This window comes from Melioribacter sp. Ez-97, from assembly GCF_051488665.1.
GTDB lineage: Bacteria > Bacteroidota > Ignavibacteria > Ignavibacteriales > Melioribacteraceae > Melioribacter.
Map to the genome: position 1 here is coordinate 230,686 of NZ_JBPSEG010000002.1, position 57,671 is coordinate 288,356.

At 40.7% G+C, this 57,671-nt stretch carries 48 protein-coding genes and 2 tRNA genes (2 of these 50 only partly in view); 4 read left to right on the forward strand and 46 right to left on the reverse strand.

The window, feature by feature from the left end:
• From ACSSWA_RS03320 to pduL, 16 genes are all read right to left on the reverse strand, one after another.
• Positions 1–1,454 carry the 5' portion of a rhamnulokinase gene (locus tag ACSSWA_RS03320; protein ID WP_437355161.1) on the reverse strand. 40 nt of this gene lie to the left of the window's left edge, so 1,454 of the gene's 1,494 nt are visible here — the first part of the coding sequence; the start codon lies at positions 1,452–1,454; its stop codon lies beyond the left edge, outside the window.
• Positions 1,455–1,666: 212 nt separating this feature from the next.
• Positions 1,667–2,677: a LacI family DNA-binding transcriptional regulator gene (locus ACSSWA_RS03325; RefSeq protein WP_437355162.1), complete on the reverse strand. Its 1,011-nt coding sequence runs from the start codon at positions 2,675–2,677 to the stop codon at positions 1,667–1,669.
• A gap of 325 nt (positions 2,678–3,002) precedes the next feature.
• Positions 3,003–5,219 carry an LUD domain-containing protein gene (locus ACSSWA_RS03330; RefSeq protein WP_437355163.1) on the reverse strand — a complete coding sequence of 739 codons (2,217 nt, stop codon included), beginning with the start codon at positions 5,217–5,219 and terminating at the stop codon, positions 3,003–3,005.
• 2 nt (positions 5,220–5,221) lie between these two features.
• Positions 5,222–5,755 carry an LUD domain-containing protein gene (locus ACSSWA_RS03335; RefSeq protein ID WP_437355164.1) on the reverse strand — a complete coding sequence of 178 codons (534 nt, stop codon included), beginning with the start codon at positions 5,753–5,755 and terminating at the stop codon, positions 5,222–5,224.
• 30 nt (positions 5,756–5,785) lie between these two features.
• Positions 5,786–6,964: an acetate/propionate family kinase gene (locus tag ACSSWA_RS03340; protein ID WP_437355165.1), complete on the reverse strand. Its 1,179-nt coding sequence runs from the start codon at positions 6,962–6,964 to the stop codon at positions 5,786–5,788.
• A gap of 6 nt (positions 6,965–6,970) precedes the next feature.
• A complete protein-coding gene (locus ACSSWA_RS03345; protein ID WP_437355166.1) occupies positions 6,971–7,759 on the reverse strand; it encodes a class II aldolase/adducin family protein in 789 nt (262 codons plus the stop codon).
• Between the two features lie 97 nt (positions 7,760–7,856).
• Positions 7,857–8,138, reverse strand: coding sequence for a EutN/CcmL family microcompartment protein (locus ACSSWA_RS03350; protein WP_437355167.1), 282 nt, complete (start codon positions 8,136–8,138; stop codon positions 7,857–7,859).
• The gene (locus ACSSWA_RS03355) at positions 8,138–8,401 is read right to left on the reverse strand and encodes a EutN/CcmL family microcompartment protein (RefSeq protein WP_437355168.1); all 264 of its coding nucleotides are present in this window, start codon (positions 8,399–8,401) and stop codon (positions 8,138–8,140) included. The genes ACSSWA_RS03350 and ACSSWA_RS03355 overlap by 1 nt, the downstream gene beginning before the upstream one ends.
• Entirely contained in the window at positions 8,398–8,685 is a 288-nt protein-coding gene (locus ACSSWA_RS03360; RefSeq protein WP_437355169.1) for a EutN/CcmL family microcompartment protein, read from the reverse strand. Before ACSSWA_RS03360 ends, ACSSWA_RS03355 begins: the two co-directional genes overlap by 4 nt.
• Positions 8,682–8,966, reverse strand: a complete 285-nt coding sequence (locus tag ACSSWA_RS03365) for a BMC domain-containing protein (RefSeq protein WP_437355170.1) — start codon at positions 8,964–8,966, stop codon at positions 8,682–8,684. The genes ACSSWA_RS03360 and ACSSWA_RS03365 overlap by 4 nt, the downstream gene beginning before the upstream one ends.
• A gap of 24 nt (positions 8,967–8,990) precedes the next feature.
• Positions 8,991–10,415, reverse strand: a complete 1,425-nt coding sequence (locus ACSSWA_RS03370; RefSeq protein ID WP_437355171.1) for an aldehyde dehydrogenase family protein — start codon at positions 10,413–10,415, stop codon at positions 8,991–8,993.
• A 21-nt stretch (positions 10,416–10,436) separates the two neighbouring features.
• Complete coding sequence (locus ACSSWA_RS03375) at positions 10,437–10,730, reverse strand: BMC domain-containing protein (RefSeq protein ID WP_437355172.1); 294 nt, start codon at positions 10,728–10,730, stop codon at positions 10,437–10,439.
• 9 nt (positions 10,731–10,739) lie between these two features.
• Positions 10,740–11,021, reverse strand: coding sequence for a BMC domain-containing protein (locus ACSSWA_RS03380; protein WP_437355173.1), 282 nt, complete (start codon positions 11,019–11,021; stop codon positions 10,740–10,742).
• An 8-nt stretch (positions 11,022–11,029) separates the two neighbouring features.
• Positions 11,030–11,326, reverse strand: coding sequence for a hypothetical protein (locus tag ACSSWA_RS03385; protein ID WP_437355174.1), 297 nt, complete (start codon positions 11,324–11,326; stop codon positions 11,030–11,032).
• A 2-nt stretch (positions 11,327–11,328) separates the two neighbouring features.
• Positions 11,329–11,625 (reverse strand): EutN/CcmL family microcompartment protein, encoded by a 297-nt coding sequence (locus ACSSWA_RS03390; RefSeq protein WP_437355175.1) that lies wholly within the window; start codon positions 11,623–11,625, stop codon positions 11,329–11,331.
• 2 nt (positions 11,626–11,627) lie between these two features.
• Positions 11,628–12,338 carry a phosphate propanoyltransferase gene (pduL, locus tag ACSSWA_RS03395; RefSeq protein ID WP_437355176.1) on the reverse strand — a complete coding sequence of 237 codons (711 nt, stop codon included), beginning with the start codon at positions 12,336–12,338 and terminating at the stop codon, positions 11,628–11,630.
• Between the two features lie 229 nt (positions 12,339–12,567).
• Here pduL and ACSSWA_RS03400 point away from each other — a divergent pair, with 229 nt between their 5' ends.
• Together ACSSWA_RS03400 and ACSSWA_RS03405 are read left to right on the forward strand one after the other, a co-directional pair.
• Complete coding sequence (locus ACSSWA_RS03400; protein WP_437355177.1) at positions 12,568–13,476, forward strand: patatin-like phospholipase family protein; 909 nt, start codon at positions 12,568–12,570, stop codon at positions 13,474–13,476.
• Positions 13,477–13,576: 100 nt separating this feature from the next.
• Positions 13,577–15,433 (forward strand): right-handed parallel beta-helix repeat-containing protein, encoded by a 1,857-nt coding sequence (locus ACSSWA_RS03405; protein WP_437355178.1) that lies wholly within the window; start codon positions 13,577–13,579, stop codon positions 15,431–15,433.
• Positions 15,434–15,537: 104 nt separating this feature from the next.
• On the opposite strand, the gene ACSSWA_RS03410 is transcribed toward ACSSWA_RS03405, so the two are convergent.
• The 16 genes from ACSSWA_RS03410 to ACSSWA_RS03485 form a co-directional block, all read right to left on the reverse strand.
• Positions 15,538–16,608 (reverse strand): metallophosphoesterase family protein, encoded by a 1,071-nt coding sequence (locus tag ACSSWA_RS03410; protein ID WP_437355179.1) that lies wholly within the window; start codon positions 16,606–16,608, stop codon positions 15,538–15,540.
• A gap of 155 nt (positions 16,609–16,763) precedes the next feature.
• Positions 16,764–18,497 (reverse strand): DUF5107 domain-containing protein, encoded by a 1,734-nt coding sequence (locus ACSSWA_RS03415; RefSeq protein ID WP_437355180.1) that lies wholly within the window; start codon positions 18,495–18,497, stop codon positions 16,764–16,766.
• 18 nt (positions 18,498–18,515) lie between these two features.
• Positions 18,516–19,937, reverse strand: a complete 1,422-nt coding sequence (locus tag ACSSWA_RS03420) for a glycoside hydrolase family 30 protein (RefSeq protein ID WP_437355181.1) — start codon at positions 19,935–19,937, stop codon at positions 18,516–18,518.
• Between the two features lie 178 nt (positions 19,938–20,115).
• Entirely contained in the window at positions 20,116–21,363 is a 1,248-nt protein-coding gene (locus ACSSWA_RS03425; protein WP_437355182.1) for a glycoside hydrolase family 5 protein, read from the reverse strand.
• A 23-nt stretch (positions 21,364–21,386) separates the two neighbouring features.
• Positions 21,387–24,299: a glycosyl hydrolase family 28-related protein gene (locus tag ACSSWA_RS03430; protein WP_437355183.1), complete on the reverse strand. Its 2,913-nt coding sequence runs from the start codon at positions 24,297–24,299 to the stop codon at positions 21,387–21,389.
• Positions 24,300–24,377: 78 nt separating this feature from the next.
• Complete coding sequence (locus ACSSWA_RS03435; protein WP_437355184.1) at positions 24,378–26,051, reverse strand: T9SS type A sorting domain-containing protein; 1,674 nt, start codon at positions 26,049–26,051, stop codon at positions 24,378–24,380.
• Positions 26,052–26,133: 82 nt separating this feature from the next.
• Positions 26,134–29,043, reverse strand: a complete 2,910-nt coding sequence (locus ACSSWA_RS03440; protein WP_437355185.1) for a TonB-dependent receptor — start codon at positions 29,041–29,043, stop codon at positions 26,134–26,136.
• Positions 29,044–29,057: 14 nt separating this feature from the next.
• A complete protein-coding gene (locus ACSSWA_RS03445) occupies positions 29,058–32,522 on the reverse strand; it encodes a hypothetical protein (protein WP_437355186.1) in 3,465 nt (1,154 codons plus the stop codon).
• An 8-nt stretch (positions 32,523–32,530) separates the two neighbouring features.
• Positions 32,531–33,625, reverse strand: a complete 1,095-nt coding sequence (locus tag ACSSWA_RS03450; protein WP_437355187.1) for a family 16 glycosylhydrolase — start codon at positions 33,623–33,625, stop codon at positions 32,531–32,533.
• Entirely contained in the window at positions 33,622–34,992 is a 1,371-nt protein-coding gene (locus ACSSWA_RS03455) for an MFS transporter (RefSeq protein WP_437355188.1), read from the reverse strand. Before ACSSWA_RS03455 ends, ACSSWA_RS03450 begins: the two co-directional genes overlap by 4 nt.
• Positions 34,993–35,223: 231 nt before the next feature.
• Complete coding sequence (locus tag ACSSWA_RS03460) at positions 35,224–36,009, reverse strand: hypothetical protein (RefSeq protein ID WP_437355189.1); 786 nt, start codon at positions 36,007–36,009, stop codon at positions 35,224–35,226.
• A gap of 1 nt (position 36,010) precedes the next feature.
• Complete coding sequence (locus ACSSWA_RS03465; protein WP_437355190.1) at positions 36,011–37,507, reverse strand: glycoside hydrolase family 30 protein; 1,497 nt, start codon at positions 37,505–37,507, stop codon at positions 36,011–36,013.
• Between the two features lie 121 nt (positions 37,508–37,628).
• Positions 37,629–41,765 carry a two-component regulator propeller domain-containing protein gene (locus ACSSWA_RS03470; protein WP_437355191.1) on the reverse strand — a complete coding sequence of 1,379 codons (4,137 nt, stop codon included), beginning with the start codon at positions 41,763–41,765 and terminating at the stop codon, positions 37,629–37,631.
• 383 nt (positions 41,766–42,148) lie between these two features.
• Positions 42,149–42,592 carry a hypothetical protein gene (locus ACSSWA_RS03475; protein ID WP_437355192.1) on the reverse strand — a complete coding sequence of 148 codons (444 nt, stop codon included), beginning with the start codon at positions 42,590–42,592 and terminating at the stop codon, positions 42,149–42,151.
• A 3-nt stretch (positions 42,593–42,595) separates the two neighbouring features.
• Positions 42,596–42,985 carry a helix-turn-helix domain-containing protein gene (locus ACSSWA_RS03480; protein ID WP_437355193.1) on the reverse strand — a complete coding sequence of 130 codons (390 nt, stop codon included), beginning with the start codon at positions 42,983–42,985 and terminating at the stop codon, positions 42,596–42,598.
• Positions 42,986–43,000: 15 nt separating this feature from the next.
• A complete protein-coding gene (locus ACSSWA_RS03485) occupies positions 43,001–43,516 on the reverse strand; it encodes a hypothetical protein (protein ID WP_437355194.1) in 516 nt (171 codons plus the stop codon).
• A gap of 952 nt (positions 43,517–44,468) precedes the next feature.
• Between ACSSWA_RS03485 and ACSSWA_RS03490 the strand changes: the two genes are divergently transcribed.
• Positions 44,469–44,756: a hypothetical protein gene (locus tag ACSSWA_RS03490; RefSeq protein WP_437355195.1), complete on the forward strand. Its 288-nt coding sequence runs from the start codon at positions 44,469–44,471 to the stop codon at positions 44,754–44,756.
• A 47-nt stretch (positions 44,757–44,803) separates the two neighbouring features.
• On the opposite strand, the gene ACSSWA_RS03495 is transcribed toward ACSSWA_RS03490, so the two are convergent.
• Positions 44,804–44,878: transfer RNA gene (locus ACSSWA_RS03495), tRNA-Val, on the reverse strand.
• A gap of 78 nt (positions 44,879–44,956) precedes the next feature.
• Positions 44,957–45,029: transfer RNA gene (locus tag ACSSWA_RS03500), tRNA-Gly, on the reverse strand.
• Between the two features lie 712 nt (positions 45,030–45,741).
• Here ACSSWA_RS03500 and ACSSWA_RS03505 point away from each other — a divergent pair.
• A complete protein-coding gene (locus ACSSWA_RS03505) occupies positions 45,742–46,407 on the forward strand; it encodes a M50 family metallopeptidase (protein WP_437355196.1) in 666 nt (221 codons plus the stop codon).
• 1 nt (position 46,408) lies between these two features.
• Here the strand turns inward: ACSSWA_RS03505 and ACSSWA_RS03510 are convergent, their stop codons facing one another.
• The 12 genes from ACSSWA_RS03510 to nuoL all read right to left on the reverse strand — a co-directional run.
• Positions 46,409–47,707: an MFS transporter gene (locus ACSSWA_RS03510; protein WP_437355197.1), complete on the reverse strand. Its 1,299-nt coding sequence runs from the start codon at positions 47,705–47,707 to the stop codon at positions 46,409–46,411.
• A complete protein-coding gene (nusB, locus tag ACSSWA_RS03515; protein ID WP_437355198.1) occupies positions 47,688–48,200 on the reverse strand; it encodes a transcription antitermination factor NusB in 513 nt (170 codons plus the stop codon). Before nusB ends, ACSSWA_RS03510 begins: the two co-directional genes overlap by 20 nt.
• A gap of 77 nt (positions 48,201–48,277) precedes the next feature.
• Entirely contained in the window at positions 48,278–49,306 is a 1,029-nt protein-coding gene (locus ACSSWA_RS03520) for a YdcF family protein (protein ID WP_437355199.1), read from the reverse strand.
• The gene (locus ACSSWA_RS03525; RefSeq protein WP_437355200.1) at positions 49,303–50,100 is read right to left on the reverse strand and encodes an ABC transporter ATP-binding protein; all 798 of its coding nucleotides are present in this window, start codon (positions 50,098–50,100) and stop codon (positions 49,303–49,305) included. Before ACSSWA_RS03525 ends, ACSSWA_RS03520 begins: the two co-directional genes overlap by 4 nt.
• 126 nt (positions 50,101–50,226) lie before the next feature.
• The gene (locus ACSSWA_RS03530) at positions 50,227–50,886 is read right to left on the reverse strand and encodes an energy transducer TonB (protein ID WP_437355201.1); all 660 of its coding nucleotides are present in this window, start codon (positions 50,884–50,886) and stop codon (positions 50,227–50,229) included.
• A 92-nt stretch (positions 50,887–50,978) separates the two neighbouring features.
• Positions 50,979–51,371, reverse strand: coding sequence for a VanZ family protein (locus ACSSWA_RS03535; RefSeq protein WP_437355202.1), 393 nt, complete (start codon positions 51,369–51,371; stop codon positions 50,979–50,981).
• A complete protein-coding gene (locus ACSSWA_RS03540) occupies positions 51,361–52,929 on the reverse strand; it encodes an NAD(P)H-hydrate dehydratase (protein ID WP_437355203.1) in 1,569 nt (522 codons plus the stop codon). Before ACSSWA_RS03540 ends, ACSSWA_RS03535 begins: the two co-directional genes overlap by 11 nt.
• 4 nt (positions 52,930–52,933) lie before the next feature.
• Positions 52,934–54,364: an NADH-quinone oxidoreductase subunit N gene (locus ACSSWA_RS03545; RefSeq protein WP_437355204.1), complete on the reverse strand. Its 1,431-nt coding sequence runs from the start codon at positions 54,362–54,364 to the stop codon at positions 52,934–52,936.
• Between the two features lie 2 nt (positions 54,365–54,366).
• Positions 54,367–54,732 carry a hypothetical protein gene (locus tag ACSSWA_RS03550; RefSeq protein ID WP_437355205.1) on the reverse strand — a complete coding sequence of 122 codons (366 nt, stop codon included), beginning with the start codon at positions 54,730–54,732 and terminating at the stop codon, positions 54,367–54,369.
• 1 nt (position 54,733) lies between these two features.
• Positions 54,734–56,101 carry a sodium:proton antiporter gene (locus ACSSWA_RS03555; protein WP_437355206.1) on the reverse strand — a complete coding sequence of 456 codons (1,368 nt, stop codon included), beginning with the start codon at positions 56,099–56,101 and terminating at the stop codon, positions 54,734–54,736.
• Between the two features lie 7 nt (positions 56,102–56,108).
• Positions 56,109–57,632 (reverse strand): NADH-quinone oxidoreductase subunit M, encoded by a 1,524-nt coding sequence (locus ACSSWA_RS03560; protein WP_437355207.1) that lies wholly within the window; start codon positions 57,630–57,632, stop codon positions 56,109–56,111.
• A 21-nt stretch (positions 57,633–57,653) separates the two neighbouring features.
• On the reverse strand, positions 57,654–57,671 hold the 3' portion of the coding sequence (gene nuoL, locus ACSSWA_RS03565; protein WP_437355208.1) for an NADH-quinone oxidoreductase subunit L. Its footprint extends 1,923 nt past the window's final position; the window shows 18 of its 1,941 coding nt (coding positions 1,924–1,941); its start codon lies off the right edge, out of view; the stop codon is at positions 57,654–57,656.

Here is a 57,671-nt window from a genome sequence, read left to right on the forward strand (position 1 = left end):
GAGTTTTCATCGAAATATTTTTTGTTCCCGGGCGTATAGGTTTTTAATTCGCTCGAATCGGCTACGATTTTTCGCCATTCATCAATATTATTTACAATGCCTTTAGAGATAGCCTGAACGCCGATATTTCCGAGCACCGCTCCTTCAACCGGTCCGGCTGTAACTTCGCAACCCGTCGCGTCCGCGGTTAATTGCGTAAGAAGTTCATTTTGAATACCGCCGCCTACTATGTGAAGACGCTCTATATTTTTACCAATTACCGATTCTATTTTTTTCAAAGTATCCCTGTAGCTGTAGGCAAGACTTTCGATTATTACTCTTATAATAAACCCGAAGTCATTGTTATGCTTTTGACCGCTTTCTTTTAAGAATGCTATAATTTTTTCCGGCATATCGCCCGCCTTCAAAAATCTTGAATCGGAAAGGTCGACCCAAGCGCCTGCAGGGCCGTAATTTTCAGCCATAGCAGTTAATTCCGCATATGAAAATTCTTTCTCTTCTTTTTCGTCCCAGTAACGTTTGCATTCCTGAATAGGCCAAAGACCCAGAATATTTTTCAAAAATCTAATCGTATTATTAAAGCCGCCTTCGTTTGTAAAATTATTGTCGAGAGCTTGCTCTGTTAAAACCGGTTGACCGAGTTCGACTCCCATTAAAGACCATGTGCCTGAACTTAAGTATGCCCAGTTACCGCCCTGCGCGGGAACGCCTGCGACGGCGGAAGCCGTGTCGTGACATGTTGTAGCGATTACGGATATGTTTGAATCCAGCTGAGTTAATTGTAAAATCGAAGATTTAATTGGTCCCAAATCTTTACCGGGCTCAATTAGCTCGGGGAAAATACTCTTTTTAAATCCGAGCGCCTCAATAATTTCCCAGCTCCAATTTCTTGTAGAAGGATTCACAAGTCCTGAAGTGGATGCAATCGAATATTCGGATACTTTTTTACCGGTAAGCAAAAAGTTCAAAAAATCCGGGATCATTAGAATTTTATCCGCCGCATTCAAAAGGTTGGTTTTTCTTTTTTGTTCGGACAATAACTGATAAATGGTGTTAATCTGAACGAATTGTATGCCCGTCGACCGGTAAATTTTTTCTTTTGGTATTATTCTGCATGCCTCTTCAATCATGTTGTCCGTGCGATCGTCCCTGTAATGATAAGGATAACCGAGCAGCCTGTTCTCGGAATCAAGCAACACATAATCCACTCCCCACGTATCGATGCCGATACCGTCGAAACGACTGCCGAATTCCTTCTTTGCTTTTTTCAAGCCTTCGATAATTTCTTCGTAGATTACCAAAATATCCCAATGGAATCCGTAATCGAATTTAATTGAAGGAGTTCTAAAGCGATGTACTTCGTGTAGAGATATTTTTCGATTGTTCAGCAATCCGACCATACACCTTCCGCTTTCGGCTCCCAGGTCGAATGCTATAAATTTTTTTTCATCCATAATTAACCCGTGATTATGATTAGTAGAATGATTGATATAATTAAATTATGTGGAGAAGTGCAGCGGTTAAAAAATTCTTGAGTAAAAAGAAAAACAATTAATCGCTCCCGGAGCGAGAATTTATATATTATTTTATTACTAACTTATAAACCGCAGGAAGTGAGGAAGGGGGAAGAAAAATATCTCAAGAAATAACGCCCTGTCATGGTGACTTATCTTTTGAGAATACTGTATTCTACAGTAACGTCTTCGTAATCGTTATAGCTTTTTCTGTTTTCGAGCATGTCGATAAGAATATCGGTAGCAGTTTTACCGATTACATACGGATTTTGTTGGACGGAATAGTAAGGCACGCCCAATCGGGAAACAATCGTATTGTCGCCGAATTCTCCCAGGAGTATGTCGCCCGGGATAGAAAGATTTTTATCCAATATGGCTTTGCCCGCGCCGTATGTAATCAAACCGCCGATACTTATTACTCCGTCGATTTTAATGCCCGTATCCAGCAGCGCCGTCATCTTATTATAGCTGTCTTCAACGCTGCGGAATGTTTGCAGTACAAGGTCGGGATTGAAATCGATGCCGTTGTCTTCGAGAGCTTTTTTGTATCCCTGGAATCTGTCCTCGCAAACAGGAATGAGAGTATTCGGTCCGAGGAATAAAATATTTCTGCGCCCTTCTTTTATCATATCGGTGGTAAGTTCGTATGCCGCGTCGACGTCGTTTATTTTAACTGTAGTGAAAGGCAATTCATGAACTTTGCGGTCCCAGCATACGATTCGAATGCCTTCTTCGTCCATTTTTTTATAGAGTTCCAGATTTTCGTCGCCGCCTACGGCGTTTAATAAAATACCGTCGACGCCGATGTCGGAAAGGAATTCGATTTTTTTTCTTTCTTTATCGGCGTCCTCGTCGTGAACCATCAAAATGCATTCGTAGCCTTCGTTGCCCGATTCTTCGTACATACCGCGTACGGCTTCGGAGAAGAATGAAATTCTGAGATCGGGAATTAGAACGCCAAGGATTTTGCTTCTGTTGGTAATAAGAGAGCGAGCCAGGATATTCGGGCGGTAGCCCATCTCTTTGCATTTTTCTTTAACCAAAGTTTTGGTTTCTGCGGAGATATCGCTCGAATCCCTCAAAGCTTTCGACACTGTTGCGGGAGTAAGAGAGAGTTCCAAGGCAATATCTTTTAAAGTAACTTTTTTCTTTTTATAACTCACTGAAATTGCCCATAAGTTGTATTAGGATGAATAATATTACCATTTTAACGTCTAAAATTCAAGGAGAAGATAAAGGACGTCCGGGCACAGCTCCGCCACGTAAGTCCCATATATTGAATGATTTATGTCGAAAAGGAAGAAAAAAGCCGCAATCAGAAAAGGTTTTCGAAAACCTTTAAGTAACTCTACCCTAAAAAAGAGCCAATTCAGCTCACCCTATAATTACTTAATCGTTTTCGATGCCGTTATGAAAATATTAAGATTATTTTCTTATGTCAAGTTAATTTTTCAGTAGACGACCTTTTTTTATTTTACCGGCTCTCTTCTACTTTTCTTTAATCAATTTATTCAAGTATTCCGCAGGATGATATATATTATCCTTCCTGTCGGAAAAACTTTTTAATTGTTCCCTGCAAGAAGTTCCGCTTGCCAGAATAACAACTTCGTCAGTACTTCCGAATTTGTTTTTTATCTGGTTCAATAAGCTGATTCCCAACGACTTGCTTATTTTATAGTAATGCTTTTTATAACCGAAACTGCCCGCCATACCGCAGCATTCCTGAGTCGATATTGCCGCGTCAATCCCGAGCTTTTTATAAAATTCGGGCGCTTCGTTTCCAAGTCCGATTGATTTCAATTGACAATGCCCGTGATAAAATATTTTTTGTCCGGCGTATTTTATATTCTTTTTAATATGATTTATGTCTAGTTTCCCTTCCTCTATCTTCATATTGAGAAATTCGAATAAATCATAACATTTTTCGTTGACGGCGGCAAACAAATTATCGTCTTTCAATAACTTCGCGTAATCATTTCGCAACATTGTAAGTACGCTCGGTTCTATTACGATTACATCGTATCCGCCGTCAATTAACTTTTTCAGGTAAGACGCAGTTTGCGCCGCTTTCTTTTCTGCGTATTGAACCATTCCCTGAGATAACGAAGCTCTGCCGTCGTCGTAGACCTCGCTTACTTCTGTCTGAAATCCTAATTTTTCCAACGCTGCAACGGCTTTCATACCGACTGCCGGATTATTATAATTAGTAAAAACATCCGCAAAGACAATTACTTTTTGCCTGTCGTTTCCGGGTTTCCTTTGATGAATAGCTCCGACTCTTCTTTTATATAATTCAACGAAAGTTTTTCCTGCGAATTCGGGAATTTCCCTCTCCTTTTCGACGCCCAAAAATTTATCCAGCAGAATTTTTACCGCTTTCGATTTCATAAAATAATTTACTAACGAAGAAAACTTTGAAGCAATCTTTGCCATGTCGCCGAAGTAGCCGAAAAATATTTTTTGAAGCGGGACAGACTCGGCTTCCATAAGTCTGTTCTTTATAACGGTATTTAAGCGGGGAATATCGATTCTTACCGGACAATTCGGAACGCAACGCGAACATCCGGTGCATAATTCAGCGAAACGTCCTTCTTCGAGTTTGCCCGTGGTGCCTACTGCCCAGCTGGCTCCTATACCGCCGGTATAACATTCGCCTCCGAATGCGTGACCGCCAACGGTCTGGAAATTAGCGCATACATTCATACACGCGCTGCACCTGATGCAATAGAGCGCTTCTTTCAAATCCGGGTCGTCCCTCATTGCCATCCGACCGTCGTCAATCAGCACCAGGAAGAATTTTCTCTCTTTATCCGATCTGTTGTTAAGATTGAGCGCCGGCGCTTTCAACGGCGGTTCGAGTATGTTCGTATACGAAGTCAAAACCTGTCCGGTAGCGCTTGCGGCTAGTAATTCGATAAATATTCCGAAGTCCTTTCTGGCGGGAATTATTTTTTCGACGCCCGCAACTGCAATATGAATAGCAGGCAAATGCGTCGTCAGTCGAATATTTCCTTCGCTTTCGACCAGAAGGATTGCGCCTTCGTCAGCGGAAATCAGATTCGCGCCTGTAATACCGACATCCGCCGCAAGAAATTTTTCTCTTAAAGTTTTGCTGGCAAAGGCTGTCAGTTCTTCTCCCGTTTCAAGCGGATCTGAAGTATCGATATTTTCTTTGAAGAGTTTCGAAATACTTTCCCTGCTGCGATGAATGGCGGGAGCGACTATATGCGAAGGCTGCTCTTTTGACAATTGCAATATAAATTCGGCAAGGTCGGTTTCTACCACTTCGATATTTTCGGCTTCAAGCGTATCGTTTAGTTTTATTTCTTCGGAAGTAATCGATTTCGATTTAACCGCCAATTTAACAGAATTAGACAAACAGATTTCTTTAATAAAATTAACGGCTTCTTTTTTGTCTTTGGCATAGTAAACAGAACCTCCGCGCGCTTCGATTGTTTCTGTCAGTTTTTCGACCAGGAAAGGTAGATTTCTGATGGAATTTTCTTTGATTTCCCGCGCCTTGTTCTTTAATTCTTCGTAATCTTCAATTTGGCTTATTGCTTTGTAGCGATTGTTGTTGAAAGTTTGAGTGTTGTGCCGAACGGATTCGGTCTCGAAGGCAAGCGCATAATCGATGGCTTTAAATAGATTTTCTTTTTTTGCTTTGCTGGCGAATTCTTTCGGATGAATCAATTTACTGTTCATTATCATTCCGTAACGATTATATGCAATTTGCCCGGACCGTGAACCCCTCGCACCAGCGGACCCATGTCCGCCGTAGCGCTCGGTCCCGTAATTATTGAATAACTTCCTTTCAGAAATCTATTCTCATTTCCTTCGTCAAACAGGTCGCGTGGTTTTCCTACGATATTTTTACCGTCGAGTATTACAATATGATTTCGTACAAGCATTGAAATATAACTCGTATAATCGCCGGTTATCGGAACAATAACGGAACCGGTGGAAGCAATGCCGCATACAGCAGGCGCAATTCCCGTTTTAGCGTTTCTCAGTTTCTCCTTGTCGAAATTCTTTAAATATTTTGCATCGTCGAATATTTGTTCGAAAAAACTCCGCTCTATTATTCCGGGATTCGAAACCAATATTTCGTTTTCGCCTTCGGTAATTTTTTGCAATGCCGATTTTATTGAAGAAGGTTCGCCTGCGACGGCAATTACATTAGCGCATGCAGCTTCCGCTTTACCGATAAATTCTTTCAACAATTCTTCTTTGGACTTCATCAAATTTTTTTAATAAACCGACTTTATTGTTTAAGAATAACGCTTATTCAGAAATTCCTTTACTTCGGACGCCACAATGAACTCTTCGTTAGTAGGAATTATTGCAATCTTAACCGGCGAAGCGTCGCTCGATATCAAACCTTCTTTCGGATTCGATTCGTTTTTAGTGTCGTCGAGAATTACGCCGAGATTTTCCATATTTTCGGCGATCTTTTTTCTCAATAAAACGCTGTTTTGTCCGCCTCCAGCAGTAAATACAATACAATCGGCTCCGTTGAGAATTGCCAAATACTCGCCGATATATCTCTTCACATTGTAAACAAAAGTATCGAAAGCGAGTTTAGCCCGGTAATTGCCTTTGTCCATTTCCGTTTCGATATCGCGCAGATCGCCCGATTTAATGCCTGAGATGCCGTAAAGTCCTCCTTTTGTCATCAATATCTCGATTGCATCGTCGATTGAAAGGTTTTCTTTCTGCATAAGATAAAGGAGCGCATACGAATCGAGGTCGCCTACGCGTTTGGCGTTAATCAATCCGCACTGCGGACTCATACCCATTGAAGTATCGACCGACACGCCGTTTTTAATGGCGCATACAGACGAACTGCCGCCGAGGTGGCACGAGATTACCTTGTCTGCATCGAACAGTTCTTTTGCGCGCAGCGCTATATAACGATGCGACGCGCCGTGAAATCCGTATTTTCTTATTCCGTGCTTTTCGTAATATTCGTACGGAATTCCGTACATGTAAGCTTCGGGCGGGATATTTGTATGAAAGTGAGTCTCGAACAATCCGATAAGCGGAACGGTATCGAGCAAATCTTTGAAAATCGATATGGCGGTCAAATAAACGTCTGTATGAACCGGAGCCAGCGGGCGATACTCTTTCATCGCTTCAATAACAGCGTCGGTCAGTTCCACGCATCCGGAAATTCCTTTAGCATGAACGGTTTTGAAACCTACGGCTGAAATATCATCCGCAGAATATTTTTCGTTGAGCGCTTTTAAAGTCATGTTGACCGCGGTAAAATAATCTTTAATTTCAAGGACATTTTTTATTTCTTTATCTCCCTTGAAAGCAAACCTGAAAATAGCGTCCTTTTGACCGATCTTTTCGACAACTGCCTGGAATAAAATATCCATATTGCCGGCGTCGTATAGTTTGCACTTATACGAAGTGCTCCCGGGATTGGCTATTAAAATTTTCATGGCGCTCTATTTAGTTAGTTTGTTTTTTAAGTTAGCCAGCACCTGTTCAACAATATCCTGTATCATACCTTCATTTAATTTCTGAGGTTGAGGATTTGCCGATTGAGCCTTTGGATTAACATCCGTGCTGCATACTGTAACTCTGCCGGGCAGATTGAATTTTTCTCTCAAGCCGAGCAGACGGTCGCGTTCCTGAGGCGAGAGAACATTTAAATTGCCCAGTTGAAGCGCTTTCCAGACAATGCTTGCGGTATGTTCGAGAGTTTCCATTTTATAATAAGCATTGAAAAGATCGCTGCCGAGAGTAAGCGCGCCGTGATTTTCGAGCAGAATTGCATCCGAATTTTTTATATAGGGACGGATATTATCGGGAATTTCGGACGTAGAAGGCAACCCGTAAGGAGCAATCGGCACAGCGCCTATTACTATTATCGCTTCGGGCAATACACATTTGTCGAGCGGTATGCCGGCAACGGCAAAACTGGTAGCATACGGCGGATGAGCGTGCACTACGGATTTAACATCGGGTCGTTCCTTATAAACTTCAAGATGCATTTTTAATTCGCTCGAGGGACGGTATTTTGAACTTTTCGTAATAACGTTGCCCTGCCTGTCGCATTTGATAATCATGTCGGTCGTCATAAAACCTTTGCTGACGCCTGTGGGAGTAGTCAAAACTTCTTCGTCGTTGAGTAAAACGGTAATGTTTCCGTCGTTTGCAGCTACGTATCCACGCGTCCAGATTCTTTTTCCGACCTCCACAATATGTTTCCGCAGTTCCCATTCGTTATGCATGGCTTATTCCTTTATTTTTAGTATTATTTTTCTTTTTTGAAAGTACAAATAAATATCAAAATGTTTACGTGAAGATGCAAATCTTTATTTTTCTCTTTTATAATTCATTCTCGTTATAATCGATTTTATCCACAATGGCGATGATAAGAGTTCTTATAGGCGCGAGATCCAGACCGAAGATCGATTGAGCCACGCCGGGAGCTCCGCCGCAGACAACAATGTCGCCCAAGCCCGCCCCGATATAGTCGAGCGCTACATGTTCCGTATCTAACATTGTTCCGTCGGGCAGAACGGGTCGCACCACATAAACTTTTTTACTGTTGTAAGCTTCGTGCTTAACCACAGATACGACTCTTTTTGTAACTTTTGCCAGATACATTATGCCACGCTGTCGACTAATTTAACAATACTTGCATTCACAGGCGCAAAGCCGGTATCAAATGCCTGAGTTGCGTCGGTGCTCGTAACATAGACAACCAGATCGCCTTCGGCTGCAATGTTTTTAGGGTCGGCAACCACAAGCGGATTCCCTACCGGATTGGATTCGGATGAAACCGGCTGAACTACATAAAGATGGCAGCCTTCCAATTCTTTCACTTTTTTAGAAGCCCAGGTTTTGCCGATAACTATTCCCAATTTCATTTCTGCGCCGTAATCTTTTTTGTAATCTGAACGTCGTCAATAATTGCAACGATTACCGCATCGATGGGAGAATCTTTAGTAGTCTCGGTCATACGAGCCGAGGAACCGTATGTTAAAAGGACAAAATCGCCTTCTCCCGCCTGAACGGCGTCAATAGCCACATGATACGACCCGATCGGTTTCCCCTCATGATTTACTTCTTTACAAAGAAGCATTTTCTTGCCCGTTAATTTGGGGTCTTTATGAGTCGAAACCACGCTGCCTATAACTTTTGCAAATATCATTTAGTTTTACGATTAAATGACGCATCCAACTCGTCCACCGGACGCGGAATTACCAATTGAGAAATAACCTCGCCGATCCGGGAAGCCGCGTCTGTTGCGGCGTCGATAGCGGCTCGTACGGCGGCTACGTCTCCTTCGATTACAAACGAAACGTATCCGCTTCCGACCTGCCGCCACTCGACAACGTCGACATTTGCGGCTTTTACTGCAGTATCGGCGCCGAGCACCAGAGGCGCAAATCCTTTTGTTTCCAAAATACCGATTGCATGTTTAATTGCCATTTTATTCTCCTTCAATTAAAATTTTTATACGAATCTGAAAGATTTATGCGTCATAATACGACGTTTTCTTACAAAGTGAACCGGCGTGCAAATTCCCTCGCCTGTCGGTGTTGCAATTGTATGGGAAAAGTAACCTTCTCCGAGATCGCCGCCGTTGCCTCTCAAAGTTCCGCCGTTTATTACGTGCACGTCGCAGTCCAGAACTCTTGTAAACCGAGTTACCCGTTCAAGATCTTTCGAAAAGATACTCGCAGTATGTTTAAAACCGTGTTCGGCTTTTAGCGCCGCCGACAGACCTTCTTCAAAATCTTTTACCCGCACGACCGGAATGCAACAAGTCATTTGTTCGGCAACAACCCAGGGATGATCCTTTTCTACTTCGCCGAATAATAACGGTACGTCTCCTTGTAAATTAATTCCGAGCGCTTTGCCCAATACTGCAGCGCTTTTCCCCGCAAAATCTCTTTTTATCAACCAGTGTTTGCCCGACAATTCGAGAGCACTTTCGGCTAAGCGGTTCATCTCTCCGGTCGACAGGCGATAATTCCCCGCTCTTTCCATTTCAGCCATGAATCGTTCGAATACACTGTCGACAACAAATATCTCCTTTTCGGCTATGCAGAGGATATTATTGTCGAAACTTGCGCTCATTGTAATTTCCCTGGCTGCGAGTTCGAGGTCCGCCGTTTCGTCAACCAGAACGGGAGGATTGCCCGGACCGGCGGCAATAACTTTTTTTGGATATTCCAGAGCCATCTTAACAACTTGAGGACCTCCGGTTACGGACAAGAGTTCAATCTTTTCATGCCCGAACAAAGTTTTTGCTGTTTCAAGCGTGGGTTCGGCAACGCATGTAACGAGATTCTTCGGAGCTCCGGCTTCGTACATATATTTATTTGCCAATTGAATTACTTTGGCGCTTACCTTTTTAGCGGAGGGATGAGGATTGAATACAATCGTATTTCCGCCGGCTAATTGAATTATAATATTGTTAATCATGGTCGGACCGGGATGAGTGCTCGGCGATATATTTCCGATGACTCCGAACGGCGCATATTCGTCGATTGCCAAACCGTTTTTGCCCGACCAGGCTTCCGGCTGCAAATATTCAACGCCGGGACTATGATTTGCCGCATTGACGTATTTGGCTATTTTATGGTCGACGCGTCCCATTCCAGTTTCTTCAACAGTCATTTGCGCCAATTCTTCTTTATTTTCGAGAGCCATTTTACGTACGGCGTCGATGATTTTTTTGCGGCATTGGATACTCCTTTCCTTGAATTGCAGGAAAGCTGCGTGAGCCGCTTCGACCGCGTCGTTCATATCCGTAAAAACTCCCCAGTCGCCGTTATCGATTTTCGAACCGGAGGAAGCCTCCGTCGTTTGCGACATTACTTTTTCGACTACCTGTTCTACGATTTTTCTTATTTCATTTTCGTTCAAATCCACTTCAAGCCCCGTTTAAATTTTTTATTGTTTCTTTAAATTTAGCGGTTCAATCGGAAATTTACCCGATAATTTTTCCGAAGGGCGAGGAATAATAATTTCGGACAATACGTTCCCGATATTCGAAGCAGCCTGAACGCCAGCGTCGACGGCAGCTTTAACAGCGGCAACGTCGCCTCTGATAATAATGCTGACTCTTCCGCCGCCTACTTTAACCCATTGCGCCAATCTTATATTAGCGGATTTAACCGCTGCATCGGCAGCTTGAATTGCGGCTGTAAAACCTAAGGTTTCTATAATGCCCAATGCTTCCAGCATGTCACGCTCCTATTTGTTTAACATTAATAATTCGAAGACTTCCTCGTGAGCCGAGGGAATGATATTGGTGCAGACCAATTCGCCTACTTTAGCAGCCGCTTCCGCTCCGGCTTCTACAGACGATCGGACGGCGCCTACTTCGCCTCTTACCAATGCGGTAACATATCCGCCGCCAATTTCAACGCGCTTTACAAATTCCACATTTGCCGTTTTGAGCATTGCGTCGATAGCGTTGACCGCCCCGGTATTTCCTCTGGTTTCTATAAAACCGAGAGCCGCTCCTTTTGCCATTTTTTCTCCTATTCTGTTTGTTTATAAATTGTTCTTATTCTTCTTTTATTAATTAAATCTTTTGCGCCGGGAGTAATAACCGTACCTTTGGGAATAATAATTTCGGATAAGTTTTTATCCGCTTGCAGAATCATATTTTCCGTAAGCACCGGCGTTTTGAAAGCGCTCATATCGAATTCGTACGAGTTGTTTTTATTTGCGCCGGTATTTTCTTCAAATGTAATTTCATATCCTCTCTTTTCGAGTTCGTTAATTACTTCCGTAACTATTAGTTCAATTAACTTCTTTATATTAATCCGGCTCAAGCTTAACTTTTTTGTTTTTTATAGATAATTTTATTTCCGTGCGAAACCGAATCCACAATTCCGATAATTGTATTGTCGGTTGCAACGTCTTTGGTCTGTTCCGTCAATCTTGCCGAAGAAGACGAGCAGAGCAGAACAATATCTCCTTCACCTGCGTTTACCGTGTCGACGCATGCCGCTGAATGGGAAGTTCTCTCCAGGTTTTCATTTAGATAATTAACCACGAGAATTTTCAACCCTTTCAACTTACCCGCTTTTTTGGTCGAGACCACGCTTCCTATAACCAATCCGAATTTCATATTTACATTTTCCCCAGAAACTCGGCATAAACTTCGCCTTTAATAAACGCCGCATTGGCGTCGTCGGTGTCCAAATGCATTTGAAGTTTCCAGTTGTCATTTATTCTAATCAACACGTTTTCAAAAACAGTGCTTTTGATTCCGGCAATTCTCACCTTGCAATAGTCGCCGTTTTTAACGCCCAAGACGAGAGCGTCGGCGGAACTCATATGAATATGCCGGTTGGCGATTATTGCGCCTCTTTCGAGGAAGACAGACGATTTGGGACCTACGAGAGTAATCGGAGCGGCATCGTCGAGCGAGCCTGAATTTGTAACCGGCGGATTCAAACCGAGGTAGATTGAATCGGTAAGAGAGACTTCAACCTGGTCGTATTTTCTTAAGGGTCCCAGAATTCTTACGTTTTCGATGCATCTCAGTTTTGGTCCTACGATCGTCAAGGTATGTTTCGATGCAAATTCTCCCGGTTGATACAGAGGGCGCAACTCTTCGAATTTTGCATCCTGTCCGAATAATTTTTTGAAGGTCTTTTCGGTAAGGTGGATATGCCTGTTCGAAACGCCGACGGGAATAAGAGGATAGGAACTTTTAAAAAGTGCGCCGTATTTACTTTCAATCGAGCGTGATATTTCGTCTGCAAGAGTTGCAATAAAATCTTCCCGCTCGTTATTATTGTTGTTAGCCGAGCCGGTTTTAATATCGAGGCCAAACAAAACGACCCTCCTCTTAATTATCGTCAAATTTTCAAAAGAGGACAGGAAAAGCAGCCGGAGAAATTAGCGAAAAGGTTTTCGAAAACCTTTAAGCAAAGATAATATTTCCCCCATTCTTTGTCAAGCGCCGCCTTTATTTTTTGTCTAATCAGATTGCGACAAAATAATGTCTGATATAATCCGTTATAAATTAGTAAATTATGTCTTCTCATTTTTAAGTACAGGCAAAATGAACAAAGAGTACAAAAAAACCGGTCTTGCGCTTGGAACAGGCGCTGCCAGAGGATTGACGCATATCGGCGTTCTCAAAGCTATCGAAGAATACGGCATTAAAATAAACTATATTTCCGGGAGCAGTATAGGAGCGTTAATCGGAGGCGCTTATGCGATGGGAATGAACGCAAAAGAAATCGAAGAGATTGCATTAAAAACAAACTGGAAGTTGATGGCAAAAATTTTTACTCCCACACTCTCACTGTCTTCTCTTGTCAATTCCGACTACCTGGATGAATTTTTGAGTACGATTTTCGGCGGAAAAAATTTTAACGATCTTACAATTCCCTTTTCCGCAATAGCTACCGACATATTAACGGGTAGAATGGTCGTACTCGACCGGGGAGATTTAACAACCGCCATACGCGCCAGCATATCGCTCCCAATAATATTTTCCCCGGTTACATACGGCAAATACAAACTGCTTGACGGCGGACTTGTAAACCCGACTCCCGTGGATATAGTCCGGAAACAAAATATCGATACCGTTATTGCCGTCAATTTGAGGCGATTCGAAACTTACGGGATCAATCAAATAGCGGATACGGATAAGAAAAGGATGTCCGGTTCAGAACTCAGAAAATTATCGCTTAACGAAAAGATTCAATATTTTATCAAAAATCCCCTCCACTACATCAACAACAGAAACGAGACCCCCGACCCAAAATTTTGGGAAGTGCTTTATCAGATGTTTATAATAGTCCAGGTGCAAATCAGCGAACTTACAATGCAGATAGCCAAGCCGGATATATTGATCGAACCCGACACGGGGAAATACAAACTTCTCGAATTCAATAAAGCCGAAGAATTAATTGAAATCGGCTACAGAACGGCGAAGAGCAGACTTAAAAAAATCAAAAGTTAAAGGCGTTTTATTCAGCGTTATTTATTGTAAGAAATACACTTATTTTTATTAACTTATAACCGTTAATAATTTTTTCATGGCATAATTAACCGGGGGAAATATGAAAACAATTTCTCGCTACAAGAAAACTACGTTCCTGAAATATTTGCTTTTTATAATCATTGCATTTAACATCCCGCAAATTGCGCAACCGTCCGGCGGCCCATACGGTCCGATGACTTTGAAATACAATCTTCCGAAAGTAAACGGGACCATTTATTACGTTGCGCCCGGCGGCGACGCCGAAACGGAAGGAACGAGTCTCGATAAACCCACTACAATTGAAGCGGCTTTTAAAAAGGCAAGAACGGGCGACGCCATTATACTGCGCGGCGGAGTCTATCGCACTGGCAATCTGATTTTCAACCAGGGAATTACAATACAACCCTATATGGACGAACAGCCGGTTCTCAAAGGCACGTATGTGGCTGACAAATGGGAAGACCTTGGCAACGGGCTGTGGATAACTAAATGGGAACGACTCTTTCCTTCAAAGCCGCAGAGCTGGTGGCGAAGAAATCGCGAAGGGAAAAAAACGCCGTTACATAAATTCAACAACGATATGGTTTTTGTCGACGGCAAGTTTCTTCAATCGGCAGGTTGGGAAGGAGAAGTAGACGAAAACAGTTTTTACATCGACTACGAAAGAGGATTGGTTTATATAGGCGTTAATCCGAAGAACCATTTAATCGAAATTACGGCTTTCGACGCCGCTCTTATAAGAACAACTAAAGAAGTTAACGGAAAGTCCCCCGATAATAAAGGCTTCAAACTCAGAGGGATAACATTGACTCAGTATGCATACCGCGCAATCGAAATCGAAGGCAAAGACCCCGAAGGCTTATCGGACGAGAAAAATCACGGCAAGGACGTTATCGGAACTGTAATAGAAAATTGTTCGATAACTTATTGCTCGCGAGTAGCGGGATATTTCCGGGGCGACAGTCTGGTAATCCGTAATTGTCTTATCAGCGACACAAGCACCGAAGGACTTTATATTCTCAGTTCTTCGGACGTTCTCCTTGAAAAAAATATCATTAAAAGAAACAACATAGAACGCATTACGGGATATTACCCCGCTGCCGTAAAGATTTTCAATCAGTGTTATCGCGTTACCTGCAATGACAACTTAGTAATAGATCATCCTTATTCGAACGGTATTTGGTACGACGTAGGAAACGTGGACGGAGTATTTATCAATAACTGGATAGAGAATATAGGCGATTATAAATCGCCCTATTCAATCGAGCGTCCCTGGCCGAGCGACAACGGATTCTTCTTCGAAATTTCGAAAGGAGCCGTCTGCGCAGGAAACGTATTCGTAAACTGCGACCACGGAGTCTGGGCGCTTAACAGCTCGAACGTGAAATTCTACAACAACACTTTCATAAACAGTATGGCGTGCATCTCGCGCAACGAAAGAAGCGCACAGGGCGATCATTTCGGATGGCATCCCAGCACAGGCCCAGACGTCGACGAAAGAGTTGGACATGAATTCGTAAATAACCTTTTGTATGCCGACGAAAGCTACAACAGACCGCTGCTCTACGTATGGCAGCCCGCGTCAATCTGCGATACGATAAACGACCCGCAGGTGGCTAAACTCGATTACAACGTTTATGTGCACAAATCGGACAATCCGCATAAACCGGCATTTATATGGAGTCCGGCTGACAACAAGCGCTGTCAATTTCTATTCGATTCTTACGACGAATTTGCGGCAAAATTTCCTCAATACACTAAGAACAGCAAATATTTCAAGAACTACAACGGTCCCTTATTCAAAAGCGTCGAACTTCATAATCTGGAAGTATTGAAAGGATTTCCCGCTTCAAACGCCGGTACGGATTTACCTGCGTATATCGAGAAGTTAATACGGAAAAGATTCAAATCCGTAGGCGCTTATATCGTAAAATAAATTAAAGGCAGGGTGTATCCTTTCACCCTGCTTTTCTTAATGATTTCCACTAATTAAAGTAACAACAATTCTACCGCACAGCCCCCTGTTTTGCAGTACAGAAATTATTTGAAATAGCCGGTTCTTTCCGTATAAATCTTTTTATTGCCTTCAATTGTTATAGTAAGAGTACCGGTAATTTCGGGTCCGTTCAAGAGCGTCTTTTTATTAATAATGACTTTCTCTCTCGGACCTCTGTCCTTATTTAGATTCCACATATAATCGCCGACTGCATCCATATAAATTCTCTTCATCGTAAGTTTCAGCCGATTGCCGTTAATTTCGCCTACGAGATAATCGAGCGTGTTAACGACTTTTCTTCCCCATGACGAACCGTGAACAATCTGCCATATACCGTCCGACTCGAGTACGGTAACATCGTGGAACTCACCCGCGAGATATAAATCGACGCCATATTCTTTCAATATTTTATAGAACTCGCTTTCTTTTCCCCCGATCATCATCAGTTTACTCGATGAGCGCGCTTTTATTTCGCCCCAGACCGGGACATGCCCTTGTACAATCTTAAACTTCGCGTCTTTGTTTTCGTTCAATACTTTTTTCATCCACTCTAGTTGTTCGCCTCTAACCCCGACATACATCGTATCCGAGACGACATCGAATGTTTCAACGGTAACGAGCAGCAAATCTCCTTCCCTAACAAAATATGCCAGTCCTTTTTTGCCGTCGGGACCGTTATTCGGCATCGCAAGTAATGTCCTGTAAACATTTTCGAAATAAGGAATTAATTTAATCTTGTTTGGAGGCCAGGGATCGTCGCCCAGTTCGTGATCTCCCACAGCGGTATAATATTTCAATCCGTATCGATTGAGTCTTCTTATCCAACCGGAATAGTAGACTGCGCCCATATGTTCGACGCATTGAGGACTGTCCCACCAGTGACCGTTTACAAGATCTCCCGCAATTAATACAAACGACGGTTCTTCGCTTTTTACCTGCTCCAAAAAATAAGCTACGGCTGTGTCGTAATCAGGCCAGGGTTCCGGTATGTCGAAGTTGAAAAAGTCGGGGAAACTTACAAACTTCAAAGTATCGCTATTATTGCTCTGCGCAGCCGTAAACTGTGCAAACGTCAAAGATATTACAAATAGCAGGATAGCTTTTGCGGCTTTCATTTTATAACTCTTTTTTTTGATTTGCAATTAATAACGGCAAGTATAAAAAAATAATTTGTAAAACGCAGAGATTAAGGAAGAGAATCCAAGTATAATATATTCATCTACTCTATGTTAAATCGAAGCTAATATTTTTTATAAAGATAAAGTGTAAATTACTTCATCAGAATCATTTTTCTAATTTCCGATTTTCCGTTATAATAAATTCCGTAGAAATAAATTCCGGATGCGTATTGGCTGCCGTTCCAACTTACGATATGTTTTCCTTCAATTTGATTTCCTTGATAGATTATCTCTGCCTCTCTGCCCAGCGCGTCAAACACAACAATTTTTACATTGCCCGCTTCGGGAATATAATACTCAATATTGGTAACAGGGTTAAACGGATTGGGATAGTTTTGTTTAAGATAAAATGCATTTGCTATTGCCGTTTCGTTTCCTTTGACAGAAGTAATCTTATCCACAGATAATGCAGCATCTATACTTTTATTCTTTCCTAAGTTTACAACGGTTATTCTCAAAGAATCGATATTTTTAGCCAGAACATCGTCTGGTATTATTAGCGACAACTCGCTTCCTTTGTACGGATCGGGCGCTACGTTAATATCCGATACGGCGTAGTTGGTATCGCCCTCGGCTTCAACTTTAACCAGATGCTCGTCTCCCGGATAGCTCGTAACAAATTTAATTTCCAGTCCTTTGTCATAATAAAAATCGGATGTATCGAGCGATAAAATGAAATTATAATTTGCCCTGGTAATTTTATTCAGGTTTACGGTAGGGAAATAATTTTCCTGCCATTTTAGAGTCGAGTTGGCGGGCAGAACGGCAGGTTCAAAAAATTCGTGCGAATTGCCCGCCCACAATTCCACATATGGTCTTTTAACATTATCCGGGGACTCAAACGGATTGACATTCTCATAATCGTCAAATTTCCACGCCCATATTTTGATTCCCGGGGTAATATTATTATCCGCTATTCTGATCAAGCCTTCATCGTTGTCGTGATTTATTACTCCCCAGTAATTAAGATTTTCATCATCCCACACATAAGCGATACCGTCGTTAACCCAATTCTTCCAATATCGTAACTTATCGAAATAATAGATTCCCCTTTGTCCGGGGACCTGTTTTTCCTGCCCGGCAATATCGGGATACCAGGCGGGTATTTTTATTTTATCCGCGGGGACAATGATCTCCAGCCCGTCCGTACAAAACGGATTATTGCTGTCGGAACCTGGCGCCAGCGTCATACAAGTCCAGTACTCGTATTCGATATTTTCGTTTTTGTTGTTTTTAAGCTCCACTTCGGTTTTAAGAACAGAGTTCCCTTTAACCAGCGTAATAGTATAATCGCATTCGATCTCCGTCATACCGTACTTCCACTTATTCGGATCGGCGCCCTTAAAATCTACCGTATCACGCCATCTCATAACACATATGATACTGTCTTCCGATTGATGAAGCACATTAAAATCCCACGGTAAAAACCAGGCTTTGCCGTGTTCCGGCTCCGTCAAAGTAGGGAATATGCCGCCGTATACCATCAACCATTTATAATAAAACCAATCCTGTTCGACTCCATACGGAACGCCTACTGGATTTCGGTAAAGCTGTTCGTGACCGGTCGGTTTATAAATAAGAGAGAGAATTCTACCGCCGAATTCGGGCGCCAATAATATTTTCAAATACTCGTTTTCAAGAATATAGGCGTTGAATTTGACCGAGGTTGTGTCGAACGGCTCAGGAGAAAAAGAGTCAATCGAATTATCGTCGTTAAGCGTATATTTGAAAGTGTGCCAAGTAATTAGAGTATCTTTCATGAAAGTCTGAGAAAACACTATAGACGAATAAACTACAAGCAGTATAAAAAATTTTATTAGTTTCACGGATCAGCCTTTATTTAATTAAAGAATTATAGTTATAAGAGCATGTGGAGGACTTTTATATCTGATAACCCGATTATCAAACCAGACCTGGAAATCTCTGTCGGCTTCCGATAAGTTAAGAATAGTAACCGAAATAGTTCCGTCACTATTTTGAAATGCAGTGGCAATAAAATAATCGCTGCTCGAAGTAGTCGCAATTCTTCTAGCTCCCGGACGGATGAATTTAGAAAAATGTCCGAATGTATAAAACGGCGGATTATATTCAACTTCTCCGGTTGTAGAATTTGCAATTGCAATATTTCCCGGAACTTCACCGCCAGCATGACGCGGTCCGCCGTTTTCATCTAACAGCAAATTCCAGAAGACCCATCCCCGGGTCCAGTTATTCAAGTCAATGATAACATTTTTAGCCAGATTAAAAGCGTCCTCCCAGCTGCCGCCTACGCTTCCTTCCGTAAATAACAAACCTTTATCGGGATATGCATCGTGGACAATACGTACGTTATCAAAATGATCTCCGACGTACCAGTGAAATCCCATACCCCAGATATACTTCGATGCGACAGAATCATCATAGGCGACTTTTGCTCTCTGATACATCAACCCTCTATTATGGTCCCATATTAATAATTTAATATTATCATAACCGTTACTATGAAGCTCGGGACCGAGGTAATCGCGTACAAAATTCTTTTCTTCCTGAGCTGTAAAAATACACGATTCCCATACTTGCACAGCCAGAGGTTCATTTTGCACAGTTAATCCCCATAAATCAATTCCTTCTTTACGATAAGCTTTCAGATATTTTATTATATATTCCGCCCATGTTTTACGGTATTCCGATTTTAGTTTACCGCCATAGAGCATGGTCCCGTTTGTCTTCATCCATGCCGGTGGGCTCCATGGCGAAGCAAATAATTTCATCTTACCTCGGGAAACGCGTAGAGCTTCCTGTAAAAAAGGTATCCGATACTTTTTATCGTGAGCAATAGAAAAATGTTTTAGTTCTTTATCGCCTTCCACATCATCATAAGTGTACATTTCGTCGGAATAGTCACAGCTGTGTATTGTAGTTCTGCAAAGCGAAAATCCGAATCCGTTTTCATAATCAAAACATTTTTCAAGAAATTCTTTTCTACTTCTATCATTGAGTTTATAAAAATTAATAGCCGCAGCGTCCGTAAACGCTCCTCCGAAACCAATTATTTCTTGATATTTTATTTTGGGATCAATAATTATAGTAGGGTAATTTTCATCGGGTTGTTCTAGCGGTTCCAGCGCTCGCGGTCCAGCGTATTTCATTAATAAATTTCCGGATTCCGAAGTAATAAATATTTTTGCTTCTTTGTACTCTTTTCCCTGCGCTATTATTTGGTTCAAGGCGAAAAAGAAGAAAGTTAATATAAGAGCTATAAAAACATTTCTTTTTTTTAAATTCATTATTTATTCTCCTTTTGCAACTAATTTTCTGAAAGTCTTACAATTCCATATGCATGCGTGTCTTTATCAGTATAGTATTTGCCGCCATTCCAGATATAAAGCAATTCCGATTGTTCATTAACACCTGCAAAAACACGAATAAGCGCTCCGAAGAATTTCCGATAGCTTGGTGCCGTATTTATTTCTTTCCATGGGTTTGCGGGTTCAACGGATAGAGCGACTTTACCATTTCCGGTAAGAAATTACAATATTTTGAATTAGTTAATACAGCCTGTTCAAACAACCACTTCTCGGCATCTTCTCCGGATGGTTTTTCAGCTTTACCGTTCCAATATTCCAGAATTTTTAAAAATCCTTTAGTCCGGATAATTGACCACGGCTGGGTTTCTCTGTCGAACTTTTTATGAGTCCACCACGACCAGCTGACTCCCTGCTTTTCCAGAAATTTAGTCGCTTTAATGTTAATCGTATATGGCGGACCCTGCTCGCCCGTTTCGCCGTGCCATAGCGGGATGTTATATTTATCTCTCAACTTTGCCCATCTATCAAGCGACACCGAATCCGATACTGGAGGATAGGAATGGAAAGCTACAGCAAGATGTTTATCCCAGTCGAGCGGTTCTAACATGTCAAAATTTTGCGCCCAGTCGTCTCCCTCAACGAAAATGACTCCTTCTGTATCAATCAATCTTATTACCGAAGTAAGCTCAATATAAAGTTTTCGTAAAAGAGATGGATCGAAACCGTATCGGATTAATAAAGGCTCGTTTAGCAAGTCGTATCCAATAATGCATTCTTTATTTTTATACCTTTTCGCTATTTGAAACCACAGGTCTTTGCATCTTGGCCAATAAATTTCGGGTTGGCTCCAGAGTTTGGCTTCCCCGTCGCTATCGGAAATATTTTCAGCATTCTGGCTTCCCGGGGCTCCGTGCATATCCCATATTATTCCGACCTGATATTTTGAACACCAACTTACAATACTGTCCAGCCTTGAAAATCCGTACTCGGAATATATATATGGCGGTTTAACATTAATTTGTTCCTCCGGTTGTAGAAAAGAAGCTAAGATCGGAACTCTGATTGAATTGACTCCCCACGATTTCATTGCGGCTATATCTTCTTCGGTAACGTAATTTTCGTAGTAAAGCTTCCAGAACTTTTCCGCTTTTTCTTTTCCGATAATTTCTTCGATAGCTCTTTGAAATTGTCTGGGTCTGTCGATTTTTCTAATCCCCCACATATAGCCTTCGGGTAATAACCATCCTCCTAATCCGAAGCCACGCAAAATTACAGTATCTCCGCTTTTTCTGTCGACAAAATATTTCCCTTTGGTTGTTACATACGCGTCAACATTAAAATTAAAAACACACACTATAAACAGAAATCGCAATGCTATTTGGGCGGCGTTTCTGTTTTTCATCATTCCTCCTCAGGTTAAATATATTCTTAATTTATATTTCCATTTAGCTTTATTTGATAAATCGATTTTCGAGCCGTTATGAAGAGAATATTTCGCTTCCCAATCAGAACGTTTGTCGGACGTTCGGGAGTTTTAATTCTTTTTAACAGTTTTCCGGATTTATCGTAAACGTAAATATCGCCTGCGGGAATGTAGACATTGCCTTTCGAATCGACTGCTGCGTCGAGCTCGCCCTGTTCGGCAAATAATTGAGGGCCCGAAAGCATTCCGTTGTTTTTGACTTTGAATTTCCATGTTTTCTGTCCGAACTCGTCTGCCATAAAATATTCTTTGCCGGGGACGGCGTATCTGAGCGCGACCGTTCTGTTTAGATCGTTATAATGCGGTATTATCAAGGAACTGTCTGGCGATATAAAATATTCTTCGAACGGATTGGCGTTGTTTCTGAAATACATCGTGTAAGAAGAATGACTGTACGGAAAACATGCCGCAGAGTCCGTAGTAATGGTCAAAAAATCGTGTTCGTCCCTCCACAGATGCGAAGGGTGCGCCGCAAAACGAGGCATTATTTCGCCGGGTTTAATTGTTTTCAAGGTCGTAAGATTTTCATCCCCCTTTTTCAGATCGGCGCTGTATACTTCTCCATTAACAGATGTAATTATCAAATTGCCGCTAGCGTCGAACGTGATTGCGACCGGTTCGAATGTTAAGTCCTTAACTGTAGTAAGCGATTTATTTTTTACTGACCATTTATAAATTCTTTTAAATCGCGAGTCGACAAAAAAGATATCGCCTTTATCATCCAGCGCCGCGCCTGTAATAAATTCAAAACCGCCTACCAATTTTTCTACCTCGTAACGCTCCTGTTGCGATTCGGTTCCTTTTACCACAAGTCGCGCTATTTCTCTGTCGCGTACAAATATATTTTTATTAATATCGTACAATGTATTGTTGTATGAGAGTACAGTGGGACTGTAAACGTGTATGCCCCGGAATTCAACGTCTTTACAATTGCTTACTATTATACCGTAAGGGTAAGGAGTTTTCATTCTGATAACTCTATAAAGGTACAGATTGGCAAAGAGCAGATCAGACGAGTTTTCGATTCTCAAAGGAAGAGCTTCGGGACTTTCGGCGCTCTCTTCTTCCATCTGCAGGGCATAAATTTCCCAGTTGGACACGTTTTTGATAATCACTTCATTGCGAACGTGATGCTCTACCGACATAGCATAAATTTTACCAGGAGCGCTAGTTTCAGAAATATATAATCCAGCCGTTGCATATGTATTAGGCGTCCAGATATCTTTAAATATTCCTCCGCCTCCGTTTGTAATCCAGAGGCTCCAATATTGTTTGTCCCAGTCCCAATCCTTCAAAGGGTCTCCTGTTCTGTATTCGTTATAAATCGGAACGTAATTACCTGATGCCGTATAAGTGCCATGACCACCGAGCAGACGGACGTCGTTCATAAGAGATTTTTTACCTGCCATCCATTTAACTGCGACCGCTCTGTTATTGTAGAGTCCCGGATCAACTCCGATACCCGTAACAATATTATTGCCTCCTTCCGGCGTTTCCAAAACAGCAAGCGGACCGCCTTCTTTACTGAATTCAGGCAGTTTTTCTTCCAAGACTATTTGCGTTGTTATGGGGTTAAGACCAATTAAGATTGTATTCTTATTAAGCCGAATTGTCTCTTTTACTTTATACCTTCCCGTCGGGAAATAAATAACGTCGTGTTTAGAAATTGCTTCCTTTATAATCTGCGTGTCGTCATCGATTCCGTTCCCTTTTGCGCCAATACTTTTAATATTTATCCATTCTTTATCTTTAGGGAGAGACGATATTTCTTTTTTATAATTTTTTAATTGTATGTAATCATTGTCATATTCGAAAGTCGTCTTTATTTCAGAAGGCGCGTTAAGGCTGTCGATCTGAAGTCCGTGAATAAAATTGATTATGCGAAATTCTTCTTTGGGTGCCTCAACGGTTTTTCCGCTTTTTCTGAATGCGGCAATTGTACTAACGTTGTTACACGAAACATCTTTCAAATTATATTGAGCTGTTGAATTATACTCTTCGCTTATAGTCAGGAGCGCTCCTCTAATGTTTTCAAAATATGAGCGCGTAATAAATAATTTTTCCGCTCTGTCCGGATTAACAGTAATAGCGTCCGGTAAATTTCGAAAAACCGAATTAACGATCGTAAAGCCGGCTTCTTCGGTTTTAACGGCTGCAATTTTCTGGTTCTCGAAAATGCAGTCGATCATCAGGAATGGCCAACTCGGCGAAGTTTTAGTTGCTATTATGCCGTATTCTCCCCCCACAAACCGGCAATCTTCAATTTCGTTGCCGATTTCTTCCATGCCTGCCAGAGCGCTGCCTATATAAAAATCGACGTGAGAAATGTATGAATGCTGCGCAAAATGCGAACGAACCGCAACCGCCGACGGATTACCATCGTTAATAATAATTACAACGTTACTAAGAGCGCTGTAAAAAGTTCCCGGGTTTGCGTCTCTTATCGGTTGTCCCCGACGCGGTTTATTGCTGGCAAAGTGAAACAGATATTTGTTTTCTTCGCCGCTGAAGCCGGGAGTGTTTTCTTTAAGTACAAAAACCGGTTTGTTTTTTCCTATACCAATTACTCTTATTCCCTTCCATATATAAACCGTACCCGAAATTTCATACTCGCCTTCCGGGATAAAAACAATACCGTATTTCGATTTTTTTTCTACCTCGTCAATCGCGTCCTGCAAAGCTTGCGTGTCGTCGCCTTCCGAATTTGGGGTTACATTAAATTTATCCGGCGTTAAATAGACTGCCAACGAATCCAATATAAAAGGAGGATAAAATGATTCCGATATTTTTTGAGCATATAGTTCAGAAAGAATTAAAAAAAATAGCACTATTAGTGGTAATATCTTTTTGCCGCTCATCGCCGCCCCGCTGTTAAAATGAAATAGAATAAAAAAATAATACAGGGCGCCCATATAACAGGCGCCCTGAAGTGGAGGCTATTTAAGTAACATCATCTTCTTGACCTGGATATTATTTTCCATTTCAAGTTTATAGAAGTAAATACCGGCGGGCACGCTAACGCCGGCGGAATTTTTTCCGTTCCAGGTTACAAAATGACTTCCTGCATTTTTAACGTCGTCAACCAGAGTAATTACTTTTTCTCCCAACAAATTAAATACGCTTAGATTTACGTAACCTGATTTGTTGAGATTGAATCTGATGATGGTCGAAGGATTAAATGGGTTGGGATAATTTTGCAAAAGTTGGAAATCATTCGGTACACCGTTCGAATTTTCTTCGACGCTGACCAAATCGGGATAATATCTGAGATCTCCAAGCGGCAGTCCGTCTGTGCCCACTAATCCCGCGTAAGATCTGAAGTTTTCAGGCAGCGGATAAGGATTGATCAAACGATAGAATTGAGGATCAGAAACCTGGTCGGCATCCCAATCCCATTCATGCATAGAACCGGCTCTAATATCCAGACATACCTGAACCAATTTGGCGGTAGCTTCCGACAAAGCGGGGAAATCATTAAACATCGGATCCTGGTTCCAGGTATTTTCTTCGACCAAGCCGGGCCATTCAGCGTCGTTGTCGAACATTGCTCTTGTACGGCTGTTCATCCACACCTGAGCTTTTACCGTGTCGTTATTAGCCCAATAGTCCTGGACATCCTGAGTAAAGTAATAAAGGTTATTCTTTACAATTATCTCTCTTTCACTTTCGGGAATAGTATATTCGCCGGGTTCGCCGAGTTCATTGGCGGCAAGTGTATCGACGTTAATCAAACCGTATTCGAGGTGGTCGGGATCTTGTCCTTCTTCTTCCGTTTCGGTCAAAGAAAGAGCGCTGGCATTATAGAATATGTTATTCGTAAATTTAGCTTTAAGCCATTGTGTTTCGTGGAAGGGCCACTTCAATAAATTCACGAATGTACAATGGTCGACTTCGATATATTGAACTACATCTGGAGGGAAAATAAAGAAACTGTTTGATTGGAAGTAAGTGCAGTTCTTTACGACAAATGTATCTACAACTCCTGCTTGCTCAAAGAAGAATAGGAACGTCGTCCATTGGTCGCCCGGATTTTGCTCGTTGCGCGCATGCAATTTATTTATGAACCAGCTTGTGTGCGGCTGTGCAGTAGCAATTGCAGACCACCCGTTATAGTCGAGCCATACGCCGTCGAGAGTAACAGTAACAAAAGAATCCTGAACTGCCAGAGCTTGTCCAAATCCCCAGCCTCTGTTTTGACCGCCAGCGTCAATACCAGCCAACCATACATTTTTAATAGTAATGTCAGCCCATGTATTGATGAGGTTCATTGTGGCGGTTCCGCCGTCTGCTGTTACATTCGATAAAATTTTCGGCGGAGCTTTTTCCGGATCGTTTTCAACCGGCGGGTCGGCAACTATTTTAACGGGATTTTTCAAGTCAACGGCTTTGTCGACAATATAGAAATTTCCTCTTTCGAGTTTGTATACGGAATGCAACTGTTCGCCTGCGGCGTTTGTATCGGCGACTATATAATCGATAAGCGAATTAACATACGGATCGCCGTTTTCATGGTTTGCAGGCACGTAGACAGTGTCTGTCTGCTGTGCAAATATCACTCCCCCATAGAGCGTTACCGTCAGTATAAACAGTAAAAGTTTTTTCAGCTTCATAGTACCTCCTAATTGATTAATGAGTTTTAGTTATTAAATAAGCGATTAATAATTTGTTATTTATCAAGCCGCCTCCCGAATATTAATTTAGCGTGTATGTAATTCCCAAATCTGCAGTCAGACCGTAATAGCTTCGGTAGCTGAACCAACCCGTGCCGTAATTTGAAGTCTGGTCTACAGCTTTAGTCAGATTATTTACGTTGAAGTAGATTTGCAGACCGTCAACCGGCAACATTTGTCTTACTTTCACAGTCCATAAAGTTAGCGGATCGGTTGTTTGCTGCAGCTCTTTATACCAGTTGTCTGCGCGGAATACGTCGGATTTGAATTGAGCCGAACCTCTTATTGAGAATCCTTTGTAGTCAAAACCCACAGTGAAATTAAAAATATGCGTCGGCTGATCAAGAAGGCGCGCGTTATAACTTCCGTCGCCCGTTCCGACAATTTTGGGTATCTTAATTGGACCTACTTGAATGTATTCATAAATAGGCACTGTTCTGGGATATTTCAGATCGGAGTGTGTATAAGTATAATTAACGTTAATTACCAAACCGCGCCAAATGCCCGGCAGGAACCAGAAATTCGACTGCCATTCGGCTTCAATACCCCAAAGTTTTGCAGTATTCGGATTATTGATAAAACCGTTTATTTGACCGCCGGGTTTAACGCTTTCGGGCCACTCCGGCTGCAAATAAGACGAATCTGCAATCCAGGTAGTAGCGCCGTATATAAATCCTTTTATTTGCTTGTTGAATACGCCAAATGTCAACAATCCCAGTTTATCCGTATAAAAAGAAAAGAAGAGGTCTAAGTTTTTGGCTTCCGCAGGTTTCAAATTCACATTGTTCCAAGTAATACTATTGCCATAAGTTGTCCATGTCGGTATAATTCTGTTGTAATCGGGACGGGATAACGTCTGCGTATAGCTTGCTCTAACATCGAACCAATCAGTAACCTGATACTTGAGATGTATCATTGGAAGCAGGTAATTGTTCTTACGCGTCGAAGTATAAGAGAAATACACATAAGGATCGGTATCTCTTCCGGGACTGTTGGATCTGTTAGCCGTATATTCTGTTTTATTATATTCGTACCTGAAACCGGGAATAAATATAACCTTATTGTTTCCGAATGTAATAGTGGGCAGAATATATGCGCCGAAATAATTTTCGTAACCGTAGTAATCATTTGATATTGAAGGCACGTAATCATAATAAATTGTCTTTCCGGTAGGAATACCGCGAACGCTCGTCAGGTTTTCAATTTCATGATAAACGTCTACCATAGTATTTTTGTCCGGCACGCGGCTAATTGTATAATCAACGCCTGCTTTGAAATCGCCCGCTGTGTAATTTCTGTCAATAAAGGGGGCGTACGGAAAATCTCCTGCAATATCGTAATTAGTCAGTCCGAATCTGTCTTTCAAATAAAGTCTGACAATATCCAAATCGTTCCATGCAATCGGTATTTCGCTCTGTTCGTAGTCATACTTTTTATATTTATGCTTATATTCGCCGCCTAATTTCAACTTAATATCTGCCTCTCCTATTCTAAAGCCCCATTCAAAATTCAAATTGGCGGCTTCTTCCTCCTCGAGCATATCGCTGTTGCTCTTTACAAATCTGTTAAGGTAAGTTTTAGTTGTATCGTTTAATGCTTTGGTTACAATATCAAAAGGATATATCTGGTAATCGTCCCACGTCCAGCTTCTAACAAAAGCATTCGCTTCCTGAGCATTCATCGATATCTGTTCCGGAAGTTTATTGGAAGATCTGGAATAGCTTGCTCCGCCTGTTATTTTCAAGTCGCCTATGAACTGTTCCACATCGAGTGCGTTAATCATAGTCAGCAGATTGCGTTCCGAATAGTTACCGTAGTAATTGTGATTCCTGCCTACAGCGTCGAAATTTTCCTGACGCAAAAAAGTGTTAATATCGATTTTATTTAGCGTGTTGGATAATTTTATTTTCGTAGCTGCAGATTCGTAATCGAGCACAAGCACGCCGCCCATTCGTTTATTTACTCTGTCGATATCTTCGAGATTCAAACTGTTGGCAAGCGTAAGAGTATCGTGCTGCATTTGATATCCTGCGCCGGCGCTGTTGCTGCTTCTGTCAGTTCTTTCCAGATTAAGCTGAGTAAATACTCCGAGCTTATCGTCAAAGAATCTTTTGCCTCCGCCTAAGACATAGTAATAATTGCCTACTTCATCCCGCAGACCGTTATAGCCACCCTGCGCGGTAAAATTAAATACCGGTTTTTTGGGAGCTCCTTTCAGAATAAAATTAACGGTGCCTCCCAATTGATCGGCTTCCTGGTCTGCCATGGCTGTTTTGCTGACTTCAATTCCGGACAATATGTAAGGCGAAATCATACTCAGGTCAACGCTTCTGTCAGCTTCGCCGGTTGCCGCCATACTTACTCCGTTTAACTGTATTTTATTGTATTGCGGCGATAAGCCTCTTATTACAACTTTACTGCCTTCTCCCCCTTCACGAAGCAGAGAAATTCCGGGCAAACGGCCGACGGCTTCCGCAGCGTTGGCTTCAGGCAATTCCTCGATCTTGGCGGCAGATACGATATTCTTGACCGTCAGAGCGCTCTTTTGCTGATTAATTGCCTGAACCTGTCCTTCAGCCTGCGCTGTTATCAATATTTCTTCTCCCTCCAAAACCATGTATTCAAGTTGGGCGTTGTATTCGAGAGTTCTGTTGTCGGGAACCTCGATTTCGAATTGCTGAGGTTTATAGCCGAGATAAGAAATTTGAAGCGTATATTTTCCCGGGGGTACGCCCAATATAATATACTCGCCTTCAATATCGGTAGCCGCGCCGAGATTTGTATTTTTCAGAATAACATTGGCTCCCGGTATCGGCTCCCCCGTGCCTTTATCGACAACTTTTCCTCTGATTTTCGAACTGGCGTAAATAATACCGGGGAGTAATAAGAACAGGATTATCGGTATCATGAGATAGTTTTGTAGCCTCTTCATAAACCACCTATTTTTTATTGCTTATTTATATTATTTATCAATACGATAATGCTCGAAATTTTTCCTTCGCGTCGAAATATCGAGCCGCTCCATTTTTTCGAAAGTACCAAACCCTCTTCCACTTCGCGCTCGCCGTCATTCAAGTTGACTATAATTTTTGACTCGTCCGACAACGAATAAACTATCGGCGCCTGGCAATAAGTAAATATTAACATCCCGGCGTTAATTATCATAGTCTGTTCTTTTTCGTTTACATCGTAGTAATTGAATATTTGCGATTTATTTAAGAACTCGTGGTCGTTCAAAAGATGAGGGACAAAAGAAATTTGTCCGTCCTTAATAACTATTCCAAGCTCACCGTATCGTGAAATCACATCTTCTTTTACCTGTCCGGTTAAGCCGGGCTGCTGCACTCCCGAATTTAGAGGCGTATGCGAATACGGATCGGTTGTAAATGCTCCGTATTCGTCCGGCGATTTGTGTATTCCCAGTCCGTCTTTAATTTCATAATATCGTTCTTTCAATTTATCGAGCAGATTGAGATCCTTGCCCGAATAAATAATTTGATAATAATTTTCTTCTACGGCCAGAAGCAATTTGGAAACCATGTGCCAGTAGATACTTCCGATTCCTTCATATTTATAAAATGTACCCGACCTTCCGGTGAAATAACGGTGCTGAAATACTTTTTCGTAAATATCGGCGATCAAATTTTCTTCCCTTTCGGTTAAATCTCCGTAATCGTTTTTCAATTTGACCAATTCGTTTTTGAGCCATGCCGAGTTCCGCAAATGTTTATTGAAATGATAACTGCCGTTTTTATCCGGCACGACCAATCTGTAATCCCTATTAGCCAGCATTGATTTTAGTAATTGCGATTTTTCAATTTCACCTGCCGGTATTTGATTTTTTTCGATAAAAGGCGGTAATGTTTTTTCTGGATAGAGCATATAACTTTTTTGATCCGCTCTGTATAATCTGCTATTTCTCAGATTGTCGAGTAACTCGAGCGTTTCCCCGTTGGAGAGATATCCCGAACTCAGAACAGCCACCTGTCCTTCGAGCATTTCATCTAGACGATGAATCGCAATGGCATTGTCCGCGATCTCAAGTAAATTGTACGAATGATATAATCCGTCCTCTCTTCTGTTGTTTTTTATCGAATGGTCGATGACATTCAGCATCAAATGGAATAGATCCAGTAATCTTTCTTTGTTGTAAATTATCTTCTTACTTCCGAAATTGTTTTTATAAATTGCACTACGATAAACGCTTCCCGCATTTCCCAGACCGTCGACTATTTCTTTTCGTTTTTCATCGTTGAGATTATTGCTTAACGTGTTTTTCGATTTAACAAAGATTTTTTCGATTGCCTCAATTAATTCATAGAGTTCTCCGCTCAGAGTCACACTGTCTTTTTCATAGTTTTCAATTAAATCAATCATGAAAGAAACATAACGTCTCATGTAATAAAGCGTAACCATCGAAGCGCCGTAACCTGCCAGCGCATTATTGGCGTCGTTCCATTCTGGTCTTTGGGTATTCATCCAGATTCCGGCTTCCGGGACAAAATTCGAGATTTTGGTCATAAGGGGAATGAGCAGCTTTTCAGTTAATGTCGCTCTGTAAGGAACGTCGTCATTATCGAGCAAATACTTCCCTGCCTCGCCAAGCGTTGATACTTTTTGTTTGATGCTTTCGTTTAACTGATAATCAAACTCAATTGAATTTCTGGGGTCTTTCAGAATTTCATCGTACGGTTTAATCCTGTATGGCACATTTGCAAAGACGAACAAATCTCTGTCAAGCAGGTCGGGGAGTCTTGTCGGTTTGAATTTATTAAGCGTTTCGAGAAGCTTTAGCAAATAAATAATTTGGTGGTCGCCCCAGTAACCGATATACGACCATTCGTCCTCAGGATCCAATTCTTCCCAGTCAAAGCTTTCTTTCGTAAGTCTGTAAGGATTATACCCGTCTGCGGTCGAGGCGTTAAGAAATTTAAATATCATCGATTCGATATATTCGGGGAAAGAATAAGACAAGGCTTCCCAGTTCTGGAAAATATCTCTCCAGTTGCCTTGATAATTATAAACCTTACCGCCCTTTTCGTCTTTAATATCGATTGAGAACAAATTCCACGGTCTGCTCGGGTCGCCGTGTCTCCGGCTGAAAGACAACGGCATATACTCAATTGCTATTCTAAGCAATTCTTTATCGCCGGTTTCACTGGCAAATTTCACAAGCGAATCTTTAGTTAAATTGTCGGGAAGATTTTCCAAACGGGTAATATATTGATCAAACAAACGCACGCTGATGGCGCGGAGATATTTAATAAAATCGCCTTTATCTATTTTATAATTATTCTCGAAAACTCCTCCTCTCATTATGTTGAACATTACGTTCGAGAGGTGACGGTAATTAGTCAGGCGGTCGCTCGTAAGCTGAAATCCGTCCGCCTTGGCAATTAATAATTTGAGTTTCGAAGTGTCCGCGTCGATTTCTTTTTCAATTGACGACATAAGGTCGACCCCGGATTTGAGCGTTGAAATAAGTTCTGCGAGTTTTGAATGATCATAATCGACGTCGGCAACAATGTACCAATATTTTTGTTCGCCCGCGTTTAAATCGCATTCAGTATGGATAAAATAGCTGCCTCGTTTGCCGTTGGAATTGAGTTCTTTCGAGACGAACGAGTCGCTTCTGAAATTATTCAATTGATCGGTCGAAAGAAGTATGTCCGTTTCGTGTAATCCGCACGACCATGCGACCGATGTTTCCAACGATTCGTTTGGCTCGGCTCTGTCTGTAGGCACGGAGCTTAGTGCAAAGATTCCGAGATTAATTTCTTCCAGCAATTCATTCTTTTTATAAGCGTCGAGAAGCGAACTGTATTCGAGTTGGAATCTTCTGTTCGATCCGGAAGGCATAATATTCATAATACCGTCGAGTATTCTGACGGAGATCCTTTCATCATCGAGATTTTCGATAAAAGATTTTTTTACGAATCCGTACTTGTCGCAGGATGTCCACTGATATCTGAAAGCCAACTTGAGGTCGTGATTAATTTCCTCGAAAATAATTTTGTTGCCGGAAATATTTTTATAGAGATTTCTTTCGGAGTTATAAATCGATTCGTATTTACCGGAAAGAGGTTCCCACAAAAAATTATTCGAATCTTTACGGACAATCAATATAGTCTTGCTGCCTGTAACGTCGCGGCTGTCGTGAATTTTATCTTCGGTATAGTAGGGAAACAATGCATGGTCGGGATTAATTCGGCCTGCGGTAAGACTGCCGTAACTCGAAATAAACATCCACAGATCCGAACCGCTTACAATGCTCATCAGGAAGGGATTCATTAAATCAAAATTGCGTATACAATTAAACTCCTCGTTATCGATTTTAACGATTTCATTTTTGACAGTTTTCGTTTCGTAACGAAGCGGATGAAAACCGATTTGTATACTGTTTTGATTCATATCAATAATTATTTTATTAATACAAGTTTACGGCTTTGCGATCGCCCCCCGGCATTCAATGAATAAGTATAAATTCCCGAACTCAATTTCGATGCGTCGTAAGAATATCTGTATTTGCCGGCGCTGTGAAACTCATCTACCAATACGTCGGCGGTTTGTCCGTAGATATTATAAATCGTGATTTTAACATTTGCCGCTTTGGGCAACTGATATTCTATAACGGTTTGCGAATTAAAAGGATTCGGATAATTCTGCCCCAAATAAAAATCCGAGGGTTTTCCCGAATTGTTTTCTTCTTCGATATCCGTGCTTACTTTTTGATAAACTCTTACGTAATCAATAACAAATTCCTGAGGAAATTTAGTAGAGCCGTCCGGATTTCCCGGCCAGTTGCCGCCGACTGCTAAGTTGAGAATCAGATAAAAACGTTGGTCAAAAGGAGCGGGAAAACTGTGACCCGAAGAGTACCAATGCGTTTGCGTTTGATAGAGCTGCCCGTCGACGTACCAATCCATTCTTCCTTCTTCCCAAACAAGCGTAAAAGTATGGAAGTCTTCGTTGAATCCGCCTGATTTGAGAGTGTACGATTTCCCGGAATGAACGTTATTTGGCCATGAACCGCCGTAATGAAGAGTGCCGTAAACAGTGGTTGTATCGTGACCGAGATATTCCATAATATCGATTTCGCCGCTTGCAGCCCAGCCGCCGTATACATTGTCGGTCGGCAGCATCCATATGGCCGGCCAAAGCCCCTTCCCTTTCGGCAGCTTAGCCCTTATTTCGAACTTGCCGTATTTCCAATCTCCCTTATGGATTGTTCTTATACGGGATGAGGTGTATTGGAAACCTTGATAATTTTCCTTCTTTGCCGTGATAGTCAGAAAGCCGTCGCTTACCGTAGCGTTTTCTTTTCTGTAATATTCGAGTTCGTTATTGCCCCAGCCCGCCGGCGGACCGTTGCCAATCTGAAATTCCCATTTATCCGGATCCAGTTCGGAGCCGTTAAATTCGTCCGACCATACCAACTGATATTCCTGCGGATATATCAGGTCGACTTTTAATATCAAAGCGATAATAAAGAGCCACAAAATTCTTGTTTTCATTTAATACCCTCCTGTTGCATTTCAGCTTTTCTGAGTTTAAGGTCCTCTTCGATTTTTTTCATTGTCTTATCGTCAAGTTCATAAAAGAATGCCGCAATCGTCGCAATTAAAGTTCCTGCTGCGGGAATAAAGCTCATCATCATTTTAATACCGTCCAAAGTTTCGGGAGCCTGCGCCGTGTTCGGTACGAATCCGAACAAAGCCAGCATCCAACCAGCCATACCGCCTCCTACGGCAATACCGAATTTTTGTGCGAATGTGGCTGCTGAAAATACAAGTCCCGTGGCTCGTCTTTCATTTTTCCATTCGGAATAGTCTGCCGTATCCGCATACATTGCCCACAATAACGGAGCCTGAGGAGCCATTATAAACGAAATTAATACATGCAAAGCGAAAATTAAAAATATCTGGTCGGCAGGAAGGAAGTAAAAAATCATAGTCAATATTGTAGTCAAAGACATTACGAAAATATAGAATCTCTTTTTACCGAATTTTTTTGCGAAGAATTGAGTCGACGCCACGCCTGCGATAACTCCAATTGTTCCGAGCACCATGAAGAGCGACGCCAGCGCTTCGCTGCCAATATAATATTTAAAGTAGTATAAAATAGTACCGCTACGAATTATAATATATCCGAGCGTAAAGATTCCCATAACAAGCAAATACATCCAAGGTCTGTTACGAATCAAGTCCTTGATATCATCCTTCAAAGATGTTTTTTGGTCGGAGGAAACGACTACCCGTTCTCTGGTAGTTTTAAAAGTAATATAGAACATAATGCATGCAAGTATTCCGTAAACGCCCATTGTAAACGGGAAACCCAGAGCCTGATCACCTCCGCCGAAGAAATCGACTAAAGGCAGAGTCAAACCCTGTACTATGAAAGCTCCCACAAATGCGAGCACAAAACGGAATGTTGAAACGCTCGTTCTTTCCTGAGAATTCGGCGAGATCACTCCCATAAGAGCCGAATATGGTATATTAACCGCCGTATAAGCCATCATAACAAGCGTGAAAGTAATGTAAGCATATATAATTTTTCCGGTAACGTCGAAAGGCGGGGTTGTAAAAGCCAGCACTCCGAATATTGCGAGAGGGCCCGACATCCAGATTAAATACGGTCGAAACTTACCCCATTTTGTATTAGTACGGTCGGCTATAATTCCCATTATCGGATCGTTGGCGGCATCCCAGAATCGCGAGACCATCAGCATTGTTCCAGCAGCGGCTGCGGGTATTCCGAATATATCCGTATAAAAGAAAAGGAGAAAATTGACAAACATCTGGAAATAAAGATTCGAAGCGGTATCCCCCAGCCCGTATCCGATTTTCTCTTTAAGGGACAATTTCTCGCCGGTATTATCCATTTTTTAATCTCCGAAATTCTTAGAACGCTGGTTCAATGAGTACAAAAAAAATAATTATCTTACGTTTAATCTCGGCTAATAGTAACAATCAATAGGACTATAGTAACATCGTATTTTTTCATTTATTTTATCGTTTTCAAACGTTTTCAATTATTTTATCAAACGTGAATATTCTTTTCCATTCGTCTTTTTCGCCCGGATTTAATTCGATTTTTTTGAATAATTCGGGACTTACGACATGACGTTTACCCCATAATTAATTTTATGCGCAACGAAATTTCCTTTTTCGGATATCATACACCCGTATGTCCTGTTTATTAATTTCCATTCGGCTTTACAATTGCTTTTTAAATTATCGATGAAAAATTCTGATTGAGGCTCATTCTTCCATGAAATAAAATCGCGGTCAAATATTAGATTATTTTCTTTATCGATTACTTTATGAATTTCTTCTCTGGTAATATTAAAAGGAAACTGCAATTTATAATTTCCGGATATATTCTGAGAATTAACTGAAATGAAATTGTGAACATATTCGTTTGTTCTGATTGTCTTATCTCCTTTATTTTCCATTTCGTATTTTATAATGAATCGATTGCCCGACAAAGCGATTTCTTTTACGGCTTCAAAAACATATCCGTTCAAATTGCAGAGATAACGATAAATAATTCTTTCTTGCCCGATACGGTAATCAAAATCAAACGGACGGAACTGATAATCATAAAAGAAATCGTACGGTTTATCCGACACTTTCAATAAGTATCCTACTCCCGGTTTAATAAATTCTTTGCCGGGCTGAATTTCATCATATCCCAAAGGAGCGTCGATGCCGAATTCATTATAAAACCCGCAGCCCTTTTTATAGTGAAAATTTTCCGTTTCTGCGGTACCTATTACCAAATTATCAAAAACAACATATCGGATTTTTCCGGTATGGTCAAAACGCGAGCCGGAATAACCTCCTCCCGGAAGGTCGATTATAAGACTCAATTTATCGTTTATTAATTCTACAGGCATTTCATTTTATAATAATTGTTTGCAAAGAATTTCCCGGCAGATTGTAATTTATATACTTCCCCGCAATCTCTATCGAGTATGAAACCTCTTTTTCCGTCGGGTTAAATAATTCCACTGCAATCGATTTATCCTGGTTGATTGCGGCTGTCGCCATAATATCGGAATTGTTGATATCGAGTTTAATTCTGTGCGCTCCGGGTCTTATATATTTACTGAAATGCGACATTACATAATAGAGCGGAGTGTAATAAACTTCGTTTTCTTCCGGTTTGACTATAACGGGCGCTATGCACCAATTCCGGGCATGATTCGGTCCTCCTTTATCGTCGAGGACGATATTCCAGTCGATCCATCCTGTAAGCCAACTATTAAGCCCGCCGATAATATCGCGAGCGTACCTGAATACAGGAACGTATTTCGGATGAAGGTGTTTTGTTTCGGGCGACGCCCAATCGTAACCCCAATCCGTCGCCTCTTTGCTCCAGTACCACAGGTCGTCTTTCCAAACCGGAACTTCCGAGTCGATGCAACCCTCGGTATGCATCAAATGTTTATCGGGGAATTTATTGTGCACCTCGTTCAATGCCTCGGGATACCACGAAATTGTGCTGCTGTACCAGTGTACCGCAGTTCCCCATACGTATTTTGCCGCATCGGGATCGCCGAGAATTTTTTCCGCCCATTCAACCACTTCGTCTCTGTTCTGGTCGTAAATCAAAATATTCGCTTCGATTCCTTCTTTTTGAAAAACCGGTCCCAAATGGTTCTTTACAAAATCCGCCATCTGTTCGGGCGTATAAATCATACTCTCCCAATTTTCGTCGTTCCCTAAGGGCTCGTTTTCGACGGTCACTCCCCAGATATCGATACCCAAACTGTCATAAGCTTTAATATACTTTACGAAGAATTTTGCCCAAACCGGATAGTACTCCGGCTTTAATGAGCCGCCGTTCCAATCGTTATTGTCTTTCATCCACGGCGGAGCCGTCCAGGGCGACGCCAATAGTTTGAACCCTTCCGCAGAAATTTTCCGGGCATCTTTAATCAGCGGAACCAAATCGTCCAAATCCTCTTTGACGGTAAAATGCTCTAGAGCGGTATCGCCCGGCACTTCCGCATACGAATAATTTCTCAATGAGAAATCGCAGCTATTAATATGAGTCCTCATAAGCGAATAATCGGCGCCGGATTTTGAGAAATATGCGTTCAAGACCTCTGTTCTCTTTTCGGGACTGATTTGATTTAGGACATAAGCTGAAGATTCAGTAAACGCGCCTCCGAATCCGATAATCTTTTGATAAAGACTATCCAGTTCAAGTTTAATCAGGATATCGGAGTTATACTCCTGAGAGCTTAAATTGAAAAGTCCCTTCTCGGACAGTTTATCGCCAGATTTCGAAGTCTGGACTACCACAGCCTCCGAGTAATCATATCCGCTGCGGGCGCACGCCGCTGCAATAACGATTAGCAATAGAAATAATAAATTTGTCCCCTTCATTGTTCCTCCGGTAAGATGAATTTTAAAATTCCGGGACAAAATATTTCTATTGCAAGTAATAGTCTTGGATATTAGTAACAAAAGTCAGGACTATAGTAACATTAGATTGAATAAGGCGCGGTTAATTATTTTTATTCGACATGTATTCGGAAGGCGATTTGCCGTATTGTTTTTTAAAACAGCGGGCAAAGTATGTCAGGTCGTTAAAACCGACGGCAAAGGCAATTTCCGTAATAGTCATTTTTTTCTGTTCGAGCATTTGAGTTGCTTTTTTCAATCTGATATTTCGAATGAACTCGTGCACGGTTTGATCCGTCAATCCTCTTAATTTCCGGTACAATTGCATTCTGCTCATTCCGATTTCTTTGCTCAGCACGTCGGCGTTGAATTTCTCGTCGGATATATGTTCCTCTATTATCTTTACAAGGCTTTCGAGAAACTGAGCGTCGATGTCTGTCAAAGGAATTTTCGAATCGCCGTAGATAAATTCTTTGCTGAATTTTTCCTGCATTTTCTTTCTCGATTCGAGAAGATTAGTAATATAAGCTTCCAGAACGCTTATGTTGAAAGGCTTGGGCAAATATGCGTCGGCTCCCTGATTAATGCTCTTAATATGGTATTCCTGCGTATTGTAACTTGTTAAAATTATAACGGGAATGTGACTTGTTTTTTTGTCGTTCTTGAGCTTATTGCACAAAGTAATGCCGTCTAATTTTTTCATTTTTACGTCGCTGATAATAATATCGGGAATAATTTGGAGCGCTTTCTTGTAACCCGTTTCGCCGTCTTCAGCCTCGTGCACGCGATATGCGTACTGAAATGAATTCTTGATATATTCTCTGATTTCGTCGTCGTCTTCTACGATCAATAAAACCGGAACGTTGTGGAGTTTGTATTTGGAAAGCGAAGTTTCATTGTTTTTACTGTTGCCCGGCTCGGCTAAAAATTGACTGCTCGACGATATTTTGAATTTTGCCACGAGCTGATTTTCTTCCAGGTAATGCTCGTCCAGAGGAATTTGAACTGTAAATTTAGCGCCTTCTCCTTCTTTGCTTTCAACAAAAATGCAACCTTTATAGAGTTTAACCAATTCGGAAACCAGAGCCAGACCTATTCCCATGCCATCGTAACGTTTACCTTTATAATCTTCGATGTGATAATAACGTTCGAAAATATGCTCTATTTTATTTTCAGGAATACCGATGCCCGTATCCTCGACTATAATTTCTATGTAATTGTCCGCTTTGTCGTCGGAGCCGTTTCCTTTGAAAGCGTCCGCATTAATAATATTAACCGAAACGGTAATTCTGCCGCCGTCGGGAGTAAATTTAAATGCGTTAGAAAGGAGGTTATAAATTACCTTGTCGAATTTATCCGCGTCGAACCAGGCGGTATAGTTATCAACTCCCGACGAAAAGTGGAAATCAATTTTATGATCGACCGCAATATCGTGGAATGAATAGGCGCTCTCCCGTATGAAATTAATAATGTCTCCTCTCGACAGATATAATTTGAGATCGCCCGTGTCAAGTTTATTCAAATCTTTCAATTGATTTGCCATTCGCTGCAGCCGTTTGGCATTTCGATAAATAACCATCAGATTATTCTTTATTTTATCGCCGACTTCATCGGAAGAGATTATTTTTTCAAGAGGACTTAAAACAAGCGTGAGCGGCGATTGGAGCTCGTGCGATACATTCGTGAAAAATTGATTTTTCAGGTGGTCCAGCTCGTACATTTTTTCGAGTTCGATGTGCTCTTTTTTCAAAGCGTTTCTGAGACGTTTACGGCTGATGTAATAATTCGAAATAAAATATACTATCACGCTGATCAATATAAATTCGATGAGATAAGCCCACCAGGTTTTATAGAACGGCGGTTCAATTATAATATTCAATACGGCTCCGGCTTCGTTCCAGATTCCGTCGTTGTTCGACGCTTTCACTTTCAGTCTGTATTCTCCGGGGTCGAGATTTGTGTATGTAGCGGTTCGGACGTTTCCTACATAGTTCCAATCTTTGTCGAAACCTTCCAGCATATAGGCATATTGATTTTTTTCGGGACTGTTGTAATTCAGTGCGACAAATCCGAAAGATATGACAGAATGCTTGTATGAAAGTATTAATTCTTTTGTATTGACTATGTTTTCTTTCAACGGAGAGTCTTCTTTGCCGACGGCTACAGGTTTATTGAAAATCTTCAAGTCGGTAATGTAAACAGGCGGTATTGATTTATTATCGACTAACTTGTCTGGCTCGAAAAGATTGAAACCGTTATTTCCGCCGAATAATATTTCTCCTTTCGAAGTCATATAACCGGACCGGGCGGTAAATTCGCCGCTTTGAAGTCCGTCGGATACGTCGTAATTTTTAACCGAACCGTCAGACGGATTGAAACGGGTTATTCCTTTCGTAGTACTAATCCAGAGGATATTATTCTTATCTTCCACAATCGCCATAACTTCGTCGCCCGGCAAGCCGTCGTTGGTAGTATAGTGTTTGAAGCCTCCTGTTTCCGGTTCGTATTTATTTAATCCGCTTGTTGTGCCAATCCAAAGCGAAGAATCACGCGCTTCGAGTATAAAAGTTACAAATCCTTTTGTAATGCTTTTGGGATCATCGTTGTTATGCTTGAACAATTTGAATGTTTCTGATTCCGGATCGAACAGTTCTAGTCCGATATCGGTGCCTATCCAGAGCTTGCCTGTATGGTCTTTAATAATAGCTCTTAAATCGTTGTCGCTTATTCCCGAATTCTCAGTATTATAGATTTTCACTTTGCCCGTTTCGATATCCATACGCGTTAATCCGCCCCAGAAAGTACAAAGCCACAGACGTTTTTTTTCATCTTCGACCATCTTGAAAATATTGTCGCTTGCCAGACCGTTACTCTCTTTGGTATAATGAGTAAAGCGTTCCGACTTGGTATCGAATTTGAACAGACCGTTGCCCCAGGTGCCAATCCACAGATCGCCGTTACTGTCCTCATAAAAAGAAAGCACCACGTCGATACTGCCGTCGTTCTTTCGTAGTTTCTTATGAGAAAAGCGATTGGTCTTCCGGTCGAAAATATCGATGCCGTTACCGCCCGTTGCAATCCAGAGGTTTCCTTTGTCGTCTTCCCAAAAATAATTTACTATATTATGCCCCAACGAATATTTATCGCCGGGAATATTTTTATAATGATGAAAATACGCTTTCCCTTTTACAACGAGATTAATTCCTCCGGCATAAGTTCCCAACCAAACATTGCCGTCTCTATCCTCAAAAATCGAATAGATGGAATTATTATTTAAGCTAAACGGGTCAATCGGGTTGGCTTTATAGGTAATAAAAGCATCGTTGACGGGATCGTAAATCGAAAGCCCTTCGTCTTCCGTGCCGATCCATACAAATCCGTTTCTGTCGATCATAAGGGAAAAGATTACATTTCCGCTTATGCTGTTTTGATCCGCCGGATTATGAAGATATCTTTTTACCGTGAAAGAATCGTCGCCCCGGAACGAAAGCTTTAGAAGTCCGTCACCCTGCGTGCCGATCCATACCGCTCCGTCGGAAGATTGCGATATTGCCGTAACCGGCGTATTCGTTAGTTTATTGCCTTTATAAAAAAGCGGTTTAAAAACCGAATCGCCCGCATTTTTTATATCGATCGATCCGTTCCAGTGTCCTATCCAAAGCCTGCCTTTACTGTCTTCGAATATTTCCCGCACAAAATTGCTGCTGATTCCGTCGGGGTTATTCGCATCGTAAAAATAATGTTTGAAACGGTTGGTTTTTTCGTCGTATAAATTCAGTCCTCCGTTTCGCGTTCCGACCCAGAGTCGTTTATTACTATCTTCGAAAATGCTTTCGATCTGATTGTCGCTGATTGAAAAGGGATTATTCCTATCGTGTCTGAAGCGCACAAAATTGTCGCGTGAACTTACGTATTTATTCAAACCGTCGCTTGTGCCAACCCACAGGTCCCCTCTGTAATCCTGAATAACAGAAGAAATATAATTATGGCTCAAACTTGAGGAATCGTTTTGCGCATAATGATAAACATGGAAATCATAGCCGTCAAAACGGTTCAGTCCGTTAAACGTGCCCGCCCATATGAATCCTTTGTTGTCTTGTATAATGCAAGTGACGCTTGCGCGCGATAATCCTTCGTTGGGAGTGAAATGTTCAAAACGCAAACTCCTGTATTGGGCATTAGCCGTTATATTTATTACAAGAAGTATTATAAAAAATATTTTGAGCCGGAAATCCGACATAAATATCACCGTAGAATGTTACTCTTGGAATCCATCTTCCCCCATTTTTCAAATATTAAGATAATAAATTCCTTACGATTGGGAAATAATATGACAAGCTAATTATAGATGTGGAAGCTATAATTTTGAGCAGCCTGTTTGCCGCACAACCAGAACTAATCTTTAGTAATCTGCAAAGCCATATAAAAAAATATTTAGCCGACTCGATAGTGAATTGAGTAATTTTTTTGCTGAAGGATTCTGCCATCAGGCATTCCTTCGGAAGAACCTACGACCCCCTGCTTGTAAGTAAGTCCCTCCGCCCTTTTTCGACTGTTTTCTTAACTTTTTCGCTGTTTTTGCCTCTATTTTATCTATTTTTTACAAAAAGTGTTATAATAGTGTTATAAAACTATTTCTTTGTTTTGTTTAATAAATTTTTTAGGATCTAAAATTGGTAGGTATATATCTTCTAAAATTGTACCCCTTGTCTTTTCTGATAATATCCCTCTTGTTGTTGATAAAGAAATACTAATAAGCGTATGCACTAAAATATCAGGAAGTTTGATTTCTTTATCGTCCGGATTTATAAATTTCTTTAATTCTTCCACTTGATAACTTATTTGTGTTATTAATTCGCACAGTTTATCTTTATCATTTTTCTTAGTTTTAAGTATTTTTATGAAAGTACTTATATGGATTATATTATTTTTTTCTTCTAATCCTAATCCAATTTTTACATCAAAGTTTATATTTTCTTTAATAATTTTATTTAAAGACAAGTCATTCTTTATATAAAATTCAATTAAAGTAATCTTATCTAATCGTAATGCTATTTTTTCTTCCATTTATCATGCCACATTAGTGTTAATTGATGGTTCCTTAGATATTTTTATTTTTCCCCGATCTTCATAAACATTATGATATATATAAACATCCTTATAATTTATCTGTTCTTGTTCTTCTATATCATATTTTGTAAATATCAATCTTTCGCCTAATGCTTCTTCTATCTTAGCTATAGTCTCAAATGTAAAGTTATGACTACCTGATAGCCAGCGACTTACTTCAGACTCTTTTTTATTCATTCTTTCAGCCAGTTCTCTTTGTGTCATGGCTTTTTTCTTCAAAATATCTTCTATCGATGCAGCAATCCCCATCGAATGATCAATAAAATATTTTAAGTTATCTTCAGTTTTTTCTAAGAACTTTTTAACTTCATTCTTAATATTATTATTCATTTTATTTCCTATTTTTTAATCTATTATTATATTTTTAACCTCTTCAGTATCAAACTCCAAATTCCCTATTAAACCGTCATCTTTAATAAAAATTTCTTTATTTTTTATACGATCATCGATTATTTTATCTAACTTTATTAAAAAATTACAAATATCATTTAACTCTGGATTTTCAATTAGCTTATGTTTGGACTCATCTTTAATACCTCCCCCACCTATAATTATAGCTAAATTTGATAATTTAATACAATATAATCTTAATAAAGGTAATTTTTTTTCCTCATCTCTATCGTTTAATATTCTGTAAACCCTGTAATCTGGTGGACTTTCTCTTTTAAAAGAATTTTCTCTGATCCCAAATTTATTGACCATTTTATGTAATAGAATATCTATGGTTTGAACTCCTGATGGGTTAATATCTCTATATTGGTAAATAAAATTGTCATATTCGCTGTAGTCATTCTGGTTATATTTGAGAGAATAAATTATTCCCTTCTTTCCTTTTTTTACTATAATTATCGAAAACTTCACTTATAAGTTAAGGTTTTGGTTTGACATTCGCAAATGTTGATTGGAAATTAATAATAAATTTTTTATCTAAAAAATGTATATCGTAAACTATTTTAAATATATTGCCCTTTACCTTCCCAATCCCGGTCTCTCTATCCCGCTTCTTCTTGATATAATTAATTCTAGTTATTTTATCTTCGTTTTCTTCGGCGTTATCAAATCCGTTATCTTATTGCTCACTGCTCTACCTGTTATTCTGTCTACTAAGCCGAGCCCGGGCATTATATTCAATCCGTAGCTTGTTAATGTTTTGTTATTCCCCTTTTATTCCAATTGGAATAATTCCCGTAGGGAAACAGTTCTATTCTTGGTATCAGCGGCTTTACACCCTCAAAAAATCAGACCCACCACTGCAAGCTTATTTTATAAACGTATTAAAAATGGATAAATTCACAGTAAAAAAACTATTAGATCATGCAAACATACAAGTAACGGACAAAAACTACGTAGATTTCAACGTTCAGGTAGCAAAAAAAGCGTTAGATATCCTCACACTGTAAACATCACGAAAAAAGTGTTATAAAAAGTGTTATACTAATCAGACAACGATTTTCCTTAAAAGAAAAAAGCCCTGTAATTTATCCAATTACAAGGCTTTAAGTGAGTGGGCGCTGAAGGATTCCGCCATCAGGCATTCCTTCGGAAGAACCTACGACCCCCTGCTTTTAAATGGAATCCTAAGTCTAATAGCGAGTTTTATGCAGATTTCAAAAGGTATGAGAGAAATTATAGGGTATTTTGTTAGCCCAAACACTTCAGTCAATTTTCTTTAAAAAGAAAAAAGCCTTGCAACTAAATTAATTACAAGGCTTTAAGTTAGTGGGTGCTGAAGGATTCTGCCGTAAGGCATTCCTTCGGAAGAACCTACGACCCTCTGCTTTTAAATGGAATTCTAAGTCTAATAGCGAGTTCTATGCAGATTTCAAAAGGTATGGGAGAAATTATAGCACGATTTTTTGAGCCAAAATACTTAAGTCAATTTTTTAAAAGAAAAAAGCCCTGTAATTTATTCAATTACAAGTCTTTAAGTGAGTGGGCGCTGAAGGATTCTGCCGCAAGGCATTCCTTCGGAAGAACCTACGACCCTCTGCTTTTAAATGGAATCCTAAGTCTAATAGCGAGTTTTATGCAGATTTCAAAAGGTATGGGAGAAATTATAGGGTATTTTGTTAACCCAAACACTTCAGTCAATTTTCTTTAAAAAGAAAAAAGCCTTGCAACTAAATTAATTACAAGGCTTTAAGTTAGTGGGCGCTGAAGGATTCGAACCTACGACCCCCTGCTTGTAAGGCAGGTGCTCTGAACCAGCTGAGCTAAGCGCCCGAACATATTATCAAAAAATTGAGTACCAATTATAGCGGATTTGAAATAAATATTCAATACCTTTGAAAAATTTTTTTGAGCGGGCGACGGGACTCGAACCCGCGACATGCAGCTTGGGAAGCTGCCACTCTACCAACTGAGTTACGCCCGCTTATTTTTTTATGTCTTTTATATTTTTTCCTACTGGCTGCCACTCTACCTCCGTCTGTTGACGGATGAGTTACGCCCGCTTATTTTTTTATGTTTTTTTATTTTTTCCTCTAGGCTGCCACTCTACCTCCGTCAGTTGACGGATGAGTTACGCCCGCCTATTTTTTATGTTTTTTTATTTTTCCTACTGGCTGCCACTCTACCTCCGTCAGTCGACGGATGAGTTACGCCCACTTATTTTTTATGTTTTTTTTATTTTTCCTACTGGCTGCCACTCTACCTCCGTCAGTCGACGGATGAGTTACGCCCGCTTATTTTTTTATGTTTTTTTATTTTTTCCTCTAGGCTGCCACTCTACCTCCGTCAGTCGACGGATGAGTTACGCCCGCTTATTTTTTATGTTTTTTATTTTTTCCTACAGGCTGCCACTCTACCTCCGTCAGTTGACGGATGAGTTACGCCCGCTTATTTTTTATGTTTTTTATTTTTTCCTACAGGCTGCCACTCTACCTCCGTCAGTTGACGGATGAGTTACGCCCGCTTATTTTTTTATGTCGTTTTTATTTTTTCTACAAGCTGCCACTCTGCCTCCGTCAGTTGACGGAGAAACAATTTTTCAATGAACTCAATTTATTAAATATCTCACATGGTTATTATCTGCAAAATTATCAACGGGCAAATTCAGATTCAATATTTTTTTATAATTTTATGATATGAAAAATTTCAACAAGAAAACGGAATTGATAATAATTGCAGCTTCGCTCTTAACTATAACCTTACTATGGGATACGAAAATTATTTACCCGGTCAAACTTATATTAATTTTGTTTCATGAAGCTTCTCATGCCCTAACGGCGTTTTTGACCGGCGGAAAGATTGTCGGTATTGAATTAAACGGCGATCTATCGGGAGGCTGCGTTACGGAAGGCGGAAACAATCTCTTGATAGCCCTTAGCGGCTACCCCGGCAGTTTTATCATTGCCGCTTTGTTATTCTTTTCGGCTTACAATCAAAAGTTAAAACTCGTCTCCACATTCGGAATCCCGGCGGCTTTAATATTCATTACGGCTAATTTCATAACGGATACGGGAATGTCAATCATAATTATAATTATTGCCGCTGCATTTTTTATAATCGCTCGTTTTACGCCAGATGTTATAAACCGGTTATTTTTCATAATTACGGGACTTACCGGATTGATTTATGTGGCGCTCGATCTTTTTGCGGATTCGTCCGGCGAAAATTTAATTCGGTCCGATGTAACTCAATTGTCATATCAAAGCGGCATCCCAGAATTTACCTGGATTGTTTTGTGGCTTATGATCTTTCTTGTTTTATTTTGGTATGCCGGCAAAAAAATTATCTTCGGCAAAAGCTGATTTATTTATCGCGAACCGCTCCGAGAAACAACAACCCAATGACGAAAAATATTCCGATACTCAGAATCGCATATTTCTGACTTCCGGTCAAATAACTGGTAATTCCGAATACAAGCGGACCTAGAATAGCCGAACTCTTTCCGAAAAAAGAGTAGAATCCGAAAAATTCAGTCTTTTTATTGTAAGGAGTAAGTTTGGACATCAGGCTTCGACTTATCGATTGCGTGGCTCCCATCACCATTCCGGCTAAGAGTCCCACCAAATAAAAATAACGACTCAGTAACAAGTGTCCGTCTGAATTCGGATTCAAATTAAAGATCGACGCGGTTAATACGATTAACGGCGAATCGGCGGAACTGGTGAAATACGCCAAAAGAATAGTTACTATCCAGATCGAAAGGGATATTATAAGAGATTTTTTTTGCCCGATAGAATCGGATATAATTCCGAAGATAACCGAACCGATGATTGCGGTTGTCTGAACGATCATAAAAAATACAATTAATTCTTTCATCGAAAATGACAAGGTCGTGCTGGCATAATTGCCCGAAAAATAGATAACCGTATTTACCCCTTCGATAAAAAAGAAGTATGAAACCAGAAAAAGCACAAGGTTACGGTAATTCTTTAGGTTCTTCAAAGTGGCTGTTACCCTTCCGAATCCGATTGAAAAATACGACTCGTCTACAGTCCTGCTTTTTCTTGAATCTTTCAGAAACAGAAACAAAGGCAATGCAAAAATCAAAAAAACGAGAGCCGACAACGGAAATGTTTCTTTTATCATATTGCGCTCTATAAAAGGATAAACAACCAACAGAGTAGTGAACGAGCCCAAATAACCCATTGCAAAGCCGTAACCGCTAACTCTGCCATAGCTGCTTTCTTTTGTTATTTCCGGCAGAAATGCGTCATAAAAGACCAATCCCGCTTCGAATCCGATATTTGCAATAATAAAAAGAACGAGACCGAAAAATAAATCCCCGCTGCCGACGAAATAGAGCAATAATGTGGATAGAATGCATAAAGCGGTAAAAAATAACAGGAATCTTTTTTTGCCCGCCGAATAATCGGCAATAGCTCCCAATACCGGCGAGACGATCGCGGTGATCAGCATGGAAATACTTGTGCCTACGCTCCAATAGAAATCTCCTACCGGCTCGCCGTTGGCGACTGTGTGTTTGAAATAAACCGCATAAAGAAATGTAACTACGACTATCGAATATGATGTGTTTGCAAAATCGAACAGCGTCCAGACAAAGATTTTGAATTTTTCATTATTTCTAAGATTCTTGATCGTCAAGAGTATCCGATGAATTTTTTTTAGACGACTTTGCAAGCGACTGATCGATAAGTCCCCGTCCGCTCTTATTCAGCTTGCCGGACTCTTTTAAGTCGGATAGAATGGCATCGAGTATGCCGTTAATGAATTTATTGCTGTTTGAAGTGGAAAAATCCTTTGCAATTTCGATAATTTCATTGATTGTAACTTTCGGCGGGATGTCCGGGAAATAGAGCAGCTCACAGATACCGATGCGCAGAAGAATTCTGTCGATTAAGGCAATTCTGTCCATTTCCCAGTTAGCCACTTTTTCTTTAATTTTTTCGTCGAGTTCTTTTCTGTTAATAATTGTTTTTTCGATTAATTCTCTGGCAAAATCGATATCTGTTTGGACGGATAAATCCGACAGGAGACCGTTTATAAGCGCTTCGAGACCTTCGCCGTTAAGTTCATAAGCATAAAGAACCTGAAGAGCTCTTTCGCGTAGAATTCTTCTTACTGATTTCTTACTCATTATATAAAAGACCGGATTTTTTAACACACAAATCTAAGATACTTGGCGGTAAAATGAAAATTATTCGACAAATATTCTCAAATTGCAAAGAGCCAGAATAAAATAAGCGCTATCCCTTCCCTTAGCCGATAATAAAACGCCCGGGAGAAAATCATCTTATAGCCCGAAGGAATAAGGTCGGCTTTTATTCCGAAGAAGCCGCAAGTTTGACTGATTCTTGGCAGATGAAATTTATCGGATATAATTGCAAGATTTTCCGGATTACCGTTTTCATTTTTAATATGGAATAAATATTTAACCTGCTCACGCGTAGTGCCCGATTTATCCTCTTTAATTATCGACCGGGCATCGACACCGAGATTCAACAAATAATGATAAGCCGCGTCGGCTTCGCTCAATTCGCCGGGCGCTTTTCCTCCGGTTAAAATAATTTTTTTAACAATGCCGCTTCTGTATAAGTCGAGGGTTTTTCTCAAACGCGCTTCGAAAATCGGACTGGGCGATTTTTTGTTCCAAACTGCCGCGCCCGGAACCAGCGCATAGTCGTATATCCTGCCTTTAATTCCTTCCTTCGGAGCCGGATAGAACCAAACGTAAAACAGGCTGATTATAAAAAAAAGAACAAAGAAAAGTAATGTTCTGAATAATGAGACCAGATAAACCGCTTTCTCTTTCGAAAGTGCGCAGCTCCAGAGATAAATCATCAGATAAAGTTGAAAGAAATACGAAACAAGAAACAACAAACCGACGTGAATCTTTTTGATCTGGAACGTGAAAAAATATTCTTCCGAAGTATACGAATCGAGCAGATTCAACAAACCCGTAAATTTGTCGATGAATATTAAAATCAATGGCGTATAAGATAGTATAAGGAGAACGGACAAAAACATTCTTGACAGATTTTTAGACTTCCTATTAGCCGCAATTAATCCCGTAATTGTCAAAAACATTACAATTATATTAAGAAGATTTCCGATGAAGTAAGGATTGTAATCGAGGGGATTTAATTGATTATTCAGGTATTTCAGGGTCGTAATAAATAAAAAAAGCGCAACGACTGCGGGAATCAAGAAAGGCAATGAAATTTGTTTTCTGGCTGATTTCAATTCAATTTATCTGGTTTGACCAAAACATTTAAAATATCGTCCGTATATTTAATCACTTCCGCATTAACTTTAAATATATCTTTGATATTTTTTTCGTTGAGAACGTCTTTTTTATTGCCGGAAATTAGTATTCTGCCGTTAACCATGAAAGAAATATAGTCCGAATAAACTCCCGCGAGATTAAGATCGTGAGTAACCGTAAGAATAGTAATTTGCTTTTGTATTCTGAGTTCGTTTAGAATTCCGTAAATACTAACCTGATGTTCAATATCGAGGTGAGCGTTCGGCTCGTCGAGCAGTATGATAGAAGCGTTTTGCGCCACGGCTCTCGCAATCATAACGCGCTGCAATTCTCCGCCGGATAACTCGTTGATTCCCTTATGCTTTATATGGTCGATTTCAAATATCTCGAGCGCGTGTTTTACGATTCGCCGGTCTTCTTCGTTTTCAAAACCCATAAAATTCATATACGGCGTTCTTCCCATCATCACTGTTTCATATACGGAATACGGAAATGCGGAACTGATTTTTTGAGGCACATATGCAATTGTTTTGGCAAGGTCTTTTCTTTTATAATCCTGAATGTCGACGCCGTTAATAAAAATATTGCCTCTTGCCGGTTTAATAAAACGAAGGATTAATTTCAGGAGAGTCGATTTTCCGCTTCCATTCGGTCCGAGCAAACTAAAAAAAGCGCCTTTATTAACTCCCCAGTCGTCTACCGTAAGCTTAAATTGATTGTTCTGCTTACCGCCCTGGTAGCTGAAATAAAGGTTGTTAATTTTAATTATCAATTTAATATGACAGATAATTTATAAATAAGCGGAGAAAAAATAAAAAAGGGCTTTCTAAAAAGTTTAATCGATTTTAGATTCTTCCGCCGCAGCGGAGCAATTACTTTTTAGACAGCCCCTAAACTTTTATTGAAGCTTGAAGACTACCGGAATGGATACCTGAACTTTTACCGGTTTGCCTCTTTGTCTTCCGGGTTTGAATTTGGTTTCCATAACGGCTTTGACGGCAGCCTCGTCGCAACCTGCGCCGATACCTTTAATCACTTCCGCTTTAACCACGTTACCGTTTTCGTCGACAAAAGCTTTAATATAAACTCTGCCCTGAACGCCTGCGCGTTTAGCTATTTCGGGATAAATAATTTTTTTCTGAATAGCTTCAATACCGCCTATCGGTTCGGGTTGCTCTTCAACTGCGACGAAGAAAACAGCCTCTTCTTCTTCTTTGGCTTCTTCTTTTGGCGGCGGCGGCGGAGCTGCCGTTACCTGCTCGTTAATATCGAGCTCTGTTTCGCCAATTTCTATATCCTCCAGTACATCCTCGGAAGGCGCTTCTATCGGAATTGGCGGCTTTGGCGGCGGCGGCGGAGCCGTTTCCTGTTTTGTATTAACCACATCCTCAACGTTTACCAATTCTTGTGCCGCTTCAAGTTTTACGGCTTCTTTTTTCATCTGCGGGAAAAACTTGAAGGCAAGAATTATAACAGCCAGAGAGATTATAATACTAATCTCAAATACCCTCTGATACTGTCTCTTTAGATCTGCTTTTGGATTTTTCTTTAAAGCCACAATTTATCTCCTATTTACACATTTAGCCTTAGCAAACTTAAAAAATTGAGAGTGAATAGTCAATTTGTTTCTCTTGTTTTACCCTTCATATTTTAAATTGTTTCTGCTCTTTTCACAATTTTTAAAAATTTATCCACGATCAGCAGCCCCAGCGTACCGCCGGCTATGTCGGACATCAAATCAAATAGATCGCAATACCTGCCCGGAATGAAAGCCTGATGAATTTCGTCCAGAGATGCATAGATTACAATAAACCAGAAGGTTATTTTGAACGGCATCTGTGAAAATTTAGGAATTTTCCGCTGGAAATGCACCGAAAGAGCCAGCATCATCGAAAGAATAAGATACGCTATGAAATGTTGAATTTTATCCTGCCAGACGAATATCTGAGGCAATTTATCGGCGGGAATAGTCGTAAGCGAAAATAATAAAATCCAATATATTACGAGCGGAGTATAAACGTATCGACGCGGATTAGTCCTCAATATCCGGTAAAAACGTATCAATAATGAATTTGATTGCATAAGGAATTTTTTCCGTTAAATCATTCGCAGTAAAACCGTAAATTGTCTTTTCTTCTGCCAACAAATCGGCTGCAAGGCTATGGAGATAAACGCCTGCTATCGCAGATGCTTCGTAATTACCCGATTGCGCCAGAAACGATGAGATTACACCGGTAAGCACGTCGCCGGTGCCGAACTTTGCCATTCCCTGATTGCCTGTTGTATTAATAAATACTTCTCCGGCAGGATTGAAAATTAAAGTAGGCGCGCCTTTCAATACCAGATAACATTTGTTATTAACGGCGAAATTTTTCGCATGCGGAATTGGATTTGCTCTCAGTTCCTCGGCGGCTATACCGACGAGGTTGGCAAATTCGCCGTAGTGCGGCGTCAATATCGTATCCTTTAGCTCCTGCTTTGAATTTGCCAGAGCAAAAACAGCATCGGCATCGATAACAAACTTTTTGCTTTTGTGTTTTTTAAGAATATTTATTACGGCATCAATCGTATCCCGCTCTCTTCCGAGTCCAGGCCCGATGGCAATCGTGTCCGCCCAATTGATTTTTTCTTCGAGCTGCAAAGCGGCATCTGCGGTTAAAAAACCTTTGCTGTCGTCGTTATAAGAAATTACAACCGCCGAGCCGATTTTCGATCGGACGGTATCGGAAACAGAATCGGGCGCTGCAAGAATAACCGCTCCGGCTCCGGCTCTCAATGCCGATTCCGAAGCCAGTATAGCGGCTCCGGGTAAGTTTCTCGAACCGGCTATTATCAATACCTTCCCCGCCGAATATTTGTGGAGATCGGGCTCTTTGAGCGGAATATTTACGAAAGCGTCTTCCGGCTCAATTAAATAAGTATCCGTTTCCAACTGATTATAATATTCCGAACCGATTCCGATGGAACCTTTTACAACTTTGCCGCAGTGAGTGTAACCTTTACCGTAAAAAAGTCCGGTTTTATATTCGGATAGAGTAACTGTCAAATCGGCTTCGAATACAACGTCGCCGTAACCCGTATCAACGTCCAATCCCGTCGGTAAGTCGACGGCGACTTTATATGCGTCAATTGAGTTTAATTTTTCGACGATAGACTTATAGGGCTCTCTTAATTCGCCTTTGCTGCCCGTGCCCAGTATAGAGTCGACGATGACATCCGCATTTTTTAATATTGAAAGGTCGTTTAGTCTTTTGTACTTAATTAATTTTAAATCGTGATAATATTTAACGAGGTTTTTTAACGCTTTAAAGTTCATCAGCGCGTCGCCCTTCAGTTCTTTGTCGTCGGCAAGAGCAATAACAATTACTTTGTAACCGTTAATCAAAAGATGGCGCGCCAGAGCCAGCCCGTCACCCCCGTTATTTCCCTTCCCGGAGAGTATGCCGAATATCGTATTTTCATTAAGGGGTAAATTTAATTTAATATGCTCAAAGATACTCCGAGCCGCATTTTCCATTAAAACTATGCCGGGTAAACCGAGTTTTTCAATTGCAAATTCATCGGCTTTTCGGACTTGTCGCGATGTAAATAAAGGAATCATAATTTCAACCGACGGCTATGCTGATAACTCTTAACAGCAGGTCGGGAAATATTCCGAATATCAAAACAAAAAGCGCGGAGATTATTATTGCAGACAAACTGTAAGGACTAACGTTAATAATTAAATCTTTTTGAGGTTCTTTGAAGTAAATATATACGACAACTTTAAGATAAAAATAAACGCTGATTACGCTCGACAATACGCCGACAATTGCAAGCCAGGTGAGTCCTCCTTCGATTGCTCCGAGGAATACATAATACTTTCCGAAAAATCCGGCAAGAGGAGGAATGCCGGCAAGGGCAAACATAAAGAGAGACATAACAGCTGCTAGAAAAGGACTGCGCGAATTCAAGCCTGCGTATGTATCGATATCAAGATTTGTATCAGACTCGCCTTCGATTACCGATATAATAGCGAAGGCTCCGATATTCATAAAAGTATATGCAGCCAGATAAAAAATAATTCCGCTTATACTTTCGACGTTGTTTGCCGCCAGACCTATCGACATATACCCCGCATGAGCAATCGACGAATATGCCAACAATCTTTTCAGATTACTCTGGGACAACGCTATAATGCTTCCCGCTACCATAGACAGAGTAGCAATAACGGCAAAATACGGCAGCAGAACGTTATTCCCGTTAACCGGAGACGAAAATGCCAGCAATATTATAAGCACGCCGAATGCTGCGGTTTTGCCTGCAGTTGACATTAATCCCGTAACTGTAGTCGCCGCTCCCTGATAAACGTCGGGCACCCACATATGGAAAGGGACAGCCGCAATCTTAAAACTGAAACCGACTACCAGGAGCAGCGCTCCGGTCCAAAATACAATATTGCCCTGCATCGATACGATATTATTTACTATTGTAAATATGCCCGTAGTTTGAGTAGCGCCGTAAACGAGAGCCAATCCGTATAAAATAAATCCTGAAGCAAAAGCGCCCAAAAGAAAATACTTCAGAGCGGCTTCGTTTGCCGCCAATTTTCTTCTGTTAATTCCGGCAAGAATATAAAAACAAATCGACATCAATTCGAGTCCCATAAAAATCATCAACAAATCCTGAGTGCTTGCCATTACCATCATCCCGAGAACCGAGGATTGTATCAATATATAATATTCGCCGTAATAAGTGCCGTACTTTTTCAGATAATCGGCGGACGCCAATACAACAAGCATGGCGGCGACATTAAATATAAAATTAAATATGGCGGCTCGCCCGCCTGCTTCTATCATACCGCCGAACAACAGCGCATGCTCGTTAATATTCCAGAGAGATATAATACCCGCAGCCAAAAAAGCCAAAGCGGAAAACCAGGGCAATATTTCCTCGCTGCGTTTGGAGGTTATTTCTACTACGACTGATATCAATATTGTAATTCCCAGAACAATAAAGGGAATCAACATCAAATATTCTTGATTACTTGTAGGCATAATTACTCTATAAACAATATGTCTTCGTTAGTTTCTTCTATAATTAATTTATGATTTTCTTTAATGTGCAACGCCAATTTTCTGTGATTCTTGAAATCGAAAATGTCTTTCCCTTCTTCCACAACGATTAATTTAATGGTTTCAAATTCAGTTACGACTTCCTCGAGATTCGGATATTCGAAAAAATAGATTTCGGTAAAGTTATCGTACTTATTATAGCAGGCTTCTTTCCGTTGATGGCTGAAATCCATGATTATATCGTTTTCTACAACGGCTTTGAGTATATCCGCTCTGAAAGGAAGGAGCACTCTGTTGCCGTAATGAAGTCCGTTAATATTATTTTTCAAAACCTCGTCTAAAGTTCTCATATTAACCTCTGCCATAATAAACAATGAACCATAAAATAGTAAATAAAGGCAATAAAATCGGGATTGAATATTTAATCAAATAACCGAAGAAACTCGGCATTTTAATGCCGGCTCTTTCGCAGATCGATTTAACCATAAAGTTTGGACCGTTGCCGATATAAGTCATCGCTCCGAAGAATACAGCAGCCACCGAAATTGCCTGAAGGTATAACGGATGCAGCCAGGCAAATTCGCTTACCTGCTCTTTGATCGTTACATCCATGCCGTATTTACCCAATGCGGCGCTGAGAAAGTTCAGAAACGTAGGAGCGTTATCCAGAAAAGCTGACAACGATCCTGTAGCCCAATAGAATATTCCCGCGTTCAATTGTTCGCCGTACAATTTGGCTTCGTAAGAAATTAATTGCAAAGCGGGTATCATAGTGGCAAATATTCCGATAAACAGATAAGCAACTTCTCTGATCGGTTCGAAGTTAAATTCATTCTTTTCGAGAATTTCTTTGTCAGCTCTTTTGTACGAAAGGTAAACTACGGTAAACATAATGATTTCTCTGATACCGATCGGAAGAGGAGCCAAAGAAGGCACCCAGCTAAAAATTCCCGGGTCGAGAAATACTGAAATTAATATTACCAACAAATAGATTAAATTCTTAGCGCCCTTGATTTCAATCTTGCCGGTATAATCCGTATCGGTTTCGGGCTCCTTATTCCTTGAATCGATAACATAAAAAATTGCCATTAACACAATCAGTGTAGGCAGCCATAGATACCAGATATGTTCTACGAACCAGAAGAAATCGACCCCTCTCAAAAATCCGAGAAACAGCGGTGGATCGCCTATCGGAGTTAAAGCTCCCCCAATATTACTGACCGAGAAGATAAAGAAAATTATATGATAGGGTTTAATCCTGTTTTTATTAATACGAATATAAGGACGTATCAACAGCATCGATGCGCCCGTCGTTCCGATTATATTTGCAATAACTGAGCCGAACAAAAGCACAAAAATATTGAGCAACGGAGTCGATTTTTTGTCGATTTTAATCAGTATTCCGCCCGACGCTACAAACAACGACGCCAATAAAGCGATAAACGAAATATATTCGGCGGCTGTGTGCAACAGCGTATGAGTATCGTTTAACAATACCAAATAATAAAAAGTGGTAATGCTTCCCAATGCGATTGCTATTTTGGGATAATTCTTTTCCCAGAAATGATGATAAAAAAGAGGACCCGTTGCAATCATAATCAATAGAACTACAAAAGGAATTACCATCCAGGGATTGGGCAGTGCGTGAGCGGCTTCCTCTCCGGATGCAAAAATATCTCCGGCTAAAAACGTAAACAAAAGTATTATTAGTTTTTTCATCTTTCCCTTATTTAATTAATGGCACGTATTCTGCAATCTGTTTCAACAATGAATCGACCGAAGCCTGTGTCATATGTAAAAATGTCGAAGGATAAACTCCAATCCATACTATAAAAACGAGAATCGGTACTAATACTATCATTTCCCGTTGATTTAAATCCGTAAGTTGTTCTTTCAAAGCGGGATTTTTAACTTCTCCGAATACGACTCTTTGATACATCCACAATAAATAGACAGCCGCAAATATGACTCCTGTCGCAGCAAAGACCACATACCACCAACTGCCGAGAACGTCGGATTTAAATGCTCCGAGTAAAATTAAGAATTCGCCAATGAAACCGTTTAAACCGGGCAATCCGATTGAAGAAAGCGAAACAATCATCAAAATAGTAGAATAGAGCGGCACGATTCTGGCGATTCCTCCATAGTATGCAATGTCTCTTCTGTGAGTTCTCTCATAAATTGCGCCTACCAGCAAGAATAAAGCGCCTGTCGAAAGCCCGTGATTGACCATCTGGATAACGGCTCCCTGCAGCGCTTCGGCGTTAAACGCAAAGATTCCAAGCACTACAAATCCGAGGTGGGATACCGACGAATAAGCAACCAATTTTTTCATATCTGGCTGTACCATCGCAACCATAGCGCCGTAGATAATACCGATGACGGCAAGCACGGAAATTATAGGCGCGTATTGAACTGCAGACTGAGGGAATAAAGGGAGATTGAAACGCACCAATCCGTACGTACCCATTTTCAAAAGAACTCCAGCCAGTATTACAGAACCGGCAGTCGGAGCTTCGACGTGCGCATCGGGCAGCCACGTATGCAACGGAAATAGAGGAACTTTTATTGCAAAACTTAAAAAGAATGCCAGAAACATCCAGTTTTGAATATCTCTCGTTATTGTCGGAGCCACTTTATAAAGTTCGAGCAGATTTGTGGTAAACGCGCCCGTTTGATTGGCGGCGTAAACAGCAAGCCAGATAATTGCGACCAGCATCAATAAGCTTCCGAACATCGTGTAAAGGAAAAACTTCACGGAAGCGTAAATTCTTCTTTCCCCTCCCCATATGCCGATGATAAAGTACATCGGGATAAGCATGGCTTCCCAGAAAATATAAAAGAGGAACAAATCGAGCGATATGAAAACTCCGAGCATTCCGGCTTCGAGAAGCAACATTGAAAACGTAAACATCTTAACGTTTTTATCGATTGCCTTCCACGTGGAAAGCAATGTAAGAGGGGTTAAAAATGTAGTCAACAATACAAGTATTAATGAAATACCGTCAATGCCCACAAAATAACTTACGTTCAGACTTTCTATCCAGACGGACTGATAAGTAAATTGGAATCCCGAATCGGCTGAATTAAATCCCGCATAAACTACAAGAGAAATAACAAATGCAATAAATGAAATGAACAATCCCGTCCACTTAATGAACTTCTCATTATCCCTTTTTATAAAGAGAACCAAAATACTGCCGACAATCGGAGTAAACAACAAATATGTTAATATATTACTGGATTCCATAATCTATATATTTTGTGTTAATTACAAACTCAGAATAAG

What these genes read in the sequence shown, in the direction of transcription:
- ACSSWA_RS03330 (WP_437355163.1), bottom strand. Translation starts at nt 5,219, where the DNA reads ATGAACAGTAAATTGATTCATCCGAAAGAATTCGCCAGCAAAGCAAAA.
- ACSSWA_RS03335 (WP_437355164.1), bottom strand. Translation starts at nt 5,755, where the DNA reads ATGAAGTCCAAAGAAGAATTGTTGAAAGAATTTATCGGTAAAGCGGAA.
- ACSSWA_RS03340 (WP_437355165.1), bottom strand. Translation starts at nt 6,964, where the DNA reads ATGAAAATTTTAATAGCCAATCCCGGGAGCACTTCGTATAAGTGCAAA.
- ACSSWA_RS03345 (WP_437355166.1), bottom strand. Translation starts at nt 7,759, where the DNA reads ATGCATAACGAATGGGAACTGCGGAAACATATTGTGGAGGTCGGAAAA.
- ACSSWA_RS03350 (WP_437355167.1), bottom strand. Translation starts at nt 8,138, where the DNA reads ATGTATCTGGCAAAAGTTACAAAAAGAGTCGTATCTGTGGTTAAGCAC.
- ACSSWA_RS03355 (WP_437355168.1), bottom strand. Translation starts at nt 8,401, where the DNA reads ATGAAATTGGGAATAGTTATCGGCAAAACCTGGGCTTCTAAAAAAGTG.
- ACSSWA_RS03360 (WP_437355169.1), bottom strand. Translation starts at nt 8,685, where the DNA reads ATGATATTTGCAAAAGTTATAGGCAGCGTGGTTTCGACTCATAAAGAC.
- ACSSWA_RS03365 (WP_437355170.1), bottom strand. Translation starts at nt 8,966, where the DNA reads ATGGCAATTAAACATGCAATCGGTATTTTGGAAACAAAAGGATTTGCG.
- ACSSWA_RS03375 (WP_437355172.1), bottom strand. Translation starts at nt 10,730, where the DNA reads ATGCTGGAAGCATTGGGCATTATAGAAACCTTAGGTTTTACAGCCGCA.
- ACSSWA_RS03380 (WP_437355173.1), bottom strand. Translation starts at nt 11,021, where the DNA reads ATGGCAAAAGGAGCGGCTCTCGGTTTTATAGAAACCAGAGGAAATACC.
- ACSSWA_RS03390 (WP_437355175.1), bottom strand. Translation starts at nt 11,625, where the DNA reads ATGAAATTCGGATTGGTTATAGGAAGCGTGGTCTCGACCAAAAAAGCG.
- ACSSWA_RS03400 (WP_437355177.1), top strand. Translation starts at nt 12,568, where the DNA reads ATGAACAAAGAGTACAAAAAAACCGGTCTTGCGCTTGGAACAGGCGCT.
- ACSSWA_RS03405 (WP_437355178.1), top strand. Translation starts at nt 13,577, where the DNA reads ATGAAAACAATTTCTCGCTACAAGAAAACTACGTTCCTGAAATATTTG.
- ACSSWA_RS03410 (WP_437355179.1), bottom strand. Translation starts at nt 16,608, where the DNA reads ATGAAAGCCGCAAAAGCTATCCTGCTATTTGTAATATCTTTGACGTTT.
- ACSSWA_RS03420 (WP_437355181.1), bottom strand. Translation starts at nt 19,937, where the DNA reads ATGAATTTAAAAAAAAGAAATGTTTTTATAGCTCTTATATTAACTTTC.
- ACSSWA_RS03425 (WP_437355182.1), bottom strand. Translation starts at nt 21,363, where the DNA reads ATGATGAAAAACAGAAACGCCGCCCAAATAGCATTGCGATTTCTGTTT.
- ACSSWA_RS03430 (WP_437355183.1), bottom strand. Translation starts at nt 24,299, where the DNA reads ATGAGCGGCAAAAAGATATTACCACTAATAGTGCTATTTTTTTTAATT.
- ACSSWA_RS03435 (WP_437355184.1), bottom strand. Translation starts at nt 26,051, where the DNA reads ATGAAGCTGAAAAAACTTTTACTGTTTATACTGACGGTAACGCTCTAT.
- ACSSWA_RS03440 (WP_437355185.1), bottom strand. Translation starts at nt 29,043, where the DNA reads ATGAAGAGGCTACAAAACTATCTCATGATACCGATAATCCTGTTCTTA.
- ACSSWA_RS03445 (WP_437355186.1), bottom strand. Translation starts at nt 32,522, where the DNA reads ATGAATCAAAACAGTATACAAATCGGTTTTCATCCGCTTCGTTACGAA.
- ACSSWA_RS03450 (WP_437355187.1), bottom strand. Translation starts at nt 33,625, where the DNA reads ATGAAAACAAGAATTTTGTGGCTCTTTATTATCGCTTTGATATTAAAA.
- ACSSWA_RS03455 (WP_437355188.1), bottom strand. Translation starts at nt 34,992, where the DNA reads ATGGATAATACCGGCGAGAAATTGTCCCTTAAAGAGAAAATCGGATAC.
- ACSSWA_RS03460 (WP_437355189.1), bottom strand. Translation starts at nt 36,009, where the DNA reads ATGCCTGTAGAATTAATAAACGATAAATTGAGTCTTATAATCGACCTT.
- ACSSWA_RS03465 (WP_437355190.1), bottom strand. Translation starts at nt 37,507, where the DNA reads ATGAAGGGGACAAATTTATTATTTCTATTGCTAATCGTTATTGCAGCG.
- ACSSWA_RS03470 (WP_437355191.1), bottom strand. Translation starts at nt 41,765, where the DNA reads ATGTCGGATTTCCGGCTCAAAATATTTTTTATAATACTTCTTGTAATA.
- ACSSWA_RS03475 (WP_437355192.1), bottom strand. Translation starts at nt 42,592, where the DNA reads ATGGAAGAAAAAATAGCATTACGATTAGATAAGATTACTTTAATTGAA.
- ACSSWA_RS03480 (WP_437355193.1), bottom strand. Translation starts at nt 42,985, where the DNA reads ATGAATAATAATATTAAGAATGAAGTTAAAAAGTTCTTAGAAAAAACT.
- ACSSWA_RS03490 (WP_437355195.1), top strand. Translation starts at nt 44,469, where the DNA reads ATGCAGATTTCAAAAGGTATGGGAGAAATTATAGCACGATTTTTTGAG.
- ACSSWA_RS03505 (WP_437355196.1), top strand. Translation starts at nt 45,742, where the DNA reads ATGAAAAATTTCAACAAGAAAACGGAATTGATAATAATTGCAGCTTCG.
- nusB (WP_437355198.1), bottom strand. Translation starts at nt 48,200, where the DNA reads ATGAGTAAGAAATCAGTAAGAAGAATTCTACGCGAAAGAGCTCTTCAG.
- ACSSWA_RS03540 (WP_437355203.1), bottom strand. Translation starts at nt 52,929, where the DNA reads ATGATTCCTTTATTTACATCGCGACAAGTCCGAAAAGCCGATGAATTT.
- ACSSWA_RS03545 (WP_437355204.1), bottom strand. Translation starts at nt 54,364, where the DNA reads ATGCCTACAAGTAATCAAGAATATTTGATGTTGATTCCCTTTATTGTT.
- ACSSWA_RS03550 (WP_437355205.1), bottom strand. Translation starts at nt 54,732, where the DNA reads ATGAGAACTTTAGACGAGGTTTTGAAAAATAATATTAACGGACTTCAT.
- ACSSWA_RS03555 (WP_437355206.1), bottom strand. Translation starts at nt 56,101, where the DNA reads ATGAAAAAACTAATAATACTTTTGTTTACGTTTTTAGCCGGAGATATT.
- ACSSWA_RS03560 (WP_437355207.1), bottom strand. Translation starts at nt 57,632, where the DNA reads ATGGAATCCAGTAATATATTAACATATTTGTTGTTTACTCCGATTGTC.